General features: G+C 33.5%; 43 protein-coding genes and 1 pseudogene (2 of these 44 cut by a window edge). 13 read left to right on the top strand and 31 right to left on the bottom strand.

Features of this window, described 5'->3' with window-relative positions; all coding sequences use genetic code 11:
* Window positions 1–150, bottom strand: partial view of an NAD(P)H-dependent oxidoreductase gene (locus Q4Q47_RS15370; protein WP_303307521.1) — the 5' portion only. 471 nt of this gene lie to the left of the window's left edge; 150 of the gene's 621 nt are visible here — the first part of the coding sequence; it begins with the start codon at window positions 148–150; its stop codon lies beyond the left edge, outside the window.
* Window positions 151–229: 79 nt separating this feature from the next.
* Between Q4Q47_RS15370 and Q4Q47_RS15365 the strand changes: the two genes are divergently transcribed.
* Entirely contained in the window at window positions 230–1132 is a 903-nt protein-coding gene (locus tag Q4Q47_RS15365) for a LysR family transcriptional regulator (RefSeq protein WP_303307520.1), read from the top strand.
* A gap of 128 nt (window positions 1133–1260) precedes the next feature.
* Window positions 1261–2052 carry a class I SAM-dependent methyltransferase gene (locus Q4Q47_RS15360; RefSeq protein ID WP_303307519.1) on the top strand — a complete coding sequence of 264 codons (792 nt, stop codon included), beginning with the start codon at window positions 1261–1263 and terminating at the stop codon, window positions 2050–2052.
* Between the two features lie 34 nt (window positions 2053–2086).
* Here the strand turns inward: Q4Q47_RS15360 and Q4Q47_RS15355 are convergent, their stop codons facing one another.
* Entirely contained in the window at window positions 2087–4369 is a 2283-nt protein-coding gene (locus tag Q4Q47_RS15355; RefSeq protein ID WP_303307518.1) for a coiled-coil domain-containing protein, read from the bottom strand.
* A gap of 275 nt (window positions 4370–4644) precedes the next feature.
* Here Q4Q47_RS15355 and Q4Q47_RS15350 point away from each other — a divergent pair, with 275 nt between their 5' ends.
* The 8 genes from Q4Q47_RS15350 (at window position 4645) to Q4Q47_RS15315 (ending at window position 13279) form a co-directional block, all read left to right on the top strand.
* Window positions 4645–6501 (top strand): sulfatase-like hydrolase/transferase, encoded by a 1857-nt coding sequence (locus Q4Q47_RS15350; RefSeq protein ID WP_303307517.1) that lies wholly within the window; start codon window positions 4645–4647, stop codon window positions 6499–6501.
* 175 nt (window positions 6502–6676) lie between these two features.
* Window positions 6677–7324, top strand: a complete 648-nt coding sequence (locus Q4Q47_RS15345) for a class I SAM-dependent methyltransferase (protein WP_303307516.1) — start codon at window positions 6677–6679, stop codon at window positions 7322–7324.
* Window positions 7325–7425: 101 nt separating this feature from the next.
* Window positions 7426–8043 (top strand): uL13 family ribosomal protein, encoded by a 618-nt coding sequence (locus Q4Q47_RS15340; protein WP_303307515.1) that lies wholly within the window; start codon window positions 7426–7428, stop codon window positions 8041–8043.
* A gap of 105 nt (window positions 8044–8148) precedes the next feature.
* Window positions 8149–9000 (top strand): helix-turn-helix domain-containing protein, encoded by an 852-nt coding sequence (locus tag Q4Q47_RS15335; protein ID WP_303307514.1) that lies wholly within the window; start codon window positions 8149–8151, stop codon window positions 8998–9000.
* 83 nt (window positions 9001–9083) lie between these two features.
* Window positions 9084–9575, top strand: coding sequence for a DUF2938 domain-containing protein (locus Q4Q47_RS15330; protein ID WP_303307513.1), 492 nt, complete (start codon window positions 9084–9086; stop codon window positions 9573–9575).
* A 339-nt stretch (window positions 9576–9914) separates the two neighbouring features.
* Window positions 9915–10820: a T9SS type A sorting domain-containing protein gene (locus Q4Q47_RS15325; protein ID WP_303307512.1), complete on the top strand. Its 906-nt coding sequence runs from the start codon at window positions 9915–9917 to the stop codon at window positions 10818–10820.
* Between the two features lie 12 nt (window positions 10821–10832).
* Window positions 10833–11744: a M43 family zinc metalloprotease gene (locus Q4Q47_RS15320; RefSeq protein WP_303307511.1), complete on the top strand. Its 912-nt coding sequence runs from the start codon at window positions 10833–10835 to the stop codon at window positions 11742–11744.
* 113 nt (window positions 11745–11857) lie between these two features.
* On the top strand, window positions 11858–13279 hold the full coding sequence (locus Q4Q47_RS15315; protein ID WP_303307510.1) for an arylsulfatase: 1422 nt from the start codon (window positions 11858–11860) through the stop codon (window positions 13277–13279).
* A gap of 163 nt (window positions 13280–13442) precedes the next feature.
* Here Q4Q47_RS15315 and Q4Q47_RS15310 read toward each other — a convergent pair whose 3' ends face one another.
* The 12 genes and pseudogenes from Q4Q47_RS15310 to Q4Q47_RS15255 form a co-directional block, all read right to left on the bottom strand.
* The gene (locus tag Q4Q47_RS15310) at window positions 13443–15836 is read right to left on the bottom strand and encodes a glycoside hydrolase family 3 N-terminal domain-containing protein (protein ID WP_303307509.1); all 2394 of its coding nucleotides are present in this window, start codon (window positions 15834–15836) and stop codon (window positions 13443–13445) included.
* Between the two features lie 261 nt (window positions 15837–16097).
* Window positions 16098–19319 (bottom strand): glycoside hydrolase family 2 TIM barrel-domain containing protein, encoded by a 3222-nt coding sequence (locus Q4Q47_RS15305; RefSeq protein WP_303307508.1) that lies wholly within the window; start codon window positions 19317–19319, stop codon window positions 16098–16100.
* Window positions 19320–19568: 249 nt separating this feature from the next.
* Complete coding sequence (locus Q4Q47_RS15300) at window positions 19569–21011, bottom strand: carbon starvation CstA family protein (protein WP_303307507.1); 1443 nt, start codon at window positions 21009–21011, stop codon at window positions 19569–19571.
* A gap of 64 nt (window positions 21012–21075) precedes the next feature.
* Window positions 21076–22379, bottom strand: a pseudogene (locus tag Q4Q47_RS15295) (MFS transporter).
* Between the two features lie 158 nt (window positions 22380–22537).
* Window positions 22538–24370, bottom strand: a complete 1833-nt coding sequence (locus Q4Q47_RS15290) for a glycoside hydrolase 5 family protein (RefSeq protein ID WP_303307506.1) — start codon at window positions 24368–24370, stop codon at window positions 22538–22540.
* 37 nt (window positions 24371–24407) lie between these two features.
* Window positions 24408–25622 carry an AGE family epimerase/isomerase gene (locus Q4Q47_RS15285; protein WP_303307505.1) on the bottom strand — a complete coding sequence of 405 codons (1215 nt, stop codon included), beginning with the start codon at window positions 25620–25622 and terminating at the stop codon, window positions 24408–24410.
* The gene (locus Q4Q47_RS15280) at window positions 25612–26799 is read right to left on the bottom strand and encodes a glycoside hydrolase family 130 protein (RefSeq protein ID WP_303307504.1); all 1188 of its coding nucleotides are present in this window, start codon (window positions 26797–26799) and stop codon (window positions 25612–25614) included. Before Q4Q47_RS15280 ends, Q4Q47_RS15285 begins: the two co-directional genes overlap by 11 nt.
* Before the next feature lie 48 nt (window positions 26800–26847).
* The gene (locus tag Q4Q47_RS15275) at window positions 26848–28398 is read right to left on the bottom strand and encodes a sulfatase (RefSeq protein WP_303307503.1); all 1551 of its coding nucleotides are present in this window, start codon (window positions 28396–28398) and stop codon (window positions 26848–26850) included.
* A gap of 13 nt (window positions 28399–28411) precedes the next feature.
* Complete coding sequence (locus Q4Q47_RS15270; protein WP_303307502.1) at window positions 28412–29272, bottom strand: LamG-like jellyroll fold domain-containing protein; 861 nt, start codon at window positions 29270–29272, stop codon at window positions 28412–28414.
* Window positions 29273–29412: 140 nt separating this feature from the next.
* The gene (locus Q4Q47_RS15265; RefSeq protein WP_303307501.1) at window positions 29413–30981 is read right to left on the bottom strand and encodes a sulfatase family protein; all 1569 of its coding nucleotides are present in this window, start codon (window positions 30979–30981) and stop codon (window positions 29413–29415) included.
* 175 nt (window positions 30982–31156) lie between these two features.
* A complete protein-coding gene (locus Q4Q47_RS15260; RefSeq protein ID WP_303307500.1) occupies window positions 31157–32620 on the bottom strand; it encodes a RagB/SusD family nutrient uptake outer membrane protein in 1464 nt (487 codons plus the stop codon).
* An 18-nt stretch (window positions 32621–32638) separates the two neighbouring features.
* Window positions 32639–35623, bottom strand: coding sequence for a SusC/RagA family TonB-linked outer membrane protein (locus Q4Q47_RS15255; RefSeq protein WP_303307499.1), 2985 nt, complete (start codon window positions 35621–35623; stop codon window positions 32639–32641).
* Window positions 35624–36004: 381 nt separating this feature from the next.
* Between Q4Q47_RS15255 and Q4Q47_RS15250 the strand changes: the two genes are divergently transcribed.
* Window positions 36005–36877, top strand: coding sequence for an AraC family transcriptional regulator (locus Q4Q47_RS15250; RefSeq protein WP_303307498.1), 873 nt, complete (start codon window positions 36005–36007; stop codon window positions 36875–36877).
* Window positions 36878–37163: 286 nt separating this feature from the next.
* On the opposite strand, the gene Q4Q47_RS15245 is transcribed toward Q4Q47_RS15250, so the two are convergent.
* The 5 genes from Q4Q47_RS15245 to Q4Q47_RS15225 form a co-directional block, all read right to left on the bottom strand.
* Window positions 37164–38387 carry a MalY/PatB family protein gene (locus Q4Q47_RS15245; protein WP_303307497.1) on the bottom strand — a complete coding sequence of 408 codons (1224 nt, stop codon included), beginning with the start codon at window positions 38385–38387 and terminating at the stop codon, window positions 37164–37166.
* 110 nt (window positions 38388–38497) lie between these two features.
* Window positions 38498–39286 (bottom strand): arsenite methyltransferase, encoded by a 789-nt coding sequence (arsM, locus tag Q4Q47_RS15240; protein WP_303307496.1) that lies wholly within the window; start codon window positions 39284–39286, stop codon window positions 38498–38500.
* Window positions 39287–39381: 95 nt separating this feature from the next.
* The gene (sigZ, locus tag Q4Q47_RS15235) at window positions 39382–39909 is read right to left on the bottom strand and encodes an RNA polymerase sigma factor SigZ (protein ID WP_303307495.1); all 528 of its coding nucleotides are present in this window, start codon (window positions 39907–39909) and stop codon (window positions 39382–39384) included.
* A 687-nt stretch (window positions 39910–40596) separates the two neighbouring features.
* Entirely contained in the window at window positions 40597–41490 is an 894-nt protein-coding gene (locus Q4Q47_RS15230; RefSeq protein WP_303307494.1) for a carbohydrate kinase family protein, read from the bottom strand.
* On the bottom strand, window positions 41490–43334 hold the full coding sequence (locus Q4Q47_RS15225; RefSeq protein WP_303307493.1) for a glycoside hydrolase family 13 protein: 1845 nt from the start codon (window positions 43332–43334) through the stop codon (window positions 41490–41492). Before Q4Q47_RS15225 ends, Q4Q47_RS15230 begins: the two co-directional genes overlap by 1 nt.
* A gap of 448 nt (window positions 43335–43782) precedes the next feature.
* Between Q4Q47_RS15225 and Q4Q47_RS15220 the strand changes: the two genes are divergently transcribed.
* Window positions 43783–44586 carry a LytR/AlgR family response regulator transcription factor gene (locus Q4Q47_RS15220; RefSeq protein ID WP_303307492.1) on the top strand — a complete coding sequence of 268 codons (804 nt, stop codon included), beginning with the start codon at window positions 43783–43785 and terminating at the stop codon, window positions 44584–44586.
* Window positions 44587–44696: 110 nt separating this feature from the next.
* Here the strand turns inward: Q4Q47_RS15220 and Q4Q47_RS15215 are convergent, their stop codons facing one another.
* The 6 genes from Q4Q47_RS15215 to Q4Q47_RS15190 form a co-directional block, all read right to left on the bottom strand.
* The gene (locus tag Q4Q47_RS15215; RefSeq protein ID WP_303307491.1) at window positions 44697–45998 is read right to left on the bottom strand and encodes an aspartate aminotransferase family protein; all 1302 of its coding nucleotides are present in this window, start codon (window positions 45996–45998) and stop codon (window positions 44697–44699) included.
* A 55-nt stretch (window positions 45999–46053) separates the two neighbouring features.
* The gene (locus Q4Q47_RS15210) at window positions 46054–46806 is read right to left on the bottom strand and encodes an AraC family transcriptional regulator (protein ID WP_303307490.1); all 753 of its coding nucleotides are present in this window, start codon (window positions 46804–46806) and stop codon (window positions 46054–46056) included.
* Window positions 46807–46973: 167 nt separating this feature from the next.
* Window positions 46974–47462, bottom strand: coding sequence for a nucleoside deaminase (locus Q4Q47_RS15205; RefSeq protein WP_303307489.1), 489 nt, complete (start codon window positions 47460–47462; stop codon window positions 46974–46976).
* Between the two features lie 31 nt (window positions 47463–47493).
* The gene (locus Q4Q47_RS15200) at window positions 47494–48819 is read right to left on the bottom strand and encodes an O-acetylhomoserine aminocarboxypropyltransferase/cysteine synthase family protein (protein ID WP_303307488.1); all 1326 of its coding nucleotides are present in this window, start codon (window positions 48817–48819) and stop codon (window positions 47494–47496) included.
* Window positions 48820–48849: 30 nt separating this feature from the next.
* Window positions 48850–49413 carry an OsmC family protein gene (locus Q4Q47_RS15195; RefSeq protein ID WP_303307487.1) on the bottom strand — a complete coding sequence of 188 codons (564 nt, stop codon included), beginning with the start codon at window positions 49411–49413 and terminating at the stop codon, window positions 48850–48852.
* A 35-nt stretch (window positions 49414–49448) separates the two neighbouring features.
* On the bottom strand, window positions 49449–50573 hold the full coding sequence (locus tag Q4Q47_RS15190) for an NAD(P)H-dependent flavin oxidoreductase (protein WP_303307486.1): 1125 nt from the start codon (window positions 50571–50573) through the stop codon (window positions 49449–49451).
* 212 nt (window positions 50574–50785) lie between these two features.
* Here Q4Q47_RS15190 and Q4Q47_RS15185 point away from each other — a divergent pair, with 212 nt between their 5' ends.
* Complete coding sequence (locus Q4Q47_RS15185) at window positions 50786–51250, top strand: GNAT family N-acetyltransferase (RefSeq protein WP_303307485.1); 465 nt, start codon at window positions 50786–50788, stop codon at window positions 51248–51250.
* A gap of 21 nt (window positions 51251–51271) precedes the next feature.
* Here the strand turns inward: Q4Q47_RS15185 and Q4Q47_RS15180 are convergent, their stop codons facing one another.
* The 6 genes from Q4Q47_RS15180 to Q4Q47_RS15155 all read right to left on the bottom strand — a co-directional run.
* The gene (locus tag Q4Q47_RS15180; protein WP_303307484.1) at window positions 51272–51733 is read right to left on the bottom strand and encodes a GNAT family N-acetyltransferase; all 462 of its coding nucleotides are present in this window, start codon (window positions 51731–51733) and stop codon (window positions 51272–51274) included.
* Window positions 51734–52651: a helix-turn-helix transcriptional regulator gene (locus tag Q4Q47_RS15175; RefSeq protein ID WP_303307483.1), complete on the bottom strand. Its 918-nt coding sequence runs from the start codon at window positions 52649–52651 to the stop codon at window positions 51734–51736.
* Window positions 52652–52814: 163 nt separating this feature from the next.
* A complete protein-coding gene (nagB, locus tag Q4Q47_RS15170) occupies window positions 52815–54743 on the bottom strand; it encodes a glucosamine-6-phosphate deaminase (protein ID WP_303307482.1) in 1929 nt (642 codons plus the stop codon).
* 31 nt (window positions 54744–54774) lie between these two features.
* Window positions 54775–56088 carry a sugar MFS transporter gene (locus tag Q4Q47_RS15165; RefSeq protein WP_303307481.1) on the bottom strand — a complete coding sequence of 438 codons (1314 nt, stop codon included), beginning with the start codon at window positions 56086–56088 and terminating at the stop codon, window positions 54775–54777.
* A 23-nt stretch (window positions 56089–56111) separates the two neighbouring features.
* Window positions 56112–57194, bottom strand: coding sequence for a phosphotransferase enzyme family protein (locus tag Q4Q47_RS15160; RefSeq protein WP_303307480.1), 1083 nt, complete (start codon window positions 57192–57194; stop codon window positions 56112–56114).
* Window position 57195: 1 nt separating this feature from the next.
* A protein-coding gene (locus Q4Q47_RS15155; RefSeq protein ID WP_303307479.1) for a nucleotidyltransferase family protein crosses the window boundary here: on the bottom strand, window positions 57196–57671 show its 3' portion. 427 nt of this gene lie beyond the right edge of the window; only the last 476 of its 903 coding nucleotides appear in the window; the start codon falls outside the window, past its right edge; its stop codon occupies window positions 57196–57198.

Raw genomic sequence — 57671 nt, 5'->3', positions numbered from 1 at the left:
TTGTATTAATAATAAATCTGGTGGCGTTTCTGCTAAATCAAGATGTCTTATGTCTGTTTTTCCTTTTGCTAATTCTATAAATTCATCAAATAAGACTTTTGTATAAGAGCCATTTCTAGGCGTATAGTTTATTACTAATGTTTTTGTCATAATTATATTTTTCAACAAATATAACCTCAGCTTATTAATAATTTTAATTATTTTTGTTTACCTATTTATAACAAAAGTTATGATTAATTTAGAGTGGTTAAGAACTTTTAGTGCTATTTATGAATGCAACAACATAACAGAAGCTTCTAAAAAATTAAATATGACTCAACCAGGTGTTAGTAAACATTTATCAGCTCTCGAAAGTCATATTGGCAAAAAACTATTTGAAAGAACGACGCGAAGATTAGCACCTACCGAATATGGGAAATTTTTATACTCACAAATTAATAATCCACTGCAAGAATTAGAAAAAGTAGAATATTACTCAAATCAAAGAACCAAAAAAAAGCGTTCTGCTATTACAATTGGTTGTACTTCAGATTTTTTCAAGAAAGAATTAATACATAAAATTTATGCTTTTGATATGTATATCATAACGCATTTTGGAAATGAAAAAGATTTGATTGAAGCTCTTGAAATGGATAAAATTCAATTGTTAGTCGGAATAAAAAAACACGCAATTTACGACCATCAATTTGTATATATAAAGAGTGAAGAATTGGAATTAATTAGTTCCAATAATATTGATACTCCAAAAAATATAGAACAAAATGAAGGTCAGTTCAAGCAATGGTTACAAAGACAAAATTGGTTCGTTCTTAACAACGACCAAGAGGGTATCAAAAAATTTTGGGAGACCAATTTTAATACTAATTTCAAAATGGTTCCAAGATATATTTTACCTTCGTATATAGATATAATAGAAGCTTTAAAGAATAATTGTGGATTTAGTATAGTTCCCAAACATCTGTGTGAGGAAGCATTAAACAATAGTTTGATTAAAGCTCCTATTAAGTTCTCCAAAACAACAGAGCAAAAACTATTTTATTCCTATAAGCTTAAGAATAGTAATCTGAAAGCGATTAATATATTTATAGAGAAGATGAAAAAAACGAATGACAACAAGCCACATAAAAATTAATTGATAGTACACGAAACCTTCCTGTTGGAGATTGGGGTTTTTATTCCGTTTGTATTTACTAAATTAGTTGCTTAAAACATGCAACTAACCTTATAAACACGTTAGTTACAAGCTGAAAAATCACTCAAATGGATGTGAAATATGACAAAATAGGAGTTGACTACAATCTGACTAGAAAACCGGATAAATATCTAACCGAGCAATTACTTTATCATTTAAAACCAATCAAAAGTGGAACATATTTAGACATTGGTTGTGGGACAGGAAACTATACCAACGAACTTCAGAAAAATGGGTTTCAATTTATTGGTATTGATCCATCTAAACAGATGTTAGAAGAAGCAAGACTCAAAAACAACGAGATTGATTGGAAAATGGGTTCAGTAGAAAATATGGGGCTTCCAGAAAATTTTGTAGACGGAATAATTGCTTCTTTGACTATACATCATTGGACTGATTTGAAAATCGGATTTTCAGAACTCAATAAAGTCTTAAAACCAAATGGTAGAATTGTGATTTTCACATCTACGCCAAAACAAATGAAAGGCTATTGGCTCAATCACTACTTCCCAAAAATGTTATCTGATTCAATCATTCAAATGCCTACTTTGAAACATGTCAAAACAGCTATGAAAAGTAGCCAAGTTGAGTTTTTAGGAACAGATACATATTTTGTCAAACCTGATTTACAAGATCAGTTTCTATATTGTGGTAAGCAAAACCCCGAATTGTATTTTGACGATCAAATTAGGCATGGAATTTCTTCGTTTTCTTCATTGGCAAATCGAACAGAGGTTGAACAAGGGTTAATCAAATTAAGAAAAGATATTGATAGTGGAAAAATCAATGATATTATGAAGTCTTATGAAAATAATTTTGGAGATTATTTATACGTTATCGGAAAAAAGATCAGCAGGTAACAATGAACTCATTTAAGCTTTTAAAATTGCTATTTTATTCAATACATTTTAACTTATCAATAAAAAACTCTTTATAATCTATATCTGTAATATTAAGAGTGCCCTTGGTTCCTTTTAATAATATTGATTTAATTGGAGACTTTTTTAAATGTATTATCTTCGATTTAGAAAGATTTCCTCTAAACAAAAATTCACCACATTCCATGTCCCAAGTATGATAAAACGTTACCGTCTGGTTATTTTCAAGTGTAACTCTTACAGATGACCGATTATTAGAAAAATAACTAACGCAACCTAAATCTTTTGGAGAGTTAAAAAATATACTTTCTTTTTGTCCATATTTATATAACTCGACGGTTAAATCATCACTTATTGAATAAGGATCCGTTCGGATATATACTTTTCTGTCAAATTCATCATATCTATTTATGGCATAATGACATGTGCTTCGAAATTTAATCCTTTCTATATTAGTACTTTCGTTTACTTCTACTTTTTTGTTTTTTTCTGCTGCTAATAACTCTTGTTGACGTTTTGCTTCTTTCCTAGCCTTACTAACTAAACTCTGAACTCTTTGTTTTTCTATTAACTCAGCTGCCTCTCTAGCCTTACTAATCGAATCCTGAATCCGTTGCCTATCTTTTAATGCAGCCTCTTGCCTTCTGGCTTTTGCCAATAATTCTTCTTGCTGGCGTTTCGCTGCTTCCTCAGCCTTACTAATGGAATCCTGAACCCTTTGTCTTTCTTTTAATGCAGCCTCTTGCCTTCTGGCTTTTGCCAATAACTCCTCTTGTTGGCGTTTTGCGGCTTCCTCAGCCTTACTAATGGAATCCTGAACCCTTTGTCTTTCTTTTAATGCAGCCTCTTGCCTTCTGGCTTTTGCCAATAACTCCTCTTGTTGGCGTTTTGCTACTTCCTCAGCCTTACTAATGGAATCCTGAACCCTTTGTCTTTCTTTTAATGCGGCCTCTTGCCTTCTGGCTTTTGCCAATAACTCCTCTTGCTGGCGTTTTGCTGCTTCCTCAGCCTTATTAATGGAGTCCTGAATCCGTTGTCTTTCTTTTAATGCAGCCTCTTCTCTTCTGGCTTTTGCCAATAACTCCTCTTGCTTACGTTTCGCTGCCTCCTCAACCTTACTAATAGAATCCTGAATCCGTTGTCTTTCTTTTAATGCAGCCTCTTGCCTTCTGGCTTTTGCCAATAACTCCTCTTGCTGGCGTTTCGCGGCTTCCTCAACCTTACTAATGGAGTCCTGAATCCGTTGTCTTTCTTTTAATGCAGCCTCTTGCCTTCTGGCTTTTGCCAATAACTCCTCTTGCTGGCGTTTCGCGGCTTCCTCAACCTTATTAATGGAGTCCTGAATCCGTTGTCTTTCTTTTAATGCGGCCTCTTGCTTTCTGGCTTTTGCCAATAACTCTTCTTGCTGGCGTTTCGCTGCTTCTTTAGCTTTGCTAATGGAATCTTGAATCCGCTGTCTTTCTTTTAATGCAGCCTCTTGCCTTCTGGCTTTTGCCAATAACTCCTCTTGCTGGCGTTTCGCGGCTTCCTCAGCCTTACTAATAGAATCCTGAATCCGTTGCCTTTCTTTTAATGCAGCCTCTTGCCTTCTGGCTTTTGCCAATAACTCCTCTTGCTGGCGTTTCGCGGCTTCCTCAGCCTTACTAATGGAGTCCTGAATCCGTTGCCTTTCTTTTAATGCTGCTTCTTGCCTTTTGGCTTTTGCTAATAATTCTTGCTGGCGTTTCGCGGCTTCCTCAGCCTTACTAATGGAGTCCTGAATCCGTTGTCTTTCTTTTAATGCTGCCTCTTGTCTTCTGGCTTTTGCTAATAATAACTCTTGCTGGCGTTTCGCTTCTTCATTAACTTTACTAATGGAGTCCTGAATCCTCTGTTTTTCTTTCAATTCAGCTTCTTGTTTCCTCGCTTTAATGATAGAATCCTGAGCTCTTTCTTTTTCTTCTCTTTTTCTTATGACCTCTCTTATTTTTTCCTTTCTCTTTTCATCTTCTTCAATAGCCTTCTTTAATTCTTTTTCTTCATTAGCATAATATAAATCCATCATTTCCTCGTTAACTGATAAAAAATCAGAATCTACAAACCCCACCCACTCTTTATATATGACTTTATATATATTCTTACCCATATAGCCCGTAACAATACACTTTTCATTCTCTTTAAATTGAGCTAAAGGTTGAGACAATTCATTAAAACTTTTAAATAGACTACCGTCCTCAAGAAATTCTGTAGGAATAGACACTTCTTGTGAAAAAATATTATTTGATAATATAAAACAAATAATTAAAGAGAGAAATTTCATATTACTTCATCGTATAACGTGTAAATATAACAACCAATTAAACCAATAGCCAAAGAAATAAGACCAAATACCATTTCTATCATGAAATGTGACCTATAAACAGACTCTTATGAGTAAAAAAGTTATGATTATGCTTAAATAGTATTAAAAACAATAGTCCGAATATTATATTTTTATTCATTAATTTAAGATGTTTGAGTTTTATCTATGATATGTTGCTCCAAACATCTTAATAACATCATTTTATGTTCAAATTCCATTCAAATTCACTTCAAATGAAAAGAATATTTTTTGGCTTTAATGCCTCAATGGTTGCAACTCTACTATTACTTACTATCAATTCCTGTAAACAAGAAAAATCTGAAAATAAAGCTGAAGATAGACCAAACATATTATGGATTGTTAGCGAAGATAATAGTCCATATTTAGGATGCTATGGTGATGCTAACGCAACAACCCCAAACTTAGATAAATTGGCTTCAGAGGGTATTCTGTACACAAATGCTTTTGCAAATGCACCAGTATGCGCCGCAGCCCGATCAACCATTATTTCTGGGATGTATCCCACAACCATGGGAACACAGAATATGCGTAGTAAATATAACATTCCTGAGTTTATAAAGTTCTTTCCCGAATACCTTAAAAAGGAAGGATATTATACTACTAACAATAGTAAAACAGATTACAATACAAGCATACCTAAAGGAGTCTGGGATGAATCTTCAACAAAAGCGCATTATAAAAACAGAAAAGAAGAGCAACCCTTTTTTGCCATATTTAATATTGGTGTTAGTCATGAAAGCTCGCTACATAAAACAAAACATGATAGTCTGTTAAGACATGATCCTGCCAAGGTAAAATTACCACCTTATCATCCAGATACGCCTGAAATAAGGCATGACTGGGCACAATTTTATGATAAGATTGAAGATATGGATAGTCAAGTTGCAGATGTGCTGAAAGAACTTGACGATGCCGGTTTAGCGGAAAATACCATAGTGGCTTATTATAGTGATCACGGTGGAATTTTAGCCAGAAGCAAACGATTTGTTTATGAAACCGGAACCCATGTCCCTATGATTTGGCGATTTCCTGAAAAGTATAAACATCTTGCTCCTGCAAAGCCTAACACGCAATTAGACAGATTGGTAAGTTTTGTTGATTTAGCACCAAGCATATTAAGTCTTACCGATGTTAAAGTTCCAGATTATATGCAAGGACAAGCCTTTTTAGGAAATCAGCAAGCAAAACCTCGTGAATACGTGCATTTATTTAGTGATAGAATGGACGAACGATTTGATAAAGTAAGAGCTGTAAGAAATAAACAATATCGATATATAAAAAATTATATGCCTCACCGAATGTATGGTGATTTTTTAGAATATCAATGGAGAGCACCATCAAGCAAATCTTGGGAAGAAGTATATAAACTGGGTAAATGCAACGAAACACAAAGTATCTTTTGGAATAAAAAACCTACCGAAGAACTTTATGATACGACCAAAGATCCTTGGGAAGTTAACAATTTAGTTAATAATCCTGAATATAAAGATGTGCTTGATAAAATGCGAGAAGAAACAAATGATTGGATGTACTCAATTAAAGACTCTGGCTTCATTCCGGAAGGTCAATTATGGTCTATAAACGACCATCAACTTATATATGATTATGTACATTCTGATGCCTATGATTACAAAAAAATTAAACAAGCTGCAGATGTAGCTGCATTACAAGATAAAAACAAACTAAAGGAACTTATTAGTTTTACGCATGATGAAAATCCTGTTATAAGATATTGGGGGACTTTGGGTTGTTTAATTTTAGGCAAAGATGCTGTCACTGGTAAAAAAGATCTAATGAAACTGCTAAAAGATACAAGTCCTGATGTACGTATTACTGCTGCCGAAGCGTTATATGGTCTAGGCGAATCTTCATCTGTTTTGCCTGTTTTAATTGAGGCCTTACAAAGTAAAAACAAAAGGGTGTCTCTCCATGTTATGAATAGTTTAAGAACTATGGATCCAGATATCATAAAAGCATCTATACCCACAATAAAGGAGGTTATTAAAAATATGGAAACAAAGACAAACCTTTCTAAAGCCGGAAGGTATTTAATTAAAATGCAACATTAGAGTATCGTTTATTTTAATATAAAGGTGAGGCTTTAAATAATAGTTTTTAAGTTCTACAAAACGTCTTTACGCTCTTGTCTATTTATGTATATTTGGTGTATATATAGTAAGGGTATGTATGCTGGTGTATATACCTACGTTAGCACCAATTACAAACAACAAGAAATTACAACGAATGAATAAATCAAAAAAATTTTGGGATAGTGCTTCAAAAAACTACGACAAAACAGAAGAACGTTTTGAATATATTCATAGTAAGTCTCGAAAAAACGCTAAAAAGTATTTAGAGAATAGTAATGTTGTTTTAGATTACGGATGTGGAACAGGTACAGTATCTTGTGAAATTGCCGGCTATGTTAAAGAAATACACGCAATTGACATATCATCAAAGATGATTGAAATTGCTAAAGAAAAGGCAGTCGATAAAAAAATTGAAAATGTAACTTTCTCTCAAACGGATATTTTTGATGAAAAACACAAAAAAGAATCTTATGATAGAATACTAGCTTTCAATATGTTGCACACTATTCCTAATCCCAAAGATGTTGTACAAAGAATAGATGAATTATTAAAGCCTAATGGTTTGTTTATTTCTGTAACACCTTGTTTAGGAGGTAAATTGTCATTTTTAGTTGGTTTGCAAATTCGACTTGTTCAAATAATGTGTCGAATTGGAATAATTCCGGTTCCTATAAGAAGACTTAAAAGTTCTGATTTAGATGATTTAATCATAAATAAAAACTTTCAGACTGTTGATTCGGAAAAGATCTACAAAGGTGCATCTAGTTACTTTATAGTAGCTAAGAAAAACAGTAAAAAATAAAAAGGTGCTAACAATGTATAAAAAATAGGCGAGATAATGCTAAAATCAAAGCTTTTAACTTGTGTAAAACATGTCCCTTAACGAACATAAAAATAGAAAAAATGATAAAAAACATTTTCGCCATAGGAGCATTACTAATTAGCCTAATAAGTTATTCTCAAAACAAAGGGAATTATATCATAATTATCAATAACGACTCAATTCTAGTTGACCTCAATAAAAATATTCAGTATAAAATATCTTCAGGGGAAAAATTGACAATTAAAATCACACAGCCCGAGATATTAACTTATTCAGATGATATGATTTCTTTTAGTCATGACAAATCACTTAGTGTATCGGATTCTAAAATTGAAGAAGGTATTGAGCAATGTATGATTATGAAATCTACGGGAAATGGTTTTATGGTTCAAAAATATAAAACACTTGATCCAAGTAGTTTGACACAATTAATGATGAATGAAATTACTAAAGAAAGTGTCAATTACGGTTACACTAAAACTGAAAAGCCATTTAAGAGAAAACTAAAAAGTGGCCAAACAATAGTAGGTATTCAAACTACTTTAACTTACAAAGGAGAAAAGGAGATTTACACAGTGGCTACTTACGGAGCAAAAGATGAGGGGATAATTGTAGTAACAATGCTGTTGAGCGAAGATCATAAAGATGATAAAGGAATCATTGATTTATTTTTAGAAACCCTAGAAATAAAAGGATAATAAAATTTGCATAACATGCTATATAATACATACTCTTTGGGATACGCACCATATACAAACCGTCGGCAATAATTACTAAAAACACCACAAACATCATCTTACTAAATGCAAGAAATCACCATTCGAAAAACAAAAGAACCTCTTTTTTCGGGAAATTTCGAGATTATTAATCTTGGAGATTTACTTGTAGACAAAAATATGGAAGAGGGTTTGCATCGTCATGATTTCTTTTTTCTTATGGTCTTAGAAGAAGCAAGCGGTAAACACCATATTGATTTTAATGATTATCCCGTAGTCCCAAATACAATTTCCTTAATCCGTCCTGGGCAAGTTCATGAATTAATTCTTGAAAAAGGAAGCAAAGGCTACCTAATTACATTTGATTTTAACTTTTACTCGTCTATCTATAACTATAAAAAAGAAATATTCTGGAAGGTGGTTCAGCATAATTACTACAATTTGGGCAATCAAAAATTTGGTAAGATTTTATCTGTTTCCAAATATATTTTCGACGAATTTATTCAAAAGAAAGCAGGATATGAAGAAGTGATTAAAGCTAATTTGGACATACTATTTATAGAATTGATGCGAGATGTTCTGGAAAACAATACGCTAAAAGAACAGAACGACCCATATGAGCAGGAACTCTTAGACAAATTTGTACAACTATTGGAAAGTCAAATATGTACAAATAAACAAGTAACCGAATATTCAGAAATGCTCCACATTACTCCATACAAACTAAATGCCATTACCAAAAACTTGTTAGGTAAGACAAGTTCTCAATTAATAAATGAACAAATTATTCTTGAGGCAAAAAGATTGTTGTTGGCAACATCTAATCAAATAAATGAAATTGCTTTTAAATTATGCTACGAAGACCCGGCTTACTTTATTCGGTTTTTTAAAAGGTATACGGGTTACACGCCTCAAGTATTTCGGCAGAATTTTAAATAAGTACCATTCTTTTTGAAATTTATCCTATTAAGATAGTTGAATTCCAAGTCACCTTTGCGAAGAATTTAACAAATTAATAAAAGATGAATACAATACTTAAAATCATAGTAATAGGAATTGGAGCTACTATTACAATGGATATCTACGCCTTTGTTTTAAAACTGTTCGGGATTAAAGGCCTTGACTATAAATTTCTAGGTCGCTGGATTGGACATATGTTTAACGGAAAATTTAATCATAATAAAATCTTTGATTCAGCAGCCATTAAGTATGAACAAATTATCGGACAGACAGCTCATTATTCTATAGGGATTGCTTTCACTTTTTTATTGGTAATACTGTTTGGAAAAAAATGGCTTGATAATCCCTCTCTTTTCCCTGCTTTGGTTATTGGCTTGCTAACAATGGTTGCATCATTTTTTATAATGCAACCTGCATTTGGGTTTGGTGTTGCAGGTTCAAATTTACCCGACCCGAATAAAGCTAGATTAATGAGTCTTATTATCCATTGTATATATGGTATTGGGCTGTTTGTAGCAGCTCTAGTTGTAAATAGAATTAAACTTACCAATTGAAGTACGAACTTAAGACGTGTATAGTAAATTGCTTGTTCTGTGTGTACTCGGAAAACCCTACGGATTTTCCGATTGATTTATTCTTTTTTAAATGCAAACCTAAGTTATTACAATAAAAATCAGATAAAGATTCAGCTTCCTCAAGCTGTTCAATATTCAAAATTGGTAAGCTTTTCATAGACTATATAATGTCCTAAATGCACAAAAAATGGAGTATATCCCCTATGTTTTAAATGAAGATTAGAAATTACCTTGCAAGCCAATTCAAAATCATAAGTATTCGTGATATCAAGCGAAAAAATCAATCCTTTAACATTCAATTACAATAAGCATCAAAAAATGAAAAACATTTATTTATCTCTTACATTATTGGTCTTTAATCAACAAATTCAGGCTCAAATTATAACCATTCCCAATGCCAATTTTAAGAATGCATTAATAAACACGATGTGTGTAGACACAAATGGAGATGGCATTTACAATGACGATGTTGACACCAACAATGATAACGAAATACAAATTGCCGAGGCTGAAGCCATATTAAAATTGAATGTTTCATCTCAAAATATTGCTTCATTAGAAGGAATAGAGCAATTCACAAACCTTATAGAGTTATATTGTGATTTCAATCAATTAACAACTTTAGATGTTTCTAAAAATCATAATCTTGAAATTCTAAATTGTTTGGTTAACAACTTAACAACTTTAGATGTTTCTAATAACTCTAAGCTCATAACTTTGTACTGTGCATTTAATCAATTAACCGATTTAGATGTTTCTAATAACCACAACCTTATTAACTTTTGGTGTTATACAAATCAGTTGACCAGCCTTAATCTTAAAAACGGAAATAACAACTTATTACTCACCATGTTTGCACAAGACAACATCAATTTATCATGTATACAAGTTGACGATGTAGGTTTTTCTAACAATGTTGTCTCTTGGTCTAAAAATGACACTACTAGCTATAGTGAAAATTGTGGCCTTTTAGGGGTAGATACTATTGAAAATGATATGGAAATAGTATGCTATCCAAATCCTGTAAGCAACATGTTAAGAATAAAAACACCTGATGCTATTAAACTAAACAGAATCAAAGTTTATAACACTCTTGGAAAGTTAGCCATGGAAGAAAAAGTAAATTTTGAACAACTTGATTTATCCAATTTAAATCAAGGGTTACATGCAATAATCTTTGAAGCCGATAATATTACAATTTCCAGAAAAATTTTAAAAAAATAATATAACCAAAAAATGATAAGAAATTCTATTCTAATAGCATTATCAAGCATAATACTATTCAGCTGTTCTAAAGGTGATGGAGTTGAACATCCAGAAGAAACAACAGAAACCGTTTACACACTTCCCGTTGTTATTCATATTGTACATACAGGACAAGAAGTTGGAACTGGCTATAACCTATCAAATGAACGTATTATTGGTCAAATTAAAACACTAAACGATGATTTCAGAAAAAAAGAAGGGACTCTAGGTTACAATATACATCCTTTAGGAGCAGATACTAAAATAGAATTTAAATTAGCAGAAATAGATCCTAATGGAGACCAAACCGATGGCATTAATAGAGTGAACTTAAATGATATCTTTATTGACACAGAAAATGATTGGTTTTTTGATGATCTCCCTTATTATGGATATTGGAATAAACAGGATTATATTAATGTTTGGGTATTTCCTTTTGAACCAAATACAGCTTTAGGTCAATCTTCTGTCCCAAAGGCAAATTTACCAGGTCTTATAGATGCAAACCCTGACGGCACTACCGGAATAATGATTGCTACTCCTCATTTTGGCACTTCAGATTTAGTAGGTGGTTCAAATCTTGGTCGAACGTTTACTCATGAAATGGGACATTTTTTAGGTTTAAAACACCTTTGGGGGAAGATAGAAAATGCCAATTGTTTAGACTTTGATGATTATTGTGAAGATACTCCACCTGTATCTAGAAGAACTGAAAATTGTGATGGTTTGGCAAATTTATCTTGTAATGGAGAATCTGTACTCACTCAAAATTACATGGATTATACCGATGATGCCTGTATGAATATGTTCACTAAAAATCAAGTAACAAGAATGCGATATGTCTTAAAAAATAGTAATGTTAGAAAATCTCTCATAACATCATCTGCCATTAATAGAAATTAAAAGCATTAACTAATACCAACAACATAGCCATAGGGATATTATAAGATTAATGAATATATTTACTCATTAATAAATATAACCAAATCAATTTAATAACTGGAGCATAAATCCCTATGAAGCTATATACTTTAATAAGGTTGGTGTCACTTTCAATACTCATTGTAGGATGCCAATCTAATAAGAAAGAGTCTGGAATAAAGAAGAAAGAAATTTCTAAACCCAATATCATTTTTATTTTGGCAGATGACTTAGGTTATGGGGATGTCGGTTTTAATGGACAGCAAAAAATTAAAACACCAGTTCTCGATCAGATGGCAGAAGAAGGGATTGTTTTTACACGACATTATGCCGGTTCAACCGTTTGTGGGCCATCACGAGCAAGCCTCATGACCGGTATGCACACGGGACATGCAACGGTACGAGGAAATCCCAGATGGACTAAGTCAGGAAATCCTGTAGATATTTCCAGTAGTGATATTACAGTGGCTGAAGAACTTAAACGAGCTAACTATAATACAGCCATCATTGGCAAATGGGGTCTTGCAGAAAATCTTACTGAGGGTATACCAAATCTACAAGGGTTCGATTATTTTTATGGGTTTAATCAACATCTTAATGCCCATCATTATTACCCGGAAAAAATATGGAAAAATGATAAACAGATTACTATAGAAGGTAATGTCATGATGGATAAAAAAGGCACGTATTCTCAAAACCTTTTTACAAATAATGCATTAGAATTCTTAGATAACCAATCTTCAGATCAACCTTTCTTTTTATACCTGGCTTACACCATTCCTCATTACGAGTTAACAATTCCAGAAGTTGAAAAGAAACAATATCAAGATCAAGATTGGCCATTAAGGGAAATGAAAATGGGGCATTACCGTAACGATAAAAACGGGCATGTTACTTATGCTTCCATGGTTAGCAGAATGGATAAAGATGTGGGGTTGGTTATGAAAAAACTTAAGGAGCTTGGAGTAGATGACAATACATTGGTCATATTCACCAGTGACAACGGACATGAGTATGATAATACCGATAATGAGTTTTTTAATAGTAATGGCGTCTTTAGAGGAAGGAAACGGGATTTATATGAAGGAGGTATCCGAATGCCTTTTGTTGCTCGTTGGCCGAATAAGATAAAAGCTGGAAGTAAAACAGACTATGTTTCGGCTTTTTGGGATTTTTTACCCACTGCCTGTGATATTGCAGGTATAGTACCTTCCTCGCAAATTGATGGAAAATCTTTCTTACCTACATTAATAAACAGTACAGCCCAGCAAAAACATGATTATTTATATTGGGAATTCAATGAAAGTAGAGGTCCTATTCAAGCAATTATACAAGGAGATTGGAAACTTATTTATTTTGTTGGACGTGATTACGAATTATATAATCTAAAAGAAGATCCTGAAGAAGCTAAAAATATCTATTCTCAAAATTTAGAGAAAGGAGATGCTTTGAAAGCGCTTATGTTAAAAGCTCGAACGCCTCATCCTGAATTTCCGTTAGAAAGAAAAATGAAATAAATAAAAGTTAGACACGAATGTCACGAATTCACAAGAATCCCTTAGCCCATGTAGGTTTGAAATCTGTCGATAGAAAGGTTAATTAGTGAAAATTCGTGACATTCGTGTCTTTTTCAAAAAAGAGTACTATTTTAAATTTTAGTCTTCAGTTTTTATATTCACGCTATTCATCAATATTAAAACTACCTTTTAATTGAAAGTCTGTTGAAGAATTACCTATGGCTATATTAAAAACACCCTTTTCAACTACAAATTCACGATCCAAGTTTATAAATTCTAATGCTTTTGGCGTTATAGTGAATGAAACGGTTCTCTTTTCATTAGGTTTTAGATGAATTCTTTTAAATCCTCTTAGTTGCCACTTGTAAACAGTGAGAGAACTTACTTCATCGTTTATATAGAATTGCGGTACGACATCACCTGCCCTATCTCCTGTGTTCTCTACCTCAAAATTAACCGTTAATGTGCCTGATTTGGTAGTTAGTTTATTGTTTATTTTTAAGTTGCTATACCCAAAAGTAGTATAGCTTAAACCATGACCAAAAGGGTATAATTCAGTCACTATTCTGCTTTTACCAGTACCATTAGGTCCTTCTTTAGCTTGTCCCGCATGGGCATTTGGTTTGTACGGGAAATTAAAAGGAATCTGACCTACAGTTTTTAGCATGGTAACAGGAAGGTGCCCCCCTGGGTTATAGTTTCCAAAAATAATTTCTGCAATCGCCTGTCCTCCAAACTCTCCAGGAAACCACCCTTGAAGAATGGCATCTGCTTGTCTGTCTGCATAATTTACAGATAGTGGATGTCCGTTTATCAAAACAACAATTAATGGTTTACCTGTTTTAGAAAGCGCTGTAATTAATTTTTGCTGATGTCCAGGTAAATCTAAACTTGTTCTACTTAAATTTTCGCCTACCATCTCTTTTTCTTCTCCCACAAATAAAATAATAGCATCTGTTTTTTCTGCTTTTGTAACAGCATCAGCTATCATGGTCTTTTCCTCATCATTTAAAGGAATATCAAACACCTCAGAATCTGGCCAGTTTTCGTCTTTTATATCAATCCCTTCAGCAAAAGTAACTTCAACTTTATCTTTTAAATGATTAACAATACCTTCATACCCAGAAACAGTATGCGTTCTTAACGCACCATAACGACTTACAGAGCTTATAGTATCTTTGGCTGTTGGTCCGCAAACTAAAACATTTTTCAACTTGTTTTTATCTAGAGGTAAGGTATTATTTGCATTCTTTAAAAGAATAATAGATTCTCTGGAGGCTTGTAAGGATAGTGCTTTATGAGCATCTGTTTTTACAACTTTATCTGCTAAAGCAGCTTCTTTATAAGGCTTATCAAAAAGCCCTTCTTTAAACTTAACATGCAAAACTTCTTTTACACGTTGGTCTAGTAATGCCATAGGAATGGTACCTTCATAAACTAATTCTCGCAGAGGTTCTATAAATTTATTAGGTGGATTAAACGTCGTGCGTACATTTAACCCTGCTGTTATAGCTTTTAAAACGGCCTGTTTATAAGAGTCTACTACATGATGCTGATAATGCAAATAGGCTAATGCTTCACTATCTGACACGACATAGCCCTTAAAACCATAAGTGTCTCGTAATAGTTCTGTGAGGAAATAATGACTCCCAGTTATGGGGTCTCCATCGTAATCATTATACGAACTCATAACGCCCATAATATTGGTTTCTTGGATAGCACGTTTAAACGGATACAGATACATTAAATGCATATCGCGCCAAGTAATATGCGGATCTACACGTACATTTCCATCACGTCCACCTTTTGGTGCTGAGTACACCGCATAGTGCTTTAACGTATTTACGACACCTTGTTCTTGTATACCTTTACTGATTTGCACACCATATTCGGAAACTAAAAAGGGGTCTTCACCAAAACTTTCTACAATACGCCCCCAACGCTGATCCCGAGCAACATCTAAAACAGGTGAATAAATATTATTATAGCCTAAAGCATAAGCTTCTTTACCTATAACCTGCCCAACTTTGTAAAGCAGTTCTGGGTTCCAGGTAGACCCCATACCGATTTGAGCAGGAAACGATGTTGCTTTTACATGGTTTAATCCGCGAATACCTTCATTTGTAAATTCAACTGGGATACCTAATCTGGTTTCTTCAACAAAAAAGGTTTGAATTTTGTTTAATGCCCACACATGTTTGCTATATGGAAATGTATACTTTGCTTTTTTTGAAACACCATTAGATGCTTCATCAATATTCGCTAAACCATCTTTCCATAATTCATTTTTCCATGATCTAGTAGGAAGTTCATCGGTAGCTACACGTCCATAACCATATAAAGTCACTAACTGCATGGTTTTTTCTTCCATGGTCATTAACGATACCAGATTGTTTATACGCTCTTCTACATCTTTTGTTTGGTCTTCATAGATATCTTTTGTACCATTTTTGTTGAAATCTATCCAGTCCTTATGGTAGATTTTTTTAGTCTGGGCACTTAAAGAGGCGTTCAGTACTAATACTATGAAAAAGAAGTTTTTGCAAAAAAAGTTCATTAATTAAAAGTGTTTTATACCAATTGAATTTTGAGATTTAATTGGTTTTATTAGATTAAATAAGTTTTGTTTTCAAGTTAAAGATTAAAACTCTGCAATTTCATTGCAGTTACTTTAGTTTCTATAAACTTTTAAAGATAGTTTTGTCATTCAGCACTTGATGCGGAATCCACTCTTTTTGCATATGAATTCCTGCTTTCGCAGGAATGACAAGCAATCGTTAAAAAAGAACATTATTATATTAATATACGCCTCATTTCATTATTTGTGAATCATGATACTTTTCATTCTTTTTGAGCTTTCAATGACGTTATCTGTTTTTGCTATAGGCTTGAATGAAAATGTATACTGATACTGCTTACTCGTTAGCCTGTATTCTGGATGCGTAAAAGCACCCCAGCTATCATCTCCGCCAACGCCCATTTGTTTATAGTCTATATTTACGGAAGTAAGATCGCGTGGTTTTACATCAGTTGTGTGTCGATTATTAGGTGTTATACCTGCTCTTCCATCTGTTCTTTCCAGTGACTCAAAATCTTCCATAATATTATGATGTGCGCTTACTGAGAGTAATTCATTTCCAACAAATAGTAAGCCGACTCCTTCTTTATTGGTTATTGACAACCAATCTACATCTGTTTTGTTTCCATTCTCCTGGGGACGTAAATATGCCCAATACTGTTCGGCAACAGAGCCTTCATATAAACCAACAAATGCGCTTGTTTTCCTATCCCAATATGATTCATGCGGGCCTCTACCCTGCCATGACATTTGATTAAAGTTTCCAGGCATTACCAAATTCATTCCCATTCTAACTATTTCAGGTAAATCATCTTTACTCATCTGAAAATCATTTTCAACTTTCACTTGCCCATTACCATAAATAGAATATACTGAAGTATAATTACCAATGTTCTGCCCTGTGGTATCATTAACTAAATCAAATTCGTAAGAGAGTTGAACCATATGATCTGTTTTTTGTGTCAATCCTACACTACGTACTTTCCTGTTTTCTCCAGCTTTACGCCAAATTTTAGAACGTTTATGTAAGTTATTGCCAAAATCATTATCTATAGGCGCACGCCAAAAGTTAGGGATTGGTCCCTTACTCAGGAATTCAATACCATCGGTTTTTAAACTTTTCATGACGCCATTCTTTAAATCAAAAACAATAGTAAATGATTTTCCGGTTATCGTAGCCTCAGTTTCATTTTGGGTAAAGGAAAGAGATGGTAATTCTTTAATATCCCCTTTAGGAGTTTCTTCGTAAAAAGGCAATTCAAATTGTTCTCTGGCAACTTCATGTCCTTTGCTAAGAATTCCTTTATCTTGATTTGTTTTTGCTGAAAAATTTAAAAAATAACGTGTTCCCGGTTCTGGTACAATAGTATAATCCAAATGAATAGCAGCTGTCTCATCCGGTTCAATATTTAACGATTCAACGTTGCCACTGTCTATGACTTTTCCATCTCCAATAATGGCCCAATCAATATCAAATTCAGATAAATTCGTGAACCCATATTTGTTTTGGATATTAAACACTCCATTTTCTAAGTTAACAGGGCTAAAGCCAATATATTGATATACTTTTTTAGCTTCAAGCAAATGCGGTTTTACAGCCCTATCTGGATTGACTAAACCATTGTTACAAAAATTACCATTTGAAGGTACATCTTTTGGCCCAAAGTCACCCCCATAAGCCCAATATTTTTCGCCATCTTCATTTTCGGTAAGTAGCCCCTGATCAACCCAATCCCATATAAAACCACCTTGTAGGGCTCTGTATTTTTCAATAACATCCCAATAATCTTGAAAGTTACCCAAACTATTCCCCATAGCATGCGCATATTCACATAGTATTAAGGGTTTATCATAATCGGATTCGGCATATTTAATCATTCTGTCAGTAGGCAAATACATACTACTGTAAAGGTCGGTATTCCAGTCTTTATTTTCTGCTCTTTCGTGTTGTATAGGTCTTGTATTATCTTCTTCTTTTAAATACTTATAAGTTGCAAAAAAATTGACACCATTACCGGCTTCATTGCCTAATGACCAACTAATAACTGACGGCTGATTTTTGTCGCGTTCATACATGTTTTTTGTACGATACAAGTGCGCATCCATCCAAGTAGAATCTTTTGCTAAAGATGCTTCACCATAGCCCATACCATGAGATTCAATATTAGCTTCATCTACTACATAAAGGCCATATTTATTGCATAATGTGTACCAAAATTCAGGTTGCGGATAGTGTGATGTACGAACAGCATTAATATTATGTTCTTTCATAATTTTAATATCATTAAGCATGGTTTCTCTATCTACATAATGTCCAGTTACATCATGATGTTCGTGCATGTTTGTTCCTTTAAGATAGATGTATTTACCATTTACTAAAAGCACACCGTCTTTAATTTCTACGGTCCGAAAACCAACTTCCTGCCTAATGACCTCTATAACATGCTCTGATGCATCTTTTAGGGTCATTACTAATTCATAGAGATTAGGCTGTTCCGCCGACCATTGTTTAACTTCCTGAAATGTTTCATTAAAACTTAACTTTGATTGTTCTTCTGTTAGTTTTATCTTTTCTTCAAATTTTTTGAGTAGCTGATCGTTATCAAATAGTACCGCTTCAACAATTAATTCTTTTGTTTCTCTTCGTGGGTTAATCAATATAACATCTAAAGAAAATTCGCCATTTACATAACTTTCATCTAAGCCTGATTTTATTTTAAAATCCCGAATATGTTGTTTGTTTCGCGCCATTAAAAACACATCACGTGTTATCCCACTCATTCTCCAAAAATCCTGATCTTCTAGGTATGATGCATCACTCCATCTATAGATTTCAACAGCTAGTGTATTGTCTCCTCCTTTTAAATATTTAGTAATATTAAATTCGGCAGGTAGTTTACTATCTTCACTATAACCAACAAATTGCTCATTAACCCATATATTTACAGCAGAACCTGCTGCACCGAAATGAAGAAATATTTCCTTGTTTTTCCAGTTGGCTGGTATTTTAAATGCTCGCTTATATGAACCGACTGGGTTGTAATGATCTTGAATAGTTGGCGGGGTTTTTTCATGTGGGTATTTAGCATTTGTGTATATGGGATAATCATAGCCTTCCAGTTCCCAGTTGGCTGGTACGTTTATAGTGCCCCAATCACTGATATCATAATCATCTTTAAAAAACCAAGCCGGTCTTTCTGAAGGGTTTTGTGCCAAATGAAAGTCCCAAACACCATTCAATGATCTTATAAATGATGAAGACCACAAATCCTCGGTATTGGCTTCATCTATGGATGCAAATGGTATAAAGTATGCTCGAGGGGCTTCTTTATTAATTTGAAATACTGCGGGGTTTTCCCAATCTTGAGGTGCTTTTTCTTTAAATACAACATCTTCGTATTTACTTGTACAAGAGCAAATAATTAGTGAGATGATTACAACAAAACAATAAGGATATTTCATCAGAAAATTTGGTTTTTATAAATTGATTTTATCTTAATACTATTAACTTTATTAAAGTTTCCCTAGCTTTAAATTATACCAATTGAATTTCAAAATGATACCTAAACAATTTGAATTATACGCAGTCAAGCTGAGCACATGTTTTTTTCTTAGATAAGTCAATAGATATAAGTATAGCAGGGGTTATGGTTCTATTTCCTGAATAAATATAAGTAAAAAAGGAATGAGTTATGTGTGTCATTTTGTGGTTTAATTGGTATTAAATATACTTAGCTGTAAATTAGATATATACCTTCTGAATAAGGCATAGCTTAAAATAGTTACCAAAGCTCCTAAACCATAGGCTAACTTAGAACCTAATTCAAAGCCTTCTTTAGCAATTAAAATATAGGTACTGCATACCATGGTCATGAATAAAGCCGGAACTAATGTTATCCAACGGTTTTTGTTTTCTTTAACCAGATAAACCGTTATCGTCCAAAGAACGATAGTCGCTAGCGTTTGATTACTCCATGCAAAATAACGCCAAATGATAGCAAAATCAATTTGGGTTAGTACAAAGGCAATAACAAAAAGTGGGATACTGAGATAAAGCCGGTTTAACAATTTTTTTTGCTCGAAATTAAAACTGTCGGCCAGAATAATCCTGGCAGAACGAAACGCTGTATCTCCTGAAGTAATCGGAGCTGCTACAATACCTAGCAACGCTAGAATACCGCCAGTTTTGCCAAGCATACTCAATGAAATTTCATTAGCCGCCCAAGCCGCATTATTACCATTGTTCGCCATGGCTCCATTCAAGCCTTCTACATTATCAAATACAACCATAGCTGCGGCTGCCCAAATTAAAGCTACAATACCTTCGGTGATCATAGCACCATAAAACACTTTTCTTCCCAGGGATTCATTCTTTATACAACGCGCCATTAAAGGTGATTGCGTCGCATGAAACCCTGAAATGGCGCCGCACGCAATGGTTATAAATAGGATAGGAAATAATGGGTTTTCGTCTGGATTGGTTTTCATATTAACCAAATTTTCCGGTATTATTTCCGGGATATCATAGGTTCCTGATAATAGGGCAACCCCCAAACCTAGAGCCATAATAAGCATGGCCAGCCCAAAAATGGGATAGAGTTTACTAATGAGTTTATCTATTGGTAATAGTGTTGATAAAATATAATATACCAGAATAACCAGTACCCAACCCCAAACATTCCAAGTATTTCCTGTCATGCCATCAATAATCTTGGCAGGTCCTACTAAAAATACGGTGCCTACAAAAATTAATAGAATCACCGTAAAAAAGCGCATGAATTTTTTAAATTTGAGACCCAGATAAATACCAACGATTTCGCTTATACTTAGTCCATCATAACGCACTGAAAGCATGCCTGAAAAATAATCGTGTGTAGCACCTGCAAAAATACTTCCCAGTACAATCCATAAAAATGCAGATGGCCCAAACATAGCACCTGCTATAGCTCCAAATATGGGGCCCAGCCCAGCAATGTTTAAAAATTGAATTAAAAAAATACGCCATGTTGGTAATGGTACAAAATCAACATCATCGCGCAATCGAATCGCTGGTGTAACTGCTTTTTTGTCAACACCAAAGACCTTCTCTACAAATTTGCCATAAACAAAATATCCGATTATTAATATGGCAATAGATACTATAAATGAAATCATAGCTTAAAGGTTTATATTTTATGGCCGTTTTTAGGTACTCCTAAAAGCACATAGATATTAGTTCTCATTTGTCTTGGGCATCTTCTCTTTTTATAGCCAATTCTGCATTCACTTTTTTCATGAATTTATCATCCAACTTATAGAAATACATAAAAAGGGCTGATAATAATGCGCCTATCGCAGGAAATACGCTAAGCATTAAACGAATACCTGAAATTGATTCAGTAGATTGATCTACATTTGCCTCGAACCCATAGGCTGAAAGTATCCATCCTGCAATAGCGCCACCAACAGTCCATCCCATTTTTTGAGACATTGATGATGACGAAAAGATAAGTCCCGTCGCTCTTCTTCCATTTTTCCATTCTGAGTAATCAGAAATATCTGCATACATAGACCAAATTAGTGGCAATACAATACCAGCAGAAATTCCAATAAAAATGTTTAATCCGTAAAGTAACAATACTTGATCTGGAGTTACCCAAAACAAATGCTCATGGCTGCTGCTAAAAACATAGCCCCCATAAATGTTTGCTTTTTACCAATTTTATTAGCCACAGGTGTTGCCAACAAAACGCCTATAATATTAGATACCAACCACATAGTCATATAGGTGGCTGCTAATTTTTCCCAACCTACTTCACCAAAACCAGATACCTCTTGGCTCTTCACATAATACTTAAAATAATACATCATAGAGCCATCTCTTAGCGAGTTGAATATTAGCGTTGCGACACCAGCACCGATCATAATAAACCAAGAGGCGTTTTTAGAAAGGTCTTTTAAATCATCTCTAAGCGATGATGGTTCTTTTTGAGTTGGTTTTACACGCTCTTTTGTCCATTTGTAGGTCAGTATAAATAAAATAGAGGCTAGAGCGGCATATATAGATATGGTATACTGATATCCCTGCGCTTCATTAGCGCCAGCCTCTTTGAATAATCCGATAAAATAAGCGGCTGTGGATGTCACAAAAATACCTCCTGCGAATGCACCAATAAAGCGGAATGTCGCTAGTGAGTTTCGTTCTTTTGGTTCTGATGACATCACTCCCAACAAAGAAGAATATGGTACATTTACAGCTGTATACACCATCATCATCAAGGTATAGGTAATATAGGCATATATCAGTTTTCCTGTCATACCAAAATCTGGTCCTAAGAATGTTAAAATCCCTATGGCTCCAAATGGAATGGCCATCCAAAGTAAATAGGGTCTGAATTTCCCATGTTTGGTATTTGTACGGTCACATAAAACCCCCATTAAAGGATCGTTAATACTATCCCAAATACGAGTTAGTAAAAACATAACTCCCACAGATGCTGGTGTAAGCCCAAAAACATCGGTATAATAGATCATTAAAAACATGGAAAACAACTTCCAAAACATGGAGGATGCAAAATCTCCAAATCCGTAACCTATTTTTTCTTTTAGTCTAATTTTTTGACTCATCAATTCGATACTTTTAGTAATTACTGCTCCAATAGGAGTTTTAAGATGCAAGCTTTAAAAAAACTTGATCCATTTTATTCATAATACAATTCTATTCTACTCATCTGGGTTTCACTATTAAAATTAATTTTTAAATAGCTTGAGTTTTCTATTTCAGTCACTTCAAAATCGTGTAAAATAGGAATCCAATATCCATAATCGCCTTTTCCTGTATTATAGCTTTCTGGTTTTATGTTTTGTTCTTTATACGTTTCATTATTACCTGAAAGTGACAATTTTAAGTTTTCTATATCTTCTTTACAGAAAGAATAAATCTTGATTCTTTTTAAATTTCCTGGAACATAGTAGACAACTTCTTCTTTTTTATCTCCTTTAAAACGATGCATATCTTCTTTAAAAATGCGATCATTTTTGGTTTCTAAAGTGATGCCTTCAGTTGAATAAAATACTTTTCCAAAATTATTCATGTTATCAATTAAGGCATAAGAATTAACCTCAACTGGTCCAATAATATTTGAAAAATTAGATTCACCGTACTTGTTTAGAGCAGATATCTTGTAATAATATGATTTTCCCAATTCAACATTTACATCTTGAAATAATGGAACATATTGATTTTTAGCGTCAGATACATTATATCCCACTAATTTATACTCCCCTTCTTCCATTTGAGAACGATATATATTATATCCTGATGCTCCAGTAGAACCATTCCATGATATTCTTGAAGTATGCTCAATTGGTAATAGTTCAGGTGCTTTGGGTTGCGATAATTGAGGTGGTGTCGTGTTAGAAATACGTGCTGCTTTTTTACGCATTAAACTAAAAAAGTTTTCTTCGTCGTACTCATATCCACTATTAAACCCAGGCCAATGGTATGATTTATAACGACCATAGCCTAAAGGTTCTGAATGCCAATAAAATCCACCTCCTTCACGATGTCCACGTAAGCCCCAAATTAAAATACCGCACACACTGGAATCGATAACATCATCTATACATTTTCCCATGGCCGTCGTACTTACAAAACCATATTCACCAATGACGTAAGGTTTTTGTTTGTTAACAATTTTAATGTTACTCTGTACGTTTCTATAAAAATCCCTAGCATTTAATTCGTAGTGATGAGAGCTTATAATATCGATATTTGGATCGTCAATAGAAGATTGTCTAACCGGGTCGTCATCAAATGCAAAATAACCATCCATAATCAGGTGATTTTTATCTAGCTTTTTAATGTACTTAGCTATATTGGCAGTCCACTCTGGCGTGCTTGTTAGTTCATTTCCAGTTTCCCAACACAGAATAGACTTATCATCTTTATAAGCAACGCCTGTTAGTGTATTTACACGTGTAACAACATGTTTTAATGTTTTTTTATAATCTTTGATTAGTTGTTTATCAGTATAGAATTCTTCTGGTGTTTTTCCTCTAAAACCAGCATATTGTGGTCTTCCTCCCATCCAGCGAAAGTTATTTAATGTAGAAAATATAATGCGAATATTATACTCGTTTGCTAACTTTAAAACCAAATCCATGGTTTTGAATGACTCTTCTACAAACTCACCCGGGCCTTCAACATAAGTAGGGGCTTCAGGTGATTCATTTTCTAACCGCACTGGTATAGTGTACATTCTAATAACTTGACCACCAACCTGCTTTACTGTTTCAAAAACATCTCTGATTTCATATTCTGTAGGCAACGAATATGGGTACATTCTATTGAAATCGAAAACATCTTCGTTATAATTTAATGTAGGCACATTGAATGAAACAAATCTAAATTCCTGATCCCCATTCATTAATCTGTGGCCATCTACTGTAATAAAATTTTTAATCCCATTTTGTGCATTTACACCATGTAACGAAAAACAGATTATAAGAATTATTTGTACTAATTTTTTCATGTCTAACTCTTTTTTAACTTTTAAGGCTTTTACTTTTTTATGCATTTATATTGCTTATGGAATTTATTCTATTAATCATTTCAAAACAAGCTCTTGAGTTATGGTAAGGGCATTTCCAAAAGCCAATTTTTTCCTGACTTTTATCTGGTACGCCTTCTTTATCTACTTTCCAGAACCATTCTCCGTTTTGATGATCGATTAGATTTTTTTTAATGAATTCCCATATCGTAAATATTGGGGAAATAAATTTCTCGTCGTTTGAAATGGTATAAGCATTCATTAAACCAACAAGTGCCTCTGCATGCTGCCACCAATGCTTTTCATAATCTACGTGTCCATTCTCTGAATTTCGTTCGTTAATAATACCTCCATCGGTATCTAACGCTTCTGAAATAAACTTTTTAGAAATTCGTATAGAAGCCTCCCTCGTTTTTAATATTAACGCCTCGTTATCTATTACCTCAGCTGCTTCAGTTAACAACCACGCGCATTCAATATCATGCCCAAAGGATATGACTCTACTCCTATTTTCCCAAGCGTTGGTGAAGAAAAGATTAAGATGATCATTTGTATCAATGAACTTACTTAAAAACAGTTTTATAAGTGATTCTTGCTGCCTTTTTAATGTTCCATTTGGCCATACTTTATATAGATTTGTATAGGCTTCCAGAATATGAAGATGCGTGTTCATTGTCTTTTCTTGATTCGCATCTTTATCGCTTAATCTCATGTCTTCTAAAACTGACCAATCTTCTGCAAACGCTTCTATATAACCTTGATTTTTTTCATCGTAACTATGTTGTTCTATTATGTCAAAAAGCTCTTTTGCCCAATCTAGCGCTTCACTGTTTTTAGATATTTTATAATATTCCGTTAATGCGTATATGGTAAATGCCTGAGCATAAATTTGTTTCTTTTTTTGAACCGGATGCCCCAAACTATCAAGCTCCCAATAAACACCACCGTATTTTTTATCTAAAAAGAACGTTTTAATATAATTATAGGCCCTATCTGCTAATGATTTAAAAATAGCATCATTTAGTTCTCTATAGGCTATAGAGAATGTCCAAAGAATACGTGAGTTTAATACAATACCTTTGTTAGCGTTTATATCTTTTATATTGTCATGACTAACTTGTCCTATAAAACCGCCGTTGTTAACATCAACTGCATTATTAACCCAATAGTCTAATATATTCTTTTGAACGGTAGCATCTAGCTCCTCCCTTAATGATTTAAAATTATAAGTCACTGGTTACTTTCGAATTTTTTAATATTAACTGATTGATTACTTTGACAGATGCTCCTGATTTAAAATTATCTGCAGGCGTGTTTTTTACATAATCTACCAAACGATCAATACTTGAAGTCGCAACATGCATCCGTGTATCTGAAGATGCATAATAAATATATACTGCACCATCATCATCTTGAATCCAACCGTTAGAGAACAATACATTAGATACATCTCCTACTCTTTCTTCATTTTCCGGTGCCATAAAATATCCTCCCGGTACATGCGTCACTTTAGAAATATCATCTAAGCTGGTCATAAACATGTATAATGTATAGCGTAATCCGGCAGCCGTGTTACGCACACCATGTGCTAAATGCAACCACCCGTCTTTGGTTTTAATGGGAGCCGGCCCTAAACCATTTTTTAGCTCATATACGGTGTGATAATGTTTATTGTTAATGATTCTTTCGTTTTCAATAATTGGGTTTTCCATAGATGTGACATATCCAAGTCCGATACCGCCACCTTGACCAACATTAATGAATCCATCTTGTGGTCTTGTATAAAGCGCATACTTGCCTTTTACAAACTCTGGATGCATGACTACGTTACGTTGCTGACCAGCATTTGAAATTAAATCCGGTAACCGTTCCCAGCTTAAAAGATCTTTTGTTCTTACAATACCTGCTCCTGCAATGGCAGAACTTGTATCTCCTGCAGGGGCTGTTGGGTCTTTTCTTTCAGTACAAAAAATGCCATAAATCCACCCATCTTCATGCAGCGTTAAACGCATATCGTATACATTAATATCTGGGTTTTCAGTTTGAGGTAATGTTATTGGTTGATCCCAAAACTTGAAATGATCTATACCATTATCACTCTCTGCAATGGAAAAATAAGATTTCCTATCATAGCCTTCAACCCTAACAGCCAATATATATTTATGGTTCCATTTTATGGCACCGGAATTAAAAACTGCATTAACGCCTATACGTTCCATCATAAATGGATTTGATTGTGTATCAAAATCATAACGCCATGGCAATGGAATATGGTCTTTAGTTAAAATGGGGTTGTTATAACGCTCAAAAACGCCGTTAGAAAGTTTTTCCTTTTCATTCGCTTTTTCGCTTAAATCCTTAAAGGCTTTCTTTAGTTTGTTGAGTCTATGTTCTGCAAGTTGGTTGTTCATTTTATAATATGTGTATTCTTTATGTTAATCAATATTCACAGTTACATGTTATTTACTGTGAATAATCATTTTTGTCTTTAACTCCTCAATGATCTCTTGGTAATGAGGATGGTTTATTAAATTAAAATTCTCTTGAGGATCTATTTTATGATCGTAAAGTTCGTATTCTGTAAACGCCTTTTCAGGGACATGCCATGTCACCAAACGGTATCTATCTGTTACCATACCTGTACCTAGCGCTCTACCTACACCCTTAATGTTTCTTGGGTAAGTACTGAATGCGACATCTTTCCATGTAGTAGCAGTCTCCTCTATTAATGGACGTAAACTTGTGCCTTCCAATTCATAATTTTCAGGTTCTGATAAGCCACAATAATCTTTAAGTGTTGGATATACATCAGTGAATTCAACTAATTTATTAATAGATTTTCCCGAAGTGGTAGCATTAGGTATTCTAATTATTAATGGTGCATGGGTGGATGACTCATAATTTGAATGCTTCGTTCCCCAACCGTTATGTTCTCCTACCTGATAACCATGATCTCCATAAACCACAATAATGGTGTTATTATAAAGGTTTTGAGTTTTAAGCGCATCGATTAACTTTTTAAATTGTGCATCTACATAACTGATACAAGCCAAATAGCCATGTACAGCGTCCAACGCTTGTTCTCTAGTCGGGTTTTGATTTTTTGCCGGCGCGTCTTCGTATTTATAAATACCTATATTTTGAAGCATGGTATATTCTGGTGCTCCGACTGGGTGAAAGTCATTTGGTGCTAATTCGATTTTGTTGCGATCATATAAATCCCAATATTTTTTAGGAGCAACAAATGGTAAATGAGGTTTTACAAAGCCAACAGCTAAAAAGAAATTTGTATCATCGGCTTTAAACTTTTTAATCATTTCTATGGCTTTATCTGCCATAGCTCCGTCTGGTAATTGGTTGTCCGGTATGTCTGGGTCTTCAGCATAAAATACTTTGGGAATATCTTTTAAACTCCTCATATCTGAGCCAGTACTTGCTAAAGAATCGTATTTCACCTTATACCTTTCCATACCTTTTGGACCGTATGGTCCTACATCATGAGGATTCCAAGCTGGTTTACTCCAGGCATCGGCTACATTGTCTGACCCCACATCTGTCCCTCCCATCTGATGAAATACCTTGCCTATGCTATAACTAAAATAACCGTTGTCTTTAAAATTTTCCGGCAGGGTGTAAACCATTGGAAATTGTTCATCTAAAGGCATTCCTTTTTGATACATTCCTGTTATACCAGTAGTTTCGGGTCTTAAACCTGTAAGCATGGACGCTCGTGACGCCGAGCATAATGCTTGCTGGCAATAAGCTCTTTTGAATAAAGTAGCTTCTTTTGCAAATTGATCAATACTAGGTGTCACTACAGTGGGATCTCCATAGCATCCTAACTGTGGACGAAGGTCATCTATAGATACAAAAAGCACATTATACTTATCGTTTACAGTCGTGTTGCTTTTTTGTTTTTCTCCTTCTTGACAAGAAGAAAAAATTATAAAAATGCATAACACAATGACCGAACAATAACTTTTTGTAACAAAATGTCCTATATTAATCATAAATGAATAAATTTTAGTTAAAAGCTTTTAATTCAGCTTCTGATAATGCTTTATTGAATACCGCTAGATATGAGATCCCTCCAACAAAATAGTTCCCCATTTCGCCCAATCTATCAACGGCTCCAACTGTAAAATCGGAACCTGCTTCTCCTCCATCAAAAAGTGGTCGTTTAAATTCATAAGGGTTTAAACCTTCTCTGGAATCTAGTTTACCATTTAAATAAGACTTTGCATAAGCACCATCAAATGTAAAGGCAATAGTCACCCAATCGCCATATGCTATAGGTGTTTTACCTATGGAAGCGTCTCTAGCCCATCTATGGCCGGGCGTGGGGCCTCCAACATCGGATACATGACCGCAAACCTGATCGCCGCTTTCTTTTTGTAAGAGGTTTAGAAACAAATAATATTGACGTTTCTTTTGAGTTTCATTCCACATACCGGCAATAGCTTCACATTGCTCATAAGATTTTTTTAATCGATTTACTTTAGCTACTATAGTAAATGAAGAATTTTCACTATGAAAATTTAATGCCGGACACGCTTCTCTTGGAATGTATAAATAACCGCCTTCTTCTAAATTGAGGCATTTAATACCACGCATTTCCGTAATACTTACTGAATCATTAGCTTTTTGTAACGTATAGTTTACTGCTCCTTTACTAACAAAAGGGTTTTCTTTACCAAAATCCCAATAGGTAACAATATGATCCATAGCTGCTACATCTATTTTTTCATTTGCACTTTCATTAGTACCAGATATTGAAGCATTACTTTCGGTTTGCTGTTTTGGCTGTTCTGTGCTATTCTTTTTCTTTGATTCTGCGCAACCAATGACAGCTGCTAAAACGAGTACTATGCAGAGTTTTTTCATTTGTTTATTTTTATTGTTTTTCAATAGTCATATGTAACCTTTGATGATTAAAATAATCGTTGCTCTGTATATTTAAAGATTATTTTTATCATGCTGGTTTCATTTGTGAAAATTTTATTTGTAAATACTATATTGGATGACTAATATTCTACCATGCCTTTTTTGGTAGCGGTTCGCATTTCTTCAAGCGAAACATCATCTCCGTATTCTTTTTGAAGCTTATAAAGTTTTCTTTTAAGCTTCTTTATAAGTTCTCTTTTATCTTTATTTCCATATAAATTTGTAAGCTCATTAGGATCTTCTTGCAAATCATATAGTTCCCAAACATCTATGTTATAATAAAAATGAATTAATTTATATCTTTCTGTTCTAATGCCATAATGAGGTTGTACGTTATGCCACTTAGGATATTCATAATAGTGATAGTACATGTCTTTCCTCCCACATTTTGGATTCTTACTTGTTAGGCTTTTAGCAAAACTTTTGCCTTGCATGGCTTTTGGCGTATCTACATTTGCTAAATCCAGAATGGTAGGCCCAAAATCAATATTCAAATTAATTTGGTCATTTTGCTTCCCTGCTTCAATTTCTCCCGGATATCTAATTATAAAAGGCATTCTTAAAGATTCCTCATACATAAATCGTTTATCATACCAACCATGATCTCCTAAATAGAACCCTTGGTCTGCTGTGTAGATAACGATGGTATTCTTTGTTAAATCGTTTTTATCTAAATACTCTAAAAGTTTACCGATATTATCGTCAACCGATCTTATGCATGCCAGATAATCTTTTATGTACGTTTGGTATTTCCATTTTTTTAATGCTGCTCCGGTTAATGTATCTGAAGGTGACACATATTCTCCTTTATCACCTAATCTCAACCATTTGGCATATGCTTCAGATGAAAGTCCTTCTGGTGGTGTTATTTTTAAATCTTTATTAGTTAAATGATTTTCAATAGACATCATAGATTTGCCCGCTGTAAGCTCTCTAGTTTTATAATCATCATCAAAAGTTTCCGGATAGGGCATGTCTACACCATCAAATAAGTTTTTGTATTTTTCATCAGGGTACCAAGGCCTGTGTGGTGCTTTAAATTGAAACATAAGCATAAAGGGTTTTGAGGTATCTCTCTTCTTTTCTAACCACTCTATGGCATATTTTCCTGTCAGGTTTGTAGCATAGCCCTTTTCTTGAATTTCTTTACCATTTTCGTTGTAAACAGGATCCCAATAACTACCTTGCTCTTCATTAAGGACATGGTACTTATAATAATCGAACCCTGTAGGCTCGCTCCATAAATGCCATTTCCCAACGACGGCTGTTGTATACCCATTCTTTTGAAGTTCTTTAGGAAATGTTTGCTGGCTTCCATCAAATGGATCGCCTCCAACATTTTTATAGAACCCATTTTGGTGACTATATTTTCCCGTTAATATGGAGGCTCTACTTGGGCCACAGATACTATTGGTGCAAAAGGTATTAGACATGAGCATGCCTTCTTTTGCTAATCTATCTATATTTGGTGTTGGTGCGACATCTTTATAAATGCCATTATACGCACTTATAGCATGTGACGCATGATCATCAGACATAATAAAAATAATATTAGGCTTTTCGGTATGCTGGCTCTGGCTATACAGAAAATTAAATATGCCAACGTATAATACAACTATTAACAGAATATCTTTTTTCATTTTTCCCATACCTAAACTTTCTAATATTTTTGAAATAACAAGTTACTATTTTTTGATTTTAGAGTAACAAAATTTAGAACTCATAACTGCGATTAGAAGAAAAACAACCCAGTTTTTATACTGGGTTATTTTTTCTGACTAATCTCAAAACTAACTCAAATAAAGAATTCTACTTTTATAAATTTTAATATCCAGGATTTTGGTCTGCATTAGTTAACTCATCATTGTTATCAATTTCTTGTCTTGGTATAGGATATAACCAATCTGTATCATTGAAAAACTCATCTTCTCCGGCAGCAGTAATTATTCCTACTGCTTTTTCTTTTGGCATTAATTTTAAATCATACCAACGCTTGCCTTCCATAACAAACTCCCAGGCTCTTTCATTCCAAACAGCATCTACAAACTCTTCTTCATTTAATCCTGCATAATCAACGCCTGCGTCTGGTGTTGTAATAGCTACGCCATAGCCTCTACGGCGTACTTGGTTTAATGCTTCGTAAGCATCAGCCGTTGGTCCTCCATTAGCCATAGCATCAGCCCAGGCAAACATGGTTAACACATCTGCATAACGATAAATTGGCTGGTCGTTACCATGTGCATTCTGTCCTGCTCCATTTCTATCAATATACTTTTTAAACAATCCAGGTACCGCAGCTGATAATACAGCCACTTCTTCTGGTGTGTTATATAAATTAAAGTTCTTTCTGGTATCTGCAACATCCCAATCTTCATTAATAATTGGAGCATCTAAATTTCTTAAACAGACTCTCCAACCGGCAGATGAATAGCCTAATGCAATGTTATGCATAAAGCTCAATAGCCTCATACCTTCAGCTCCATTTCTAATCCAGGTAATGGATAATATTTCGCCTGAATGTGTAGCGCCAGGTTCTGGAGAAAACACAGTCTCTAAATTTGGCTCTAGTTGAAAGTTACCAGAATCGATAATTCCTTTTGTAAGTGCTGCACTTTCAGCATATTTACCTTGTGTTAAATATACATGCGCCAAAATAGTTCTTGTTGCATAAATACTTATTCTACCTCTGTCTGAACTTGAATAGCTATCTGGTAGTGCATTAGAGTTTATAGCATCGTTTAGATCCTGCTCTATTTGTGTGTAAATTTCGCTAACGCTAGATTTTGCTTTTCCAATACCATCTAAACCAGATATCGGTTCTAAGCGCATAGGTACACCTCCCCAGGACCGGACAATATTAAAATAATGTAAACCTCTTAGTGCTTTTGCTTCAGCTAAAAACTGTGCTTTAATCGATTCGTTAATATCTAAATTTGGTACTGATGCAATGACCGTATTGGCTCTATTAACCGCATTGAACATCGCATCCCAGGCATCGTTAATTCTTCCAATATTCCTTGAATCAAGATCATAACGCCCCACTGGTAAATAACTTCCTCTACCATTCATATATTCGCTTCGCATCTCTGCTTGCATAACGAAATCTTGTTGGTAGTAGCTACGTAATTGTAACCCTGCGTAAGCGCCTTTTAGTAAAGCTAAAGCGCCCTCCTCTGAATTTAAATCATCAGGAGATAAAAATGTGTTTGGTTCTTCGGTATATACATCTTCACAAGACGACAACACTAAGGAGAAACCAAGTAGTATTAATATATATTTTGTTTTCATTTCTCTTTTTTTTTAAAATTATATGCCCAATCTTAACCCCATTGAAATAACTTTGGTACTTGGGTACACGTTATTATCTACACCCAAACGCAAATCACCATCTGCATAGCCACTAACCTCAGGATCATATCCTGAATATTTTGTAAACGTGAACATATTTTGTGCATTAACGTAAACTTGTGCATTATTTAACCAAGACACTTTATCTGTTGGAATATTATATGCCAGATTAATCGTTCTTATTTTAATATAAGAGCCATCTTCAATAAATTCAGTAGATCCTCTAAATAAATTATTAGATGATATCACTGGACTTGATGGGTTTGTGTTTGTTGGTGTCCAATGGTTTAAAACGTCTGTCAACTGATTTCCTCCTCTGAAAAATGAATTTCTCAATTGAAATTTAGTACCCCAAACAAGATCAAAACCTTGCGCACCTTCTAAAAATACGTTTAAAGTAAAGTTCTTGTATTTAAAAGTATTACCAAATCCAAACGTATAATCTGGATGCGGGTTACCAATAACGCGTTGATCAGCATCAGTAATTTGACCGTCTGGCTCCATAACGATATCTCCATTACTATCTGTGCTTGCAAAATCTAAATATTGATTTTGACCATTAGCATCATAACCATCATTAACAAAACCGTAAAACATAGAAATCGGCAACCCTTCTCTTAAAATATGAAAAGAAGATATTAAATTGTTTACCCTTGGAGGGAAAACATCTGCACCTCTGGCCAACTTTGTGATTTCATTTCTATTTCTTGAGATCTGAAATGTTGTATCCCAGCTAAAATCTTCATTATTTGCAATATTAGCATCCACATTAAACTCGATACCTTTATTTTCCATTTCTCCAATATTCTGAGTAATAGAATTAAACCCAACCGATGAAGGTAGATCTACGCGTGCTAACAAATCTGTCGTTTTCTTATAGTAATAATCAAACGTAAATCGAACACGGTTTTTTAAGATTCCAAAATCTACTCCAATATCAAACTGGTCTGTCGTTTCCCATTTTAAATTTGGATTTGCTGGTGTTCCCGGTACAAAACCTACACCAAGTTCTCCACCTAATACAGCTAAAGTAGACCCTACTTTGGCCCACGTTTGGAATGGACTTACGGCTTGGTTACCTGTTTTACCCCAACTTGCTCTAAACTTTAAATTAGAGACCCAGTCTGCATTATCCATAAAGTCTTCTTTAGAAACTTTCCAGGCAAAAGCCGCAGAAGGAAAGGTTGCTCTCTGATTACCTTTAGCAAAACGAGACGACCAATCTGAACGTGCTGTAACGGTGAATAAATACTTGTCTTTATAGGAATAATTAATTCGCCCTAATACGGATGCAATACCCCATTCACTACCGCCAGAACTTGATGGTTGCGGACTAGAACCGTCTTGTAAAACCTCTGAGCCTAATAAGTCTGTAACAAAATCATATGAAGCAGCAGATATAAATGTACTTTTAAAAGTTTGCCAGTTATAACCAAGAATCGCATCCACTTTATGGTCTCCAAATTCTTTATTATAATTTAATATATTTTCATTCAAAAGAGAATAGCTCTCTGAAGCCCCTCTAAACGCTTTACCTCCGGGCGCACCATCTAAAAGAAGTCTCGATAAATACCTGCTAGTATGTCTAGTCGTATAATCAACACCTATGGAAGATTTAAACGTTAAATGTGGTGTTATAGTAAATAAACCATAAAAGTTATCGAAAATTCTTGTACTAAGAATTTCATCATCATATTCGTTAATCCATTTCATTGGGTTATCTAAAGCTCCAGGTGAAAACGGATACGCGTTAACCACACTATAATCACCATTTTCATCATAAACAGGTACTGTTGGAGGCGCTAAATGCGCTTCAATAACTGCACGATTTCCACCGTCACCACTAAACTGTCTATCTGAACGTGATAAAATCAAACTATTTGAGATTGTCAACCAATCATTCATTTTAGCTTCTGTATTATTTCGTAATGTCGCTCTTTCAAAACCACTATTCTTAAGAATACCATCCTGGTTAAAATAATTAAACGATTGTGATGTTTTAACACGATCATTTCCCGCTGTAAATGTTACAGTATGACTTTGAACTGGTGATGCATCAAATAATTCACCTATCCAATCCGTATCTGCTGTAATAGCTGAAGGGTCTGGAAAAAACAATGTAGCCTCACCATCATTTACTGCTCTTTTATTTGCTATTTCTATAAACTGTTGTGCATTTAACAGGTCTATTTTTTCTGACTGTTCCTGAATACCATAATAAGAATCGAAATCAACACTAAATTTTCCTTCTTTTCCTTTCTTAGTCGTTACTATAATAACACCATTAGTACCTCTGGCACCATATATGGCCGTTGAAGATGCATCTTTTAAGATTTCAATATTTTCAACATCGGCTGGGTTTATACCATCTAAACCGCCAACAACAGGGAATCCATCTACAATAACTAAAGGCTTATTACCACCTTGTATAGAGTTTGTTCCTCTAATACGAATCGTAGTAGGTGCTCCTGGAATACCACTGTTTTGCACCACACTAACACCACTTGCTCTCCCTTGAAGTGCCTGATCTAGTGAACTTACTGGTACAGCATTGATATCTTCTGCCTTTACTGAGGACACAGACCCCGTTAGATCACTTTTCTTTACAGCCCCGTAACCTACAACGACCACTTGATCTAAATTAGAAATATCTTCTTCTAATTTAATAGTAATTTGAGTTTGTCTGTCAACACTAACCTCTTTAGTTACAAATCCAAGGTAAGAAACAATCAAGATTGTATTGCCGTTAGTTGTTAATGTAAATTTGCCATCAAAATCAGTCTGCGCTCCATTTGTGGTCCCTTTCACAAGAACACTCGCTCCTGGTAAAGGTTGATCATACTTGTCGGTAACTATACCGTTAATTGTCTTGTCCTGTCCATAAGTTGTCCAACAGGAGACAAGAAATAAAATCATTAAAATTGATCGGAGATTTTTTTTCATAATTAGTTCTTAGTTTAGTTTTTCAGATTTACTTTAAATAAATAAAATGAACCCTCATTTTAATAAAAATTAGTTAATAATTTGTTTATAATCGTTTAGTGAAAAAACATTATCCAAAACTATAACAAGACTCGACCTATAACAAATGCTTTTTTATCAATAAATGATACTTTTTAATCATTCATGTAGTAATTTATAAACATTATTTATTATATTTGAACATCAAAAACATTCAACAAACATTATAAGTAACTGATTTAAAAACTATTATATGCAAAAGTAAGCATATTAATAATTAAATAAAAAAACATCATTTAATAATTAAAACATAATACTATTACAACATTTAATCTTATGTTTTAGAGCATTTATAACTTATTCATGGACATCCATAGAGAAATTACCCCACTTAAAGAAACTGATTGCTTTTTAATATTTGATAGAAAGCGACATGATTTTGACTTCCCGATTCATTTCCATCCTGAATTTGAAATTAACTTTATTCGCAATGCTAAAGGCGGAAAAAGAGTTGTTGGTGATCATATAGGTGAAATAGAAGATTATGAGCTCGTTATGATTGGTCCTAATATATACCATGGTTGGGAAAATTATAAAAATGACACGACTAAAGAATTGCACGAAATCACGATTCAGTTCCCCAGGTATTTATTTGATGACGACATGCTCATGAAAAATGTTTTCAAACCTATTAGAGAATTATTCAAATCTGCTAATCATGGGATTTTATTTTCTGATGAAACTGCCAGAAATATTGAAAAGAAGCTGACTCTAATTAGCAAGAAAAATGGTTTTGATAATTTTTTAGATTTTCAGTCATTACTTTATGATCTGGCTATTTCCCGAAACAAGAAAATGTTGACCAATATCTCCTTTGAAGATCAGAATGACTTTCATAATAGTAAACGTATAGAAAAGGTTTACAACTACGTTAAAGAAAATTATCATACAAAAATTAAAGTACAAGACGCTGCTTCTATCATAAATATGACCACCATATCTTTTAGCAGGCTTATTAAACAACGCACTGGGAAAACATTTATAGATTTTGTAAACGATTTACGTTTAGGCTTTGCTACCAGAAAACTAATCGAAACAAACGATAGTATTTCTGAAATTTGCTATAAATGTGGGTTTAATAACATTTCTAATTTCAATAGGATGTTTAAAAAAAGACAAAATTGTACGCCTTCTGAGTTTAGACAGAATTTTACAGGGACTCGGAATATCTTTTAGACTTATAATCTGTATTCGATTAATAACAACTTGAAATTAAATCACTTATACTCCTAAGTCAATTGGGTATCACCTTGAGCATTATCAAAAAACAGAATATATTATGTATTGTAGCTAGCTAGTGAAACTTAGCCGAAAGGCCTCTAAATTTTAAATAATCACTAATGCTTTGAAATTCTTTTCGAGATTGAAACTATTAAGATTATGTACCACTCCTATAAAATATCACGTTCCTCTCTCCTATTATTCTAGCCAAAACTTCATGAGATTGTTTTTAATATATGGTTTAACAAGAACAACAGTTGTTTGCTTGTTCTCCTTCATTAAAAGAACAATCCACACCATCATCTACTGCTTTTTTTAGTTGATAAAATGCTTGCTGAATTTTTTCTAACGGAGAAGCAAAATTCAGTCGCATAAACTGAGTATGACTTCCTTCAAACCAGTCTCCAGGAGTTAAGGCTAATTTAGCTTGATTAACAACTAAATGCTTTAGAGCATCATCAGATAAATTCAATTTGCTAAAATCTAACCAGATTTGATACGTTCCTTCTGGCTTATATAATATAATTTGAGGTATTTCTCTTTCAACGAAATCGGTTATCCAATTTATTGTTTTTTCTAAATAAGCTAATAAATCGTTCAGCCATTCTTCTCCTTTTGTATAAGCCGCTATCGTAGCATTAGCAGAATGTATACTACCATGATCTAAATACAAGGACCCAACTGTGCTTTTAACTTGCTTATGAATTTTTTCATTTTGTATGTATAAATACCCATTGGAAATACTTTGCATACCAAATGTTTTAGCAGGCGAGCCAATAACAGCAATATGATTTTCACTATTCTCTAGTGAAGCTATACTATTAAATTGTGATTTAGAATACACAATATCTGAATGAATTTCATCACTAATAATTGTTACATTGTATGTATTAGCAATAGCGACTAGTTTTTGTAATTCTTCTTTTGTCCATACACGACCAACAGGATTGTGTGGATTACAAAGTAAGATTACTTTAATATTCAAAGTTTTAAGCTTTCGTTCCATATCTTCAAAATCCATTTGATAGTAACCATCAACAACTTTTAATTTATTACTAACTACTTTTCTTCCTGCTGATTCAATAACTTTAAAAAACTGATGATAAACGGGTGTTTGTACCATAATACCATCTCCTTTTTCAGATAGGTCTCTAATTAATACACCTATTCCAGTAAGTACTCCAGAAACTTGCACAAATGATTTAGGATTTAATTGTAACTGATGACGTTTATAATTCCAATCCGAAATGGCTTTAAAAACATCTCCAGTATTAAATTCATAAGCATATATATTTCTAGTTACCAATTTCTGCAAAGCTTCTTGTATAGGTTTTGCTATTTCAAAATCCATATCTGCTATCCATAAAGGCATAACATCTGTAGTGCCAAACATAGATTTTAAATAGTTTGGATTGCTTTTTGCAAAATTATTTTCTACTGTATGTAATATATCAAATTGACTCATAGTATCTAGTTTATTTCCCTTTATAGACGTACTAGTAAAAAAAAGACGCAAAAAAAAATAGCCTTACAAACTTGTAAGGCTAAATCGCTATTAATCATTATTTATAAGGTTTACTTTTCAGCATAAACACCTAGGCTAAAAATAGCATTATTGCTTGCTTTAAATTTCTCTAATTCTTCAGGACAACAAACGAATTGTAGTAAAATATCGTCTGGCAAATTAACTTCACGTTCTTTAGTAATAGTAACATTTTTAAAACCTGCACTTTTTATTGCTTCTAAATATTCCTCTTTTTGTAAAGCACCAGATATACAACCTGCATACATTTCGGCTGCTTGCATAATACCTTTTGGTAAATCACCTCTTAGTACAATGTCAGACATACTAAAATGGCCACCAGGTTTTAAAACACGATGTACTTCTTGATAGGCTTTCTTTTTATCTGGAACTAAATTTAGCACACAGTTACTTATTGAAATATCGATAGAATTATCCTTGAGAGGAATATTTTCTATTTCACCTAATACAAAATCCACGTTATCATAACCTAATTTTTGTTTATTTTCATTGGCTTTTTCTATCATGGCTTCTGTCATATCTACACCTATAACATGACCTTTTTCTCCAACTATACGTCTTGCAATAAAAACATCATTGCCAGCTCCAGAACCTAAGTCAAGAACAGTATCTCCTTCATTTATGTTTGCGTATTCTGTTGGGATTCCACAGCCCAATCCATAATCAGCTTCAGCTTCGTATCCATTTACCGAATCATAGCTTTCGCTTAGTGTCCAATCTAAATCTGGTGTGCCACATGTAGGCCCACAACCACATCCTGAACCTGCACTTATAACATCTGTATAAGCTTTTTTTACAACGTCCTTAATTTGTTTTGACATAATATATCTATTTTAAAGTGTTATTGATTTATTTTCACACTATAGACGTCACATCAAAAAAAAGACGCAAAAAACAATTAATTACCACCTGTGTCTCACTTTTTAACCTTATAATCTAGAACATCTCCATAGACATCTGTGGATATAGCACAGCATTCTTCGTAGTTAGATTTCAACATTTCTCTTCCTCTTTGTACTCGAGATTTAACACCTGAATACGAAATGCTTAATCGTTTTGCTATTTCTTTTTGTGGAATGTTTTTAATATCAGCTAAAATTATAGCCTCCTTATATTTTTCTGGAAGCGAATTTATAAAAGGATTTAAGCAATGTGTAAGTTCTGAAGTAAGTGTTTCATTAGAAAGTTCTTCCGCCTCTACCTCTTTTGAAGAGGTGTTAAACTTAATTTTTCTGAAATGTGAAGTAATTTCATTTCTTGTAATTTGATATATCCAGGGCACCAGTTTTTCTTTATTCTTTAAGGTATCAATTTTAGAAAACGCTTTTAAAAATACATCTTGAACAATATCTTTTGCAAGTTCGGAGTCTTTGACTTTTCCATTAACAAAATTTGTTAATCGACCATTCATATCGTTCCAAACATTTATAATCTCATTACTCATAATTGTAAAACAAATCTTTTATTTATTATAGACGTAATAGTAAAAAAAAGACGCAAAATAATTTAAAATTACTCTAACAAATTTAATTAAAAATTAAAAACTCATTCCATATATGAAGCTATTCATAAACAGATGATACGTTGGCAAAATTATGATATTTACAACAATCACTCTATTTATAAAAAAGATAATAGCTATGATTTATCCGTACACCATCTCTCTGATTCATGAAAATTGATACTCAATCAATTTTATAAACCCGTATGTAAAATATCCGCTACAAAACCTTCCGATCAGCAGCTACATTGTACCCATATCCTTTTTTAAGCTATTATTCCCGCTGGTTTAATTAATATAAACCATAATTATTCATTAAACCTTGAGGATCTAGCGATACTTAGCCACGAATACACAAATAAGTACGAATTGAATCTCTTATGGTTGTCGTGTATTATACTCAATATGTACACAAATCAGACTTTCTGTCTGCCAATCCTGTCTATAGATAGGAAAATTAGTGAGATCAGTTGCCAGTAGGCAGTTTTCTGTATTCGTGGCCAGCTTTTTAAAACTATTATATGCTATTCTTCAATATTTGTGGGTACACTGTAGCATTCAGCAGGCAGGCGCTCGATTGTTTTATAAAATCAAAATGCTCTGTCAATTTATTTTAAATACACAAGTACACTACTTAGCATAATATTCAAGAAACTCTTTTTCAATATACCTTTTACTCAATTTATTACTAGTAATCATCTCTGATTCTATACATAAGCCTGAAGTAATTGTACCAAACTGCATACATTTCATTATTTCGTAACCTTTCGAATATCCATATAAAAAACCTGAAAAGAAAGCATCTCCAGCACCATTTGAATTGTTTAAAGTATAATCTTTAATAATTGGAACTTCAATCCATTTGCCTTCTTTGGTATAGGCTGTTGAACCATCTTTTCCGTGTGTACACACCACCAATTCCTTTCCATTGGCAATTTGTGTTTCCATAAAAGATTTGTAATCAGGTAAATTGTCAGAACTTAAAAACAAATAAGCAGCAGCGTCAATAAAGTCTTGGTGGTATTTATTTTTGCCATCATAATCGTGTAAATCGGTCCAGATTTCTTTTTTTAATTGTTTACAGACAGGTAAAATATAACGGCAATAATTGGCAATATTCACAACCATATAATTTGCATTTGCGACCTCTTTTTCAAACTTAGAATAATCTATATCAGGGATATCAGAACTAGGATTCATAAAAATAGAAATCCGCTCTCCCTTATCATTCATGATGTTTAAATGCCTTTCGGTGCCTTTGGGATCTATATCATTGATAAAGTTTAAGTTAGGCTCCTGTAAATAAGAAGTTACTTTTTCTCCAAAGGAATCATTGCCTATCAAGGAATGAAATGTCGTGGGAAACCCCAATTTAGAAAGTGTCAAGGCTTTTCCTGCCCCCGTATTTCCAATAGTTTCATTAAAATGACAGTTATGAATCGTTTGCGGCATGGCTTCCGGGAAATCGTCTAATGTAATTACTGAATTGTATGATGCGCCTCCAATAACAAATATGTTTTCCATTAGTTACTAAGTTTTATAATGCATGCCGAATTTGCCTTTAAATCAATGGATTTAAGGGAAGAAAAATAGGTATTTGTAATGATATCCGTTCCGTTAGAATATCCTTGAATAGATTCCTTAAAACGTTCCAAACTAAACTTATTAATGGTTTTACTATTGTTATTAATGATAACCATTGTCTTTTCTTCGTTTTTGCTCCTAAAGTATACATAGATATTGTCTATTGGTTGATAATGCGTTAATTTTCCAGAATGGATTTCTATAGCATTTTTTCTCCAATTTAAAATAGTACTTACATAATTATAAACCCCATTTTCTTGAGGGGTTCTTCCTTTTTCTGTAAAGGCATTTCTTTTATCAGATTTCCAACCTCCTGGAAAATCTTTCCGCAGTTGCCCATCAGGTTTATCGCCTTCTAATAATATCTCATCTCCATAATATAATTGAGGGATTCCCCTTGACGTTAAAGTGAATGCCATACTCAATTTAAGTTTGTCAATATCATCATTTAATAAGGTAAATAAGCGCCCTACGTCATGGTTTCCGTTAAATATTTTATTGTTATAAGCATCTCCATACACAAAATCTTCTGCCAAGGTTTCATATATTTTATAAATGTTATTTTCATTTCCAAATGCTTTCAACATGGCATAATACAAGGGGTAATCACAAACACTATTTACAGGAGATTTGTAACCATCATTATTAACGCCATTGTTATTCCAATAAGATAATGATGACGCTTTAGCTTCCCACGTCTCTGCAACGATATAGAAGTTTGGATATTCGGTATTGATTTCTTCTACCCATTTAGCCATGACATTTTTTTCAGGATAGGGATAGGTATCCATTCTAATACCATCTAATTGAGCATATTCAATCCACCAAATTGAATTTTGAATCATATAGGTTGCTAAAAACGGGTTTTCTAAATTTAAATCAGGTAAATTAGTATCAAACCAACCTTTTGTAAATAAATCGTAATCACTTTTTGAAGCGTGTGGATCTGAAGCCGCAATATTGGTAAAATTACTCCGCGTATATGTATCCCATTGATTCAACCAATCTTTAGAGGGCAAATCATTCATCCACCAATGTCCAGAACCACAATGATTGAATACCTGATCCATAATGACTTTCATCTCTTTTTGATGACATACATCAACCAAATTTATAAAATCAGCATTTGTTCCAAAACGACTATCTGTTTTATAAAAATCAGAGATGCCGTAACCGTGATATGAGTATTTTGGTTGATCATTTTCTAAAAATGGATTTAACCATAATGTAGTAACACCCAATTCTTTTATATAATCTAAATGGTTTATAACGCCATCTATATCGCCGCCATGTCTTCCATCTTGGTTTGAACGATTTACTTTTTCAAGGGTATCTTCGGTAGAATCATTTTTTGGATTTCCATTCGCAAAGCGGTCAGGAGTTATCAAATACATGACATCAGAACCATCAATCGTCTGAATGGGATTGTGTCTATTCCTTTTTGTTTTTAATTCATAGTTATAGCGTAATTCTTTGCCCGTTTTCGTTTTAAAAACAATATCAAAGGCACCTGCTTTAGTCGTTTTTGCTATGGACAGATTTATAAAAAGATAGTTTTCATTTTCTAACATAGACATACTTTTTATTGAAATCCCTTCATAATGGATACTTGGTTTTGTTTGACTAATATTTTCACCATATACCAAAAGTTGCAATTCAGTATTTTCCATTCCGACCCACCAATTTGGTGGTTCTACTCTGTTTAAGCTTACGTTTTGAGCGCATATTTGAATTGAAATAAAAAGGAATAAAAAAGGGATAAAAGTTCTAAATACAGTTTTCATTTTAGTAAAGTTAAAAATTAGATTTCTCAATATTACTATTGAAAATGCCTACTTCCAACCCCATTATATAGACAACCACTTCAATACATCAAACGACCAGTATTTATCAATTTTAGTACAGGCAGAAATCAATTCTAAGGACATACGGATTACGGTTGTTTACTTGTTTTTAATATAAAATTGCTAGTTGTCTGTATATAACTAATGGTTATTCAGATAAATTTTTAGATTTTAGCAAAAAAAATAAAGAATTTCTTGAAACGAACTATCCTCGAGGTAATTTATAGGGCATTTCGCTCGTTTCATACCCGATTAAGTTAAGCACAAGGTTTTGACCCAATGGTCAAAAACCGAAATTCTGTTATTTAGATTCCCGCTTTCGCGAGAATGACAATTTCAACGGAAATCCCTGAGGCAAGCCTCGGAAAATTCTTTTTAATTAAACAATATGAAGTTTTCATTTTTTGGCATAAATAAGAATTTCAATAGAGCCATAAAACACCTTGGCTATTGGTTGGCATTTGTGAGCTTTTTCACTTTGGTTTGGGGAACTTATGATAATGATTATCTAAGAAATTTCATGATCCAAATATTAAGTCTTCCTGCTAGACTTGCCTTAGTTTATGTAGCGTTGTACTTCTTATTTCCTAAATTTTTTCTTAAAAAGAAATATGTAACATTTGTCTTTCTCTATATCCTTTTACTGATTTTTGTTACTGTTTTTATTCAAAGGGTCTTGTTTTTTTACGTTGTTCAACCAAACTATTTACAAAATTTTGAAACGTCTAATTTCTTTGCTATTACTGAAATAATGAACACTCTTTTGGATGTAAATATCGCTGCCATTATTCCTTTAGGATATGTCTTTTTTAAGAATTGGCAAATAACAAATCAAAAAACCATTGAACTTGAAAGTCAAAAATTGAATTCTGTAAAAGACGAGAAATTTATTTATTTAAAAGTTGAAAAATCATTGCAGAAAATTTTTTTGAAAGACATTATTTTTATTGAAAGCCTAAAAAATTATGTCAAAGTAAAAACTACTCATAGAGAAATTATTGCTTATAAAAGCATTTCGTCAATTGAAGACATGTTGACTAACAAAAAGTTTTTAAGAGTCCATCGTTCTTTTATTGTAGGCCTCGATTTTATTGATTCCTTTTCACCAAGTAAATTAATATTGAAAGGAACCCCCATACCTATTGGACGAAAATATAAAGAAGAAGTTAAAGCCGTTTTGGGTTATTTTTAGGTATTTAGACATTGCACGCACGCCACCACTTTCCTATCGTCACTACGAGATAATTTCTATACATCTGCTCAAATTCTGCAACTATACGAATTAAATATTTACTTAAAACATTATTTAATACAATCTCGTATAGCTTGATTTAATATAGTAACCCCTAAATCAATTTCCTTTTTACTTATAGTCAATGGTGGAGCAATCCTAAAAATACTACCATAGCCTTTCATTCTAACTATATTCATATTTAGGCCTAACTCAAGACATCTATTGCATATATTTTGACCTAATGTATCGTCAGGTATTTTTGTTTCTCTATTTTTTACAATTTCAACCCCCAATAAAAGCCCCTTACCTCTTACATCTCCTATACACTCGTGTTCCTCTTGTAGTTTTATTAATTGTTCCTTTAAATACTTCCCTAGTTCTAAAGCTTTTTGAGCTAGTTTCTCCTCATAAAGTATTTCAAAAGCGGCCAAACCAAAAGTGGCACAAAAAGGATCGGATACATGTGAAGTTACATAGATAAACCCTTTCTTATGACATGCCTCTTCTATTTCTTTTGTGGTAACCATGGCTGCCAAAGGTAATCCCCCACCTAATGTTTTTGACAAGGTTAAGAAATCAGGAACGATGTCGTATTGTTGAAAAGCGAAGGTTTTTCCAAGTCGTCCTAATGCCGTTTGAGCTTCGTCAAATATTAATAATAATCCGCGTTCGTCGCATAACGCTTTTAACCTCTTAATATAGTCAGGTTTTAATTCAATCATCCCTGCTGCACTCAATAAAGGTTCTGCTATTAATGCTGCATATGCGCCTGTTGATTGCTGATCGCACATTTTCATGCCTACCTCTAAACAAGTATGATCGCAGCTACCTTTACAATGTGCTATGGGGCAACGATATTCATAAGGTGCCGGTATCATTAAACTCCCTGGTATTGCCGGTCCGTAACCCTTTCTGGTTTTAGAATAAGTACAAGATTGTGCACCAGCCGTCATACCATGCCATGAACCTGAAAACCCAATGACTTCAAAACCACCAGTAACCAATTTGGCCATTCGTATAGCTACTTCGTTAGACTCAGACCCGGTATTTAAAAATATACATTTAGACAAACTATCGGGCAGTTCACTGGCTAGTCTTTTTGAAAGATTTATTACTGAAGGAGATAGAATAGAGCTTAGTAAATGAATAGCCCTATCACCTGATTTTTCTAATATTTCTATAAATTTTGGATGATTGTGCCCAAATACGGAACACATTTGACCAGAAGTAAAATCTAGAATGGCATGTCCTTCTTTATCATAGATATAACTCCCAAAAGCTTTTTCTGCAATAAAATTTGAAAACTCACCACAATATCGGATTAGTGTTTTTTGAGCGTCTTCTACTTCTTTAAGGTTTGAACTTTGCATGACTGAAACTTTTGATTGCAAGTTCTATAAACCTTAAACTTTAAAATTGTAAAATTCAATCATTTCTAATTAAATCAGCATATCGTTTGGGAATCATACCTACATTTATTTTGAAATATTTGTTAAAGTGACTTTGGTCAAAAAAACCTGTATCATATGCAATATCAGTGAAATTGTCTCTGGTCTTTATATACTCTTTGGCTTTTTCAATGCGTAAGTTTTGTAAATAACGCATAGGGGAAATTCCAATATTAATTTTGAAAAGACGTTGAAAATGACTCTCACTTAGATGTGTTAAGTCCGACAACTCTTCAACAAGTATGGATCGGTTGTAGTTAGTTTCTATATGTACCAATGCTTTTGTTAAACTATTCTTTTTAATTAAATTAGAATGGTTACTAATCAAAAAACGTTTAAATACATCCGGCACCTGAGTTTCTGCACGCTCCCCCATATTGAGATTATGACCTTTATTAATTATAATCGATTCAAACCAATGATTAAAATCATTCTTATAAGAATAGCTATTTCGAACAATTGTTAAACCTAATTGCGCATTAGATCTATTACTGAAAGCATCTAATTTAGGGACTCTAATGACCTTGTAATGGAAAAAATCCTCAATGCGTGTTTGATGTGCTACATAGGGAGGAATTATAACCAAGTCACCAGCTTTCAAAATAAATCTAGAACCATTACATATTAGATGAGCGTTTCCATTTAAAATATAGGAAAATGTATAACGATTCGGATGTAAATGCATTGGGAAATAATGCTTTTTATCATAAAATATAGTGGCAGATTCCATTTAGCTAACCTTTATTATTCAAAGTTAAAAAATAATAAGAAACCAGTTAGAGAGAAAAAAATCAACGAATAGTAGTGCTTAAACTTTTTACCAAAGTAAAGTTATAGCAATATGATTACTCTTATACTGGCTTCTTTCGGTTTTTATATTTTATTTAAAAATCAATTTTATCTTGTACTGCTACCAAACATCCAAAGTGGTGTTTGCTTCATGACAACATTTGCTTCTTCTTCCATATATCCGCCTATAATTTCTGGAGCATTTGAAAAAATAGGCTTCAATTCTTCTAGTTTTTTGTCTTGTAGAATTGGCCACCTTGAATAGCCACCTACATACAACGATGGCAATGCATATACAACTCTTTTGATTTTATATTCTCTAATCATGAAGGAACACATTGGACAAGGCTCACAACTCGTATATAATGTGCAGTCTGATAAATCTGGGGTTCCTAATTTTACATGTGCGTTGTGCAGTGCTAAAATTTCGGCATGGTCTGACACCCTCCCTTTAAGATTATTTACCCCTTCTGCGATCAACTTATCATCTAGGGCTACTAAACTTCCAAAAGCAGCGTCACCGTTATTAACTGCAATTTGAGATAGTTCTATACACCTTAACATAAATTTTTTGTCGTATTCTTTAATTGTTGTCATAAGTTAGTTTTGTTTTTTAATCATTGATATTTTAAACTAATTCAGCATTACTAGCTAAAGCCTTCTCTATTGCTTGTTTGATATCGTTTTTAATATCGTCTATATGCTCAATACCCGCAGAAATACGCAGTTGTGTTGGATGCACACCTGATGCTAATTGTTCAGCATCACTTAATTGTTGATGTGTTGTAGATGCTGGATGAATGATAAGGGTTCTGGCATCCCCAACATTAGCTAAATGTGAAATCAATTGTAGTGCATCAGCAAAATTAGCTGCATCTTGTCTGTCTCCCTTTAGCGTAAATGTTAGCACACCACCGTAACCATTATTTAAATATTTGTTTGCTCTATTGTGATATTTACTAGAGCTTAGTCCTGGATAATTTACATTTTCGACTAATGGGTTAGATTCCAACCATAATGCCAAGTCGTGTGCATTTTTCATAGTACGCTCCAGACGTAATGATAGGGTTTCTAATCCTTGTAAAAACAAGAACGCATTAAACGGACTCATACACGAGCCATAATCTCGTAAGCCTTCCACACGTGCTCTGATGATATAAGCGATGTTTGGCATGTCCATGGCATTCCCTTCTCCAAAGGTTTCCCAAAAATTTAGCCCATGATAACCTTCTGATGGTTCTGAAAATTGTTTGAATTTACCATTTCCCCAGTTAAAATTTCCGCCATCAACAATAACACCACCCATGCTCGTACCATGGCCACCAATCCATTTTGTTGCAGAAGCTACCAAAACATTTGCGCCATGCTTAATTGGACTTGCAATATAACCTGCAGCACCAAAGGTATTATCCACTACTAATGGGATATCATATTTTTTGGCTAAAGCTGCAAATTTCTCGAAATCTGGAATGTTTAGCTCTGGATTTCCGATGGTATCTAAATACAATGCTTTTGTTTTACTATCAATTAAAGCTTCAAAAGCTTCTGGTGTTTCTTTATCTACAAAACGAGCTTCAATACCTAATCTTTTAAATTGTACTTTAAATTGATTATAAGCACCACCATATAGATGACAAGTAGACACAAAGTTATCGCCTGTTTCAAGAATATTACTTAATGCTATAAACTGTGCTGTTTGTCCTGACGACACAGCCATAGCTGCTACGCCTCCTTCTAAAGCTGCAATCCTCTTTTCAAAAACATCGACAGTTGGATTGGTAATTCTTGAGTAGATATTTCCAAACTCTTTTAATGAAAAAAGGTTAGCTCCATGCTCTGAATCTTTAAATGTAAATGCGGTTGATTGGTAAATTGGCACAGCGCTAGCCCCTGTAGTTGGGTCTGGTTGCTGACCTGCATGTAATTGTAGCGTTTCGAATTTTAAATTTTCCATGATGTTATTAAATTTAATATAGTTTTTAGATTAAGCATGCAATGATACATTGATGGCTCCTGGATTTAATATGGTGTTATAAATGGGTGATTTTTTGGCAAATGTTAGTAATTCTTGTTTTTCGGTTTCAGATAAATCCCCTTCAACATCAATAGATACTTTTATTTGCTCATACTCCTTTAAGATACAAGCATCTAAACCAAGGAATCCATTTAGGTTTAAATCACCTTCAACACGTATGGTCACGTCAGCTACTTTAATGCCATTTGCAGATGCTAACAACATCATAGATGTTGTCATGCAACTCGCTAATGTATGTAGCAAAAATTCTGGCGGACTTGGTGCCACATCTGTACCATCTAAAACTATTGGCATATCTGTACTGCATTCAAAAGGGGTTACTCTTGTGGTATCGTCTTGACAAGCACCGTAAAATCCTTGTATTTGACTTGTGTTTCGTGGACCAGATTCCCATTTGTTTGTTGCTTTAAATTTGAATTCTGCAATTTTAGGATTGCTCTTTAAAGCTCCTACTGTGTTTTCTATGGCTTCTAAATCGAAACCATTTAATGTTGTGTTTACTGTAGTCATCATTTTTTGTTTTAATGTTTACACTCAAATTGGTATTACTACTTATCTAGGAATTCTTTCCAAATTCTCTTAATTAATTCTGCTACTGTTGGTATATCGTTAATATCATTAATACTAGTTCCTGCATAGTTTGCCATGGCTTCTATATTTCCTGTATAAAATGATCCAGGGGAGTTAATGCTATAGCGTTCTACATGGATGTCTTCTCCATATTTAACAATGGTATCTGTCTCTCCTGGCCTATTTCCGATGGCAGGACAACCTGCAGATTCCCACATTTCGAATGTTGAATTACGCAGTATTCTATGTGTTGTGTTTTCAAACCCTTTATTCATACAGGTGGTAAAAACGGTGTCTTCTGCTTTTGCTTTTACCAAGGATTTTTTATAAATATCATGTCCTCGGCTTTCTACTGTAGCGACAAATCTTGACCCCATAACAACACCGGAAGCTCCCATCTGCATATATTCACGCATTTTATGCCCTGTAGCAATGCCGCCTGAAGCAACCACCGGCACATCTCCCGCTATTTTTAAAACACGTTCTAATGCTTCTGCTAATGGTCTTGATGCATGCACATGACCTCCAGCTTCTGTACCTTGGCAAACTAAATAATCTGCACCTAAATCCAAAGCTGCTTTTGCACTCGCTTCACTAGTCACTTGAATTCCTAAAACGACTTTTGCTGCTTTCATTTTGGTGGCCATTTTTTTAGTTGGCATTCCCCAAGAGAATTGTATAATAGGTACCCCATTTTCTATGGCTATATCAAAAGCTTTAGGTTCAAAATTCAATACGAAATTTGCAAAAAATGAATTTTTAGTTTTTCCTTTAACTGCCTCAATTTGTTTTATGGCATAATCTGGTTCTGACCAACTTAATGGTAATGCACCTAAACCGCCATTGTTTGAAACTGCTGATGTAAATGAACTATTAATAACGCCCGCTGTTGGTGCTTGAATTATAGGGTATTCAATGTTTAACAGTTTAGTTAGCTTTTTAGTTGCGCTGGATGGATAATTAAATTTTGTTTGTTTCTTATCCGTTATTTTTGATACAACGGGAGATTGACCAAAACTACTGCCAACTATGGTTGTCGCAGCAATACTTGCTAGTGTTCCTTTTTGAATAAAATCGCGTCGTGAAAAGTTTTTTGACTTCATAAGAATGATACATTTAGTAGTTAATATGCGTTCAATTTGTTTTATTGAACATTTACATTACAAATGTATTGAGCATCATTACGTTAGGATAGTGTAATAAGTTCTATGAATGGTATAATCGGTTCATTAGTTTGAATTTGGCACCAAACTACAAGTCAACATATTATAATAGGATAATAATTACATTTGTATTTCTATTTTTATCTAAAAAAATGGTTATTGAAAAAACAAACCAACTAAATACTTTTCAAAAGAAGGAAATTTTAAAAATTTGGAATCATGAGTATCCTAACTCTTTGGTCCACAAAACAATTAAAGACTTCGAAGCTTATTTAGATGGATTAGGTAACCTCGAGCATTTTGTAATTAAATTAGATCATCAAATTTCTGGTTGGTTGTCAACGTATATAAAAGATTCGAAAAAATGGTTTGTTATAATAATTAAGTCTGAGCATCAACGAAAAGGAATAGCTAGTCAATTAATTGAAATGGTAACACAACATACAACTGAACTCTATGGTTGGGTTATTGATACGGATAATTATGTTAAACAAAACGGTGAAAAATACAAATCACCTATTAAATTTTATAAAAAGTTAGGGTTTAAAGTAACTAATGACCGATTAGAAAACAAAAAAATATCTGCTGTAAAAATCAAATGGGAAGTTTCTGTTTAAGGCTGTATTACTAATTAAGTCTCAATGCGTTTTATGAAATGAGAATTTTACTTTTTCAATACCTATTGAGGTCATATATTTTCCTTGCAACACAAAGCCAAACTTCTCATACAAAATAATTGCCGGTTTATTTGCCAACCCTGTTTCAACAATAATTATTTCTGAATTATACAATTCTACCGCAAACTCTAAAAGTTTTTTGGCGATGCCTTGCCTGAAAAATAAAGGGTGAACAACAAGACTACAGATATCTGTTATATTATTTACCTTATCAATTTCAATAACAGCTGCTAATTTTGATGCTTTCCAAAAACCATAAAAATTTGTGGTACTGTCCTGAAACTCATTTACTGTTCTTTTTAAAGGTGGAAAATCTTGAAATTTAACTTGAAGTAATTTTGCTTCAATTTTATAAGATGCTTGAAAAACATGATATATATCTTTAGATACTTGTTCTTTCTTATGATTAAGCTTTCTTATCATCTAAATATTAATTGTATTTCTATAAGCCAGCGGTGTTACATTTTCATGCTTTTTAAAAACCTTGATAAAATGAGAAGGATCTTCGAAACCACAATCGTAAGCTATTTCATTAATCGTCTTATCTGAAGTTTTTAAGAATTGAGTTGCCAATGCCATTTTTTTATTAGTAATCCAACGTCCTGGACTTTCATTAAAAACAGATTTAAAACTTCTTTTAAATGTACTTAAACTCATATTAGCAAGTGTAGCATACTCCTCTAATTTTAAATTATATGGGTAATTATCCGTCATAATTTGTTTAAGCTGTACACTATTTGAAGCTTGTAAGCTACATAAATATGATGAAATATCTTGATGTTTGTTTGAAGTAAAAATATTAAGCAATAATTCTTCAAACTTTAATCTAATGACATTAACATTTGGGTGATCGTGCGCTTCAAAATAGACCTCTAACGATTTCATATAAGATAATAGAAAATCGTCTACATGTAATCGTAAAACACCATCTGAGTCTATGAGTTCATCATTTTTTTTATACACAATGGTATCGCTAAATTTTAGCATGAATTTTTTAATAAAATCATCTGGCATAAATATCATTAATGCGCAATAATCTTCACTATGAAATTGATGAGCAATATTGGCGCCTTTTTTCACAAATAAAGCATCTCCAGCTTTTACCATGTAATCATTACGATGGGTTTTCCACATTTTCTTGCCATTGGTAACAAATACAAAGTAATTAGCATCGGACCACATACCAAAACGAATTTCTTCAACAAGACATTTAAACTCTACAAATAGCAGGTCATCTATTATAAATTTTCTAAATAATTTACAATCTCTTATATATGAAAAAACATTTGTCATAAATCTTAAAAAGGCATTAAGGTCTATAACAAATGTATACAAAATCAATCAAAAAAGATTATAGCCTTTGTATTTTAACAAAGGCTATAATTAATTACTAGTTAGAGTAGATACTCCTACATTCGGAGTGGTTTTATGTATTTTATAATTATCGTTATTAGTAATATAAATATTATTAGAATCTGTTAATAATAATGATCATTTTAATATCTTAATACTTCCATCTCACAAAAGCTTCCATAGCGGCATAATGCGATAAGCCCAACTGGTCATAAAGTTGTGCTGTTTCACTATTTCTGTCTTCAGCACGTTGCCAAAACTCTCTACTATCTGCTCCTTGAAATACGACACCATCTTTTTGTGATTGGTGCTTGAAGATCCCTCTTCGCTTTTCCAGGACCTGATCGGGTCCCATAGGTACTGCCATTTCAATCTCATCAATACCCCACTCTTGCCAGGCTCCTCTGTATAACCAAACCCAACAATCTTTCATGAATTTTTTGGGCTTTAATCGTTTTACAGCTTCAAAAATAGCATCCAGACATACTTTATGAGTACCATGTGGGTCTGCCAAATCTCCTGCTGCATATATTTGATGCGGTTTAATCTTCTCTATCAAATCCATCGTAATTTGAATATCTTCCTCTCCCAATGGTTTTTTCTCTATAGCACCAGTTTCATAAAAGGGTAATTCCATGAAATGAATTTGATCATCTGGTACACCTACAAAGTAACAAGTAGACTGTGCTTCTCCTTTTCGTATCAAACCTTTAATGTATCTTACTTCTTCTATATCAATTTCACTTGTTTTTTTATTCTTAAGAAAGGCTACAGCTTTTTTATAGATGTTTTCGGCTTCTTTACTCTCTATTCCGAATTTATCGTTATAGTCGCATACAAAACTGGCAAAACGTAACGCCTCATCGTCTGCTACGGCAATATTCCCTGAAGTTTGATACCCTACATGAACTTCATGTCCTTGTTCTTGCAAACGTTTAAAGGTGCCTCCCATACTTATGATATCATCGTCTGGGTGTGGACTAAAAATGAGTACACGTTTTTTTGCTGGCTCTGCTCTTTCTGGTCGTTTACTATCATCTGCGTTGGGTTTTCCCCCTGGCCAACCTGTAATGGTGTTTTGTATTTTATTGAATATTTTAATATTTATATCATAAGCAGGTCCAGAATCTGCCAACAAATCACTCATCCCATTTTCTATATAGTCGGCATCTGTAAGCATGAGTATGGGTTTCTTTAAATGTAAGGCCAAACCTAAAACAGCTTTTCTAATAAGTTTATCGGTCCAATCAATTTTTTCTACTAACCAAGGTGTATTGATACGGGTTAATTTTGATGCTGCAGCCTTATCTAAAACAAAAGTTGCATTATTATGCTCTTGTAAATAAGAAGCCGGAACCCGATTGGTTACCTCACCTTCAATAGAAGCTTTTATAATATTAGATTTTCTTTCTCCCCAAGCCATTAATATAACGCGTTTGGCTTCCATTATTGCTTTTACACCTAGTGTTATAGCCGTTCTTGGGGTGTTATCTAAACCTGAAAAATCGTTACTGGCAGCTACTCTTGTAATATGATCTAAGGCTACTAAGCGGGTTTTTGAATTTTGCAAAGACCCAGATTCATTAAATCCTATATGTCCATTACCACCAATACCTAAAATTTGTAAATCGATACCTCCTAATGCCTTTATCTTTGCTTCATATTGACTACAATAATCCGCAATGCCTTCTTTTGATAAGGTGCCATCTGGAATATGACAATTCTCGGGAAGAATATCGACTTGATCAAACAACAACTCCTTCATAAACCGTACATAACTATTTATAGAATCTGGTTCCATTGGATAATACTCATCCAAGTTAAATGACACGACATTCTTAAAACTTAAGCCTTCTTCTTTATGCAGACGTACTAATTCTGCATACAGCCCTTTAGGTGAAGACCCTGTTGCTAGCCCTAAGATACAAGGTTGCTTTTGAGCTTCTTTAACTTTAATAAGGTCTGCTATCTCTTTGGCGACAGCTTTTGATGCTTCTGTTGAATTTTCATAGACTACAGTTCCGGCATTTTCAAATCTTTTTTCAAAGCCTGTTGATTTATCTATATGACTCTTTAACATTTTTAATGTAATTTATTTTAATTGTAAGTGTTTAATTTTTTGTCCAACTTTTCATTTTATGCCCCCAAACTGCAAAAAGTAAAATAATAGCATAACATGGAATCAATATCCAATAACTACTTGTTGAAGCTGTTGCTAATGCTTCTGCTTGCTCTACACCACTTGCTATAAGTTCTTCCTTTCCAGAATCAACCAGTCTTCCGTATAAGGGCGGTATTATTGCTCCTCCAGAGATTGCCATAATTAATAGTGCTGAAGCTGTTTTTGTAAATTTACCTAAACCATCTAGCGTCAATGGCCATACTGCCGGCCATACAAGTGCATTTGCAATCCCTAAAGCTGCCACAAATACTACAGATGTAAACCCTGTTGTAGATAGTATACAAATACTGAATATAATACCTAAAGCTGCACTAATTTTCAATGCTGTACCTTGCTTTAAATATTTAGGTATTAAGATGACACCTAATATATACATTGAAATCATGGCTATTAATGTAAATGGTGTGAAAAATTTTGCATATTCTGCAGGGAAACCTAATGATAGCCCGTAAGCTATAATAGAATCTCCAGCTATAACCTCAGCTCCTACATAAACGAATAACGTAAGCACTCCTAACCATAAATGTGGAAATTGAAAGATACTTGTTTTTGTATTAGAACCTTCTTTTACTTCCTCAGTTTCATCAGCATCAACTTGAGGTAAAGGTGCTTTTCTAATTAACAAACCAAAAATAAATAACACTATGGCCATAATTACATAAGGCATAAATACACTATCTGCCATAGAATTCAGCATCGTTTCTTTTTCTGCATCAGTAGCTGTAGCTAATTTATCTTGAACCTCATCTATTCCTTTCAGTAATAAAGCGCCAAAAATTATATTTGCTATAACTCCTGCTCCTTTATTACAAATACCCATAATAGCTATACGCTTTGCACCACTCTCTATAGGTCCCAAAATAGTAATATATGGATTTGCAGCAGTTTGTAAAATTGTCATCCCTATACCTTGAATAAAGATACCTGTTAAAAAGATCCAATACGTTCTTGCTTCTGCTGCAGGAATAAAAACCAATGCTCCTATAGCCATAATTATTAAACCTATAGACATTCCTTTTTTATACCCTACTTTATTTAAAAGATAAGATGCTGGCAATGCCATCACAACAAAAGAAATATAGGATGCTGAAGCTACTAAATAAGATTGTGCTTCGGTTAATTCGTTTATGGTTTTCATAAATGGAATTAAGGTTCCATTTATCCAAGTTACAAATCCGAATATAGCAAACAAACCTGCTATAATAGCTATGGCTTTAGTGTTACTATTTTTTGTTTGTGTCATAATTTCATGATTTTAATTAGTGTTTATATTATATTAATCTGTTTTTCTTTAAACTTTTCTGAAAGACTTCTAGCTAATTTAAATTGGTTTTTAGCGCGATCTAAATTATGCTCTGAGTATTTTGTTTTATAATAAACATCTCCATTTAAAAAATCTGTTAGAAAACGTATTCCCATAATGAATATAATTGATTTGGCTCCTAATGGCAGATATTTTAGCTCAATGGGGCTTAACGAATCACCAACAGTCTCTAAAAACCCTTTTTCGTAAGCTTTATAAAAATCAAAATTAAAGTTTACAAGATTTAAATCTTTTTCGTCTTCAGAAGCCGTATTACAAATGGTTCTTATAGCATCTCCAAAATCGTAGTGTACAATTCCAGGCATTACGGTATCCGTATCAATAACACAAAGCCCCTTATTATTCAAATCAAACAATGCATTCGAAATTTTTGTATCGTTATGTGTAACACGTAACTTAATCCCTCCTGTATCTTTTAGTTTTTGAAGGATATGCATCTCTTCCCTAGAATCTTCAACAAATTTTATAGATTCTTCAGCTAATTCTAATCGTTCTTTTGAAGGCGATTTCAGAGAATCTTCAAATTGCATATAACGAAAAGACATATCATGAAATTTAGGAATCACCTCTATTAGTTTTGACGCATCAAAATCGCTGGTTAAATTCAAAAAATCCCCAAACAGTTTTCCTCCTTCGAAAGCAATTTCTTTATTTTTTACAATGTCGTGAGTAACACTTTCGTTTATGTAAACCATAACATTCCAAAAATTCCCATCTTCATCTTTGTAATAATAATCACCATTTTTTGCTTGTACAAAGATAAGTACTCTTCGCTTTAATTCATCTTCTGGTAAATGCGATAACTTCTTCTGGATATGCTTGCTTACACTTACTTTGTTTCTAATTAATCCTGGCACATCTTTAAAAACCAAATGATTAACACGTTGAAGAATATAATAAGGTTGTTCTTTTGTTTCAATTAAATAGGTGTCATTTATATGACCTGAAACCAACTCTTTATAAGAAACAAACTCAGATGTATGATTGAATTGATTAAACTTGAATATTATTTGTTCTTGTGTCATGTTACCAAAGTTTTGTCGGATAAATGTTTTTTTCTTTCAACTTCCCTATAGCTTCTTGCACAATTTCTTTATCTTCCTTATAGGTAACACCAAACCATTTTGCATCAGATTTTAATACCTCTACTGTAGCTACATCCGATTTTAATATGGCATTTACAACTGACGGAATAAAAAACTCTGCTTTTAAATTTTCTTTATTTGCTTCTAAAAAGTCATTGAACAATTTATCTCCAAACTCAAAGTATTTTGGTGTAAACCCCCAAAAATTCATAGAAACTACCGTATCTTCTTTTATAGGAATAAATAGACCATCATCATCTTTACGCATGAGCTGTTCATTAATTCTTTCTATATGAGTACGCTCTGTAACATCTGTTAAATATCCTTCTTCATTTACCTGGCATTCACCTCTGGAAACAAATCCATAATCAGACACTGTATTTTTTAACAAATAGGCGATCATATTAAAATCATAGG

It is taken from the genome of Flavivirga spongiicola (assembly GCF_030540825.1).
GTDB classification, from domain to species: Bacteria; Bacteroidota; Bacteroidia; order Flavobacteriales; family Flavobacteriaceae; genus Flavivirga; species Flavivirga spongiicola.
This window is presented reverse-complemented; position numbering and strand designations above follow the sequence as displayed.

Coding starts and splice junctions, on each gene's coding strand:
- sigZ (WP_303307495.1), bottom strand. CDS start 39,909: ATGAGTAATGAGATTATAAATGTTTGGAACGATATGAATGGTCGATTA.
- Q4Q47_RS15195 (WP_303307487.1), bottom strand. CDS start 49,413: ATGATGACTACAGTAAACACAACATTAAATGGTTTCGATTTAGAAGCC.
- Q4Q47_RS15180 (WP_303307484.1), bottom strand. CDS start 51,733: ATGATAAGAAAGCTTAATCATAAGAAAGAACAAGTATCTAAAGATATA.
- Q4Q47_RS15335 (WP_303307514.1), top strand. CDS start 8,149: ATGCAAGAAATCACCATTCGAAAAACAAAAGAACCTCTTTTTTCGGGA.
- Q4Q47_RS15305 (WP_303307508.1), bottom strand. CDS start 19,319: ATGAAATATCCTTATTGTTTTGTTGTAATCATCTCACTAATTATTTGC.
- Q4Q47_RS15300 (WP_303307507.1), bottom strand. CDS start 21,011: ATGATTTCATTTATAGTATCTATTGCCATATTAATAATCGGATATTTT.
- Q4Q47_RS15225 (WP_303307493.1), bottom strand. CDS start 43,334: ATGAAAACTGTATTTAGAACTTTTATCCCTTTTTTATTCCTTTTTATT.
- Q4Q47_RS15355 (WP_303307518.1), bottom strand. CDS start 4,369: ATGAAATTTCTCTCTTTAATTATTTGTTTTATATTATCAAATAATATT.
- Q4Q47_RS15230 (WP_303307494.1), bottom strand. CDS start 41,490: ATGGAAAACATATTTGTTATTGGAGGCGCATCATACAATTCAGTAATT.
- arsM (WP_303307496.1), bottom strand. CDS start 39,286: ATGTCAAAACAAATTAAGGACGTTGTAAAAAAAGCTTATACAGATGTT.
- Q4Q47_RS15340 (WP_303307515.1), top strand. CDS start 7,426: ATGATAAAAAACATTTTCGCCATAGGAGCATTACTAATTAGCCTAATA.
- Q4Q47_RS15330 (WP_303307513.1), top strand. CDS start 9,084: ATGAATACAATACTTAAAATCATAGTAATAGGAATTGGAGCTACTATT.
- Q4Q47_RS15205 (WP_303307489.1), bottom strand. CDS start 47,462: ATGACAACAATTAAAGAATACGACAAAAAATTTATGTTAAGGTGTATA.
- Q4Q47_RS15165 (WP_303307481.1), bottom strand. CDS start 56,088: ATGACACAAACAAAAAATAGTAACACTAAAGCCATAGCTATTATAGCA.
- Q4Q47_RS15255 (WP_303307499.1), bottom strand. CDS start 35,623: ATGAAAAAAAATCTCCGATCAATTTTAATGATTTTATTTCTTGTCTCC.
- Q4Q47_RS15260 (WP_303307500.1), bottom strand. CDS start 32,620: ATGAAAACAAAATATATATTAATACTACTTGGTTTCTCCTTAGTGTTG.
- Q4Q47_RS15200 (WP_303307488.1), bottom strand. CDS start 48,819: ATGGAAAATTTAAAATTCGAAACGCTACAATTACATGCAGGTCAGCAA.
- Q4Q47_RS15315 (WP_303307510.1), top strand. CDS start 11,858: ATGAAGCTATATACTTTAATAAGGTTGGTGTCACTTTCAATACTCATT.
- Q4Q47_RS15220 (WP_303307492.1), top strand. CDS start 43,783: ATGAAGTTTTCATTTTTTGGCATAAATAAGAATTTCAATAGAGCCATA.
- Q4Q47_RS15320 (WP_303307511.1), top strand. CDS start 10,833: ATGATAAGAAATTCTATTCTAATAGCATTATCAAGCATAATACTATTC.
- Q4Q47_RS15365 (WP_303307520.1), top strand. CDS start 230: ATGATTAATTTAGAGTGGTTAAGAACTTTTAGTGCTATTTATGAATGC.
- Q4Q47_RS15190 (WP_303307486.1), bottom strand. CDS start 50,573: ATGAAGTCAAAAAACTTTTCACGACGCGATTTTATTCAAAAAGGAACA.
- Q4Q47_RS15290 (WP_303307506.1), bottom strand. CDS start 24,370: ATGAAAAAATTAGTACAAATAATTCTTATAATCTGTTTTTCGTTACAT.
- Q4Q47_RS15270 (WP_303307502.1), bottom strand. CDS start 29,272: ATGAAAAAACTCTGCATAGTACTCGTTTTAGCAGCTGTCATTGGTTGC.
- Q4Q47_RS15210 (WP_303307490.1), bottom strand. CDS start 46,806: ATGGAATCTGCCACTATATTTTATGATAAAAAGCATTATTTCCCAATG.
- Q4Q47_RS15360 (WP_303307519.1), top strand. CDS start 1,261: ATGGATGTGAAATATGACAAAATAGGAGTTGACTACAATCTGACTAGA.
- Q4Q47_RS15160 (WP_303307480.1), bottom strand. CDS start 57,194: ATGACACAAGAACAAATAATATTCAAGTTTAATCAATTCAATCATACA.
- Q4Q47_RS15325 (WP_303307512.1), top strand. CDS start 9,915: ATGAAAAACATTTATTTATCTCTTACATTATTGGTCTTTAATCAACAA.
- Q4Q47_RS15245 (WP_303307497.1), bottom strand. CDS start 38,387: ATGAGTCAATTTGATATATTACATACAGTAGAAAATAATTTTGCAAAA.
- Q4Q47_RS15275 (WP_303307503.1), bottom strand. CDS start 28,398: ATGATTAATATAGGACATTTTGTTACAAAAAGTTATTGTTCGGTCATT.
- Q4Q47_RS15265 (WP_303307501.1), bottom strand. CDS start 30,981: ATGGGAAAAATGAAAAAAGATATTCTGTTAATAGTTGTATTATACGTT.
- Q4Q47_RS15350 (WP_303307517.1), top strand. CDS start 4,645: ATGAAAAGAATATTTTTTGGCTTTAATGCCTCAATGGTTGCAACTCTA.
- Q4Q47_RS15185 (WP_303307485.1), top strand. CDS start 50,786: ATGGTTATTGAAAAAACAAACCAACTAAATACTTTTCAAAAGAAGGAA.
- Q4Q47_RS15310 (WP_303307509.1), bottom strand. CDS start 15,836: ATGAACTTTTTTTGCAAAAACTTCTTTTTCATAGTATTAGTACTGAAC.
- Q4Q47_RS15250 (WP_303307498.1), top strand. CDS start 36,005: ATGGACATCCATAGAGAAATTACCCCACTTAAAGAAACTGATTGCTTT.
- Q4Q47_RS15345 (WP_303307516.1), top strand. CDS start 6,677: ATGAATAAATCAAAAAAATTTTGGGATAGTGCTTCAAAAAACTACGAC.
- Q4Q47_RS15280 (WP_303307504.1), bottom strand. CDS start 26,799: ATGAACAACCAACTTGCAGAACATAGACTCAACAAACTAAAGAAAGCC.
- nagB (WP_303307482.1), bottom strand. CDS start 54,743: ATGTTAAAGAGTCATATAGATAAATCAACAGGCTTTGAAAAAAGATTT.
- Q4Q47_RS15215 (WP_303307491.1), bottom strand. CDS start 45,998: ATGCAAAGTTCAAACCTTAAAGAAGTAGAAGACGCTCAAAAAACACTA.